Annotated in this window: 55 protein-coding genes, 2 tRNA genes and 3 pseudogenes (2 of these 60 running past the window's edge); 9 read left to right on the top strand and 51 right to left on the bottom strand. The window is 65.6% G+C overall.

All coding sequences use genetic code 11. The annotated features are described in order from the left end of the window. The 3 genes and pseudogenes from SJH88_RS00555 to secA all read right to left on the bottom strand — a co-directional run. Positions 1-792: pseudogene (locus SJH88_RS00555) on the bottom strand (ATP-binding protein) (it extends 139 nt beyond the left edge of the window). A 279-nt stretch (positions 793-1,071) separates the two neighbouring features. Then, a complete protein-coding gene (argJ, locus tag SJH88_RS00550; protein WP_045267489.1) occupies positions 1,072-2,301 on the bottom strand; it encodes a bifunctional glutamate N-acetyltransferase/amino-acid acetyltransferase ArgJ in 1,230 nt (409 codons plus the stop codon). A gap of 102 nt (positions 2,302-2,403) precedes the next feature. Then, positions 2,404-5,124 carry a preprotein translocase subunit SecA gene (secA, locus tag SJH88_RS00545; protein ID WP_234687615.1) on the bottom strand — a complete coding sequence of 907 codons (2,721 nt, stop codon included), beginning with the start codon at positions 5,122-5,124 and terminating at the stop codon, positions 2,404-2,406. 228 nt (positions 5,125-5,352) lie between these two features. Between secA and SJH88_RS00540 the strand changes: the two genes are divergently transcribed. Then, positions 5,353-5,679: a DciA family protein gene (locus SJH88_RS00540; protein WP_042419902.1), complete on the top strand. Its 327-nt coding sequence runs from the start codon at positions 5,353-5,355 to the stop codon at positions 5,677-5,679. Positions 5,680-5,737: 58 nt separating this feature from the next. Here the strand turns inward: SJH88_RS00540 and SJH88_RS00535 are convergent. The 7 genes from SJH88_RS00535 to petA all read right to left on the bottom strand — a co-directional run bounded on the left by SJH88_RS00535 (position 5,738) and on the right by petA (position 10,110). Then, positions 5,738-5,813 (bottom strand) — tRNA-Thr (locus tag SJH88_RS00535). Between the two features lie 64 nt (positions 5,814-5,877). Then, positions 5,878-5,953 (bottom strand) — tRNA-Thr (locus SJH88_RS00530). 47 nt (positions 5,954-6,000) lie between these two features. Continuing rightward, entirely contained in the window at positions 6,001-6,531 is a 531-nt protein-coding gene (locus SJH88_RS00525) for a ClpXP protease specificity-enhancing factor (protein ID WP_274753307.1), read from the bottom strand. A gap of 55 nt (positions 6,532-6,586) precedes the next feature. Then, a complete protein-coding gene (locus tag SJH88_RS00520; protein ID WP_042419909.1) occupies positions 6,587-7,198 on the bottom strand; it encodes a glutathione S-transferase N-terminal domain-containing protein in 612 nt (203 codons plus the stop codon). Positions 7,199-7,306: 108 nt separating this feature from the next. After that, positions 7,307-8,065, bottom strand: a complete 759-nt coding sequence (locus SJH88_RS00515) for a cytochrome c1 (protein WP_042419913.1) — start codon at positions 8,063-8,065, stop codon at positions 7,307-7,309. 17 nt (positions 8,066-8,082) lie between these two features. Beyond that, positions 8,083-9,498: a cytochrome b gene (locus SJH88_RS00510; protein ID WP_042419916.1), complete on the bottom strand. Its 1,416-nt coding sequence runs from the start codon at positions 9,496-9,498 to the stop codon at positions 8,083-8,085. Between the two features lie 15 nt (positions 9,499-9,513). Then, positions 9,514-10,110: a ubiquinol-cytochrome c reductase iron-sulfur subunit gene (gene petA, locus SJH88_RS00505; protein WP_042419919.1), complete on the bottom strand. Its 597-nt coding sequence runs from the start codon at positions 10,108-10,110 to the stop codon at positions 9,514-9,516. A 148-nt stretch (positions 10,111-10,258) separates the two neighbouring features. Between petA and mscL the strand changes: the two genes are divergently transcribed. Continuing rightward, positions 10,259-10,687, top strand: a complete 429-nt coding sequence (mscL, locus tag SJH88_RS00500) for a large conductance mechanosensitive channel protein MscL (RefSeq protein ID WP_274753306.1) — start codon at positions 10,259-10,261, stop codon at positions 10,685-10,687. Positions 10,688-10,761: 74 nt separating this feature from the next. On the opposite strand, the pseudogene pdxA reads toward mscL, so the two are convergent. From pdxA to SJH88_RS00485, 3 genes and pseudogenes are all read right to left on the bottom strand, one after another. Next, positions 10,762-11,810, bottom strand: a pseudogene (gene pdxA, locus SJH88_RS00495) (4-hydroxythreonine-4-phosphate dehydrogenase PdxA). 175 nt (positions 11,811-11,985) lie between these two features. Continuing rightward, positions 11,986-12,735 (bottom strand): Nif3-like dinuclear metal center hexameric protein, encoded by a 750-nt coding sequence (locus SJH88_RS00490; protein WP_274753305.1) that lies wholly within the window; start codon positions 12,733-12,735, stop codon positions 11,986-11,988. Positions 12,736-12,820: 85 nt separating this feature from the next. Beyond that, entirely contained in the window at positions 12,821-14,152 is a 1,332-nt protein-coding gene (locus tag SJH88_RS00485) for an MFS transporter (RefSeq protein ID WP_270151270.1), read from the bottom strand. A gap of 364 nt (positions 14,153-14,516) precedes the next feature. Between SJH88_RS00485 and SJH88_RS00480 the strand changes: the two genes are divergently transcribed. Next, positions 14,517-15,659 carry a S1C family serine protease gene (locus tag SJH88_RS00480; RefSeq protein ID WP_274753304.1) on the top strand — a complete coding sequence of 381 codons (1,143 nt, stop codon included), beginning with the start codon at positions 14,517-14,519 and terminating at the stop codon, positions 15,657-15,659. Between the two features lie 185 nt (positions 15,660-15,844). Here the strand turns inward: SJH88_RS00480 and tatC are convergent, their stop codons facing one another. The 17 genes from tatC to SJH88_RS00395 form a co-directional block, all read right to left on the bottom strand. Next, positions 15,845-16,639 carry a twin-arginine translocase subunit TatC gene (gene tatC / locus SJH88_RS00475; protein ID WP_043380490.1) on the bottom strand — a complete coding sequence of 265 codons (795 nt, stop codon included), beginning with the start codon at positions 16,637-16,639 and terminating at the stop codon, positions 15,845-15,847. Between the two features lie 96 nt (positions 16,640-16,735). Further along, on the bottom strand, positions 16,736-17,224 hold the full coding sequence (gene tatB / locus SJH88_RS00470) for a Sec-independent protein translocase protein TatB (protein ID WP_042414243.1): 489 nt from the start codon (positions 17,222-17,224) through the stop codon (positions 16,736-16,738). Positions 17,225-17,264: 40 nt separating this feature from the next. Further along, positions 17,265-17,498, bottom strand: coding sequence for a Sec-independent protein translocase subunit TatA (gene tatA, locus SJH88_RS00465; protein WP_042414246.1), 234 nt, complete (start codon positions 17,496-17,498; stop codon positions 17,265-17,267). A gap of 115 nt (positions 17,499-17,613) precedes the next feature. Then, positions 17,614-17,991, bottom strand: a complete 378-nt coding sequence (locus SJH88_RS00460) for a histidine triad nucleotide-binding protein (protein WP_042414249.1) — start codon at positions 17,989-17,991, stop codon at positions 17,614-17,616. A 54-nt stretch (positions 17,992-18,045) separates the two neighbouring features. Next, on the bottom strand, positions 18,046-19,077 hold the full coding sequence (locus SJH88_RS00455; protein WP_274753303.1) for a patatin-like phospholipase family protein: 1,032 nt from the start codon (positions 19,075-19,077) through the stop codon (positions 18,046-18,048). Positions 19,078-19,106: 29 nt separating this feature from the next. Then, a complete protein-coding gene (locus SJH88_RS00450) occupies positions 19,107-19,499 on the bottom strand; it encodes a DUF4870 family protein (protein WP_042414254.1) in 393 nt (130 codons plus the stop codon). Then, complete coding sequence (locus SJH88_RS00445; RefSeq protein ID WP_042414257.1) at positions 19,496-19,891, bottom strand: phosphoribosyl-ATP diphosphatase; 396 nt, start codon at positions 19,889-19,891, stop codon at positions 19,496-19,498. The genes SJH88_RS00450 and SJH88_RS00445 overlap by 4 nt, the downstream gene beginning before the upstream one ends. A 5-nt stretch (positions 19,892-19,896) precedes the next feature. Further along, complete coding sequence (hisI, locus tag SJH88_RS00440) at positions 19,897-20,286, bottom strand: phosphoribosyl-AMP cyclohydrolase (RefSeq protein ID WP_274753302.1); 390 nt, start codon at positions 20,284-20,286, stop codon at positions 19,897-19,899. A gap of 212 nt (positions 20,287-20,498) precedes the next feature. Beyond that, positions 20,499-21,299, bottom strand: a complete 801-nt coding sequence (gene hisF, locus SJH88_RS00435; RefSeq protein WP_274753301.1) for an imidazole glycerol phosphate synthase subunit HisF — start codon at positions 21,297-21,299, stop codon at positions 20,499-20,501. A 48-nt stretch (positions 21,300-21,347) separates the two neighbouring features. Next, complete coding sequence (locus SJH88_RS00430) at positions 21,348-22,199, bottom strand: D-hexose-6-phosphate mutarotase (protein ID WP_274753300.1); 852 nt, start codon at positions 22,197-22,199, stop codon at positions 21,348-21,350. Beyond that, a complete protein-coding gene (gene hisA, locus SJH88_RS00425; protein WP_042414270.1) occupies positions 22,196-22,954 on the bottom strand; it encodes a 1-(5-phosphoribosyl)-5-[(5-phosphoribosylamino)methylideneamino]imidazole-4-carboxamide isomerase in 759 nt (252 codons plus the stop codon). The genes SJH88_RS00430 and hisA overlap by 4 nt, the downstream gene beginning before the upstream one ends. 68 nt (positions 22,955-23,022) lie before the next feature. Then, positions 23,023-23,691 (bottom strand): imidazole glycerol phosphate synthase subunit HisH, encoded by a 669-nt coding sequence (gene hisH / locus SJH88_RS00420; protein ID WP_274753299.1) that lies wholly within the window; start codon positions 23,689-23,691, stop codon positions 23,023-23,025. An 84-nt stretch (positions 23,692-23,775) separates the two neighbouring features. Further along, entirely contained in the window at positions 23,776-24,417 is a 642-nt protein-coding gene (gene hisB, locus SJH88_RS00415) for an imidazoleglycerol-phosphate dehydratase HisB (RefSeq protein WP_042414277.1), read from the bottom strand. Continuing rightward, positions 24,414-25,532, bottom strand: coding sequence for a histidinol-phosphate transaminase (gene hisC / locus SJH88_RS00410; protein WP_274753298.1), 1,119 nt, complete (start codon positions 25,530-25,532; stop codon positions 24,414-24,416). Before hisC ends, hisB begins: the two co-directional genes overlap by 4 nt. A 66-nt stretch (positions 25,533-25,598) precedes the next feature. Next, positions 25,599-26,039: a PIN domain-containing protein gene (locus tag SJH88_RS00405; RefSeq protein WP_274753297.1), complete on the bottom strand. Its 441-nt coding sequence runs from the start codon at positions 26,037-26,039 to the stop codon at positions 25,599-25,601. Continuing rightward, positions 26,036-26,320: a hypothetical protein gene (locus SJH88_RS00400; RefSeq protein ID WP_042414345.1), complete on the bottom strand. Its 285-nt coding sequence runs from the start codon at positions 26,318-26,320 to the stop codon at positions 26,036-26,038. The genes SJH88_RS00405 and SJH88_RS00400 overlap by 4 nt, the downstream gene beginning before the upstream one ends. A 58-nt stretch (positions 26,321-26,378) precedes the next feature. Then, positions 26,379-27,824, bottom strand: a complete 1,446-nt coding sequence (locus tag SJH88_RS00395) for an aminotransferase-like domain-containing protein (protein WP_234687603.1) — start codon at positions 27,822-27,824, stop codon at positions 26,379-26,381. A gap of 272 nt (positions 27,825-28,096) precedes the next feature. Here SJH88_RS00395 and SJH88_RS00390 point away from each other — a divergent pair, with 272 nt between their 5' ends. Next, positions 28,097-28,342 (top strand): DUF2917 domain-containing protein, encoded by a 246-nt coding sequence (locus tag SJH88_RS00390; protein WP_274753296.1) that lies wholly within the window; start codon positions 28,097-28,099, stop codon positions 28,340-28,342. A 190-nt stretch (positions 28,343-28,532) separates the two neighbouring features. Here SJH88_RS00390 and hisD read toward each other — a convergent pair whose 3' ends face one another. The 15 genes and pseudogenes from hisD to SJH88_RS00315 form a co-directional block, all read right to left on the bottom strand. Further along, on the bottom strand, positions 28,533-29,849 hold the full coding sequence (gene hisD / locus SJH88_RS00385; RefSeq protein WP_154164779.1) for a histidinol dehydrogenase: 1,317 nt from the start codon (positions 29,847-29,849) through the stop codon (positions 28,533-28,535). A 32-nt stretch (positions 29,850-29,881) separates the two neighbouring features. Continuing rightward, positions 29,882-30,532, bottom strand: coding sequence for an ATP phosphoribosyltransferase (hisG, locus tag SJH88_RS00380; RefSeq protein ID WP_042414296.1), 651 nt, complete (start codon positions 30,530-30,532; stop codon positions 29,882-29,884). Next, positions 30,529-31,796: pseudogene (gene murA / locus SJH88_RS00375) on the bottom strand (UDP-N-acetylglucosamine 1-carboxyvinyltransferase). Before murA ends, hisG begins: the two are co-directional and overlap by 4 nt. Before the next feature lie 84 nt (positions 31,797-31,880). Next, positions 31,881-32,126, bottom strand: coding sequence for a BolA family protein (locus SJH88_RS00370; RefSeq protein WP_270151257.1), 246 nt, complete (start codon positions 32,124-32,126; stop codon positions 31,881-31,883). A gap of 78 nt (positions 32,127-32,204) precedes the next feature. Next, complete coding sequence (locus SJH88_RS00365; RefSeq protein WP_042414306.1) at positions 32,205-32,960, bottom strand: ABC transporter permease; 756 nt, start codon at positions 32,958-32,960, stop codon at positions 32,205-32,207. Further along, positions 32,960-33,865, bottom strand: coding sequence for an ABC transporter ATP-binding protein (locus SJH88_RS00360; RefSeq protein ID WP_042414308.1), 906 nt, complete (start codon positions 33,863-33,865; stop codon positions 32,960-32,962). The genes SJH88_RS00365 and SJH88_RS00360 overlap by 1 nt, the downstream gene beginning before the upstream one ends. Before the next feature lie 58 nt (positions 33,866-33,923). Next, positions 33,924-34,226 carry an STAS domain-containing protein gene (locus SJH88_RS00355; protein WP_154164782.1) on the bottom strand — a complete coding sequence of 101 codons (303 nt, stop codon included), beginning with the start codon at positions 34,224-34,226 and terminating at the stop codon, positions 33,924-33,926. A 7-nt stretch (positions 34,227-34,233) separates the two neighbouring features. Further along, positions 34,234-34,872, bottom strand: a complete 639-nt coding sequence (locus tag SJH88_RS00350) for an MlaC/ttg2D family ABC transporter substrate-binding protein (RefSeq protein ID WP_274753295.1) — start codon at positions 34,870-34,872, stop codon at positions 34,234-34,236. A gap of 46 nt (positions 34,873-34,918) precedes the next feature. Beyond that, positions 34,919-35,668 carry an MlaA family lipoprotein gene (locus SJH88_RS00345; protein WP_274753294.1) on the bottom strand — a complete coding sequence of 250 codons (750 nt, stop codon included), beginning with the start codon at positions 35,666-35,668 and terminating at the stop codon, positions 34,919-34,921. Positions 35,669-35,697: 29 nt separating this feature from the next. Further along, the gene (mlaD, locus tag SJH88_RS00340) at positions 35,698-36,180 is read right to left on the bottom strand and encodes an outer membrane lipid asymmetry maintenance protein MlaD (protein ID WP_043380474.1); all 483 of its coding nucleotides are present in this window, start codon (positions 36,178-36,180) and stop codon (positions 35,698-35,700) included. A gap of 44 nt (positions 36,181-36,224) precedes the next feature. Then, a complete protein-coding gene (mlaE, locus tag SJH88_RS00335) occupies positions 36,225-37,001 on the bottom strand; it encodes a lipid asymmetry maintenance ABC transporter permease subunit MlaE (protein ID WP_043379805.1) in 777 nt (258 codons plus the stop codon). Beyond that, complete coding sequence (locus SJH88_RS00330; protein ID WP_260674787.1) at positions 36,998-37,804, bottom strand: ABC transporter ATP-binding protein; 807 nt, start codon at positions 37,802-37,804, stop codon at positions 36,998-37,000. The genes mlaE and SJH88_RS00330 overlap by 4 nt, the downstream gene beginning before the upstream one ends. Positions 37,805-38,016: 212 nt before the next feature. After that, positions 38,017-38,769, bottom strand: a complete 753-nt coding sequence (locus SJH88_RS00325; RefSeq protein ID WP_274753318.1) for an amino acid ABC transporter ATP-binding protein — start codon at positions 38,767-38,769, stop codon at positions 38,017-38,019. Positions 38,770-38,773: 4 nt separating this feature from the next. Next, positions 38,774-39,427 (bottom strand): amino acid ABC transporter permease, encoded by a 654-nt coding sequence (locus SJH88_RS00320; protein ID WP_042414361.1) that lies wholly within the window; start codon positions 39,425-39,427, stop codon positions 38,774-38,776. Between the two features lie 142 nt (positions 39,428-39,569). Continuing rightward, the gene (locus SJH88_RS00315; protein ID WP_274753293.1) at positions 39,570-40,373 is read right to left on the bottom strand and encodes an amino acid ABC transporter substrate-binding protein; all 804 of its coding nucleotides are present in this window, start codon (positions 40,371-40,373) and stop codon (positions 39,570-39,572) included. 185 nt (positions 40,374-40,558) lie between these two features. Between SJH88_RS00315 and SJH88_RS00310 the strand changes: the two genes are divergently transcribed. Continuing rightward, positions 40,559-40,981 carry a DUF3293 domain-containing protein gene (locus SJH88_RS00310; protein WP_274753292.1) on the top strand — a complete coding sequence of 141 codons (423 nt, stop codon included), beginning with the start codon at positions 40,559-40,561 and terminating at the stop codon, positions 40,979-40,981. A gap of 228 nt (positions 40,982-41,209) precedes the next feature. Here the strand turns inward: SJH88_RS00310 and SJH88_RS00305 are convergent, their stop codons facing one another. From SJH88_RS00305 to SJH88_RS00290, 4 genes are all read right to left on the bottom strand, one after another. Then, positions 41,210-42,685, bottom strand: a complete 1,476-nt coding sequence (locus tag SJH88_RS00305) for a glutamate synthase subunit beta (protein ID WP_270151240.1) — start codon at positions 42,683-42,685, stop codon at positions 41,210-41,212. Between the two features lie 77 nt (positions 42,686-42,762). After that, complete coding sequence (locus SJH88_RS00300) at positions 42,763-47,499, bottom strand: glutamate synthase-related protein (protein ID WP_274753291.1); 4,737 nt, start codon at positions 47,497-47,499, stop codon at positions 42,763-42,765. Between the two features lie 218 nt (positions 47,500-47,717). Beyond that, positions 47,718-48,419, bottom strand: a complete 702-nt coding sequence (locus SJH88_RS00295) for a transposase (protein WP_274753290.1) — start codon at positions 48,417-48,419, stop codon at positions 47,718-47,720. A 44-nt stretch (positions 48,420-48,463) separates the two neighbouring features. Then, positions 48,464-49,312, bottom strand: a complete 849-nt coding sequence (locus tag SJH88_RS00290) for an IclR family transcriptional regulator domain-containing protein (protein ID WP_081770622.1) — start codon at positions 49,310-49,312, stop codon at positions 48,464-48,466. A gap of 89 nt (positions 49,313-49,401) precedes the next feature. Here SJH88_RS00290 and SJH88_RS00285 point away from each other — a divergent pair, with 89 nt between their 5' ends. From SJH88_RS00285 to SJH88_RS00270, 4 genes are all read left to right on the top strand, one after another. Continuing rightward, positions 49,402-50,103, top strand: a complete 702-nt coding sequence (locus SJH88_RS00285) for a 3-oxoacid CoA-transferase subunit A (protein WP_274753289.1) — start codon at positions 49,402-49,404, stop codon at positions 50,101-50,103. Between the two features lie 28 nt (positions 50,104-50,131). Continuing rightward, positions 50,132-50,779, top strand: a complete 648-nt coding sequence (locus tag SJH88_RS00280) for a 3-oxoacid CoA-transferase subunit B (RefSeq protein WP_274753288.1) — start codon at positions 50,132-50,134, stop codon at positions 50,777-50,779. 105 nt (positions 50,780-50,884) lie between these two features. After that, on the top strand, positions 50,885-52,096 hold the full coding sequence (gene pcaF, locus SJH88_RS00275; protein ID WP_274753287.1) for a 3-oxoadipyl-CoA thiolase: 1,212 nt from the start codon (positions 50,885-50,887) through the stop codon (positions 52,094-52,096). A gap of 264 nt (positions 52,097-52,360) precedes the next feature. After that, positions 52,361-53,356 (top strand): Bug family tripartite tricarboxylate transporter substrate binding protein, encoded by a 996-nt coding sequence (locus SJH88_RS00270; RefSeq protein ID WP_042414332.1) that lies wholly within the window; start codon positions 52,361-52,363, stop codon positions 53,354-53,356. A gap of 252 nt (positions 53,357-53,608) precedes the next feature. Here the strand turns inward: SJH88_RS00270 and SJH88_RS00265 are convergent, their stop codons facing one another. Together SJH88_RS00265 and SJH88_RS00260 are read right to left on the bottom strand one after the other, a co-directional pair. Continuing rightward, on the bottom strand, positions 53,609-54,553 hold the full coding sequence (locus tag SJH88_RS00265; RefSeq protein ID WP_274753286.1) for an EAL domain-containing protein: 945 nt from the start codon (positions 54,551-54,553) through the stop codon (positions 53,609-53,611). After that, on the bottom strand, positions 54,469-54,621 hold the final stretch of the coding sequence (locus tag SJH88_RS00260) for a LapD/MoxY N-terminal periplasmic domain-containing protein (protein WP_274753285.1). It continues 948 nt past the right edge of the window; the window shows 153 of its 1,101 coding nt (coding positions 949-1,101); its start codon lies beyond the right edge, outside the window; its stop codon occupies positions 54,469-54,471. Before SJH88_RS00260 ends, SJH88_RS00265 begins: the two co-directional genes overlap by 85 nt.

Genomic DNA, 54,621 nt, shown 5'->3' with positions numbered 1-54,621 from the left:
CAGACCAGGGCCTCGGGCTGCGCGGCCGCAATCGCCGCATCGTCCAGGCCCATGGCGCGCAGCCACTGGGCCACCACGCGCAGGTACTCGTCCTGGCTGAAGGGGTAGAAGCTGACCCACAGGCCAAAGCGCTCGGACAGGGAGATTTTCTCCTCCACCACCTCACCGGGGTGGATCTCGCCGTGCTCGCCCTTGGAGTGCGTCAGGTTGTCGGTCATGTACTCGGGCAGCAGGTGGCGGCGGTTGCTGGTGGCATAGACCAGCACGTTCGGCGTGGCGGCAGAGACCGAGCCATCCAGGATGGACTTCATGGCCTTGTAGCCGGGCTCACCCTCCTCAAAGCTCAGGTCGTCGCAGTAGATGACGAACTTCTCGGGCCGGCGCCACCACGTCGACGATGTCGGGCAGGTCGGTCAGGTCCACCTTGTCCACCTCGATCAGGCGCAGGCCCTGCGGTGCATAGGCGTGCAGGCAGGCGCGGATCAGCGACGACTTGCCCGTGCCGCGCGCGCCCGTCAGCAGCACGTTGTTGGCCGTGCGGCCCTGCACGAACTGCTCGGTGTTGCGCGCAATCTTGTCCTTTTGCACGTCCACGTTCTGCAGGTCCGACAGCTGCATGGCGCCCACATGGCGCACCGGCTCCAGCACGCCGCAGCCATTGGCGCGCTTGCGGTAGCGCCAGGCGATGGCCGCACTCCAGTCGGCCGGGGCCTGCAGGGGCTGGGGCAGCACCGACTCGATGCGCTGCATCAGCTGCTCAGCACGCTCCACCAAACGCTCCAAAGGATTCATCACATCTTGCACGGCAGGTCTCCACCCATGGTTTTGATAGCTGCCAGCGCTGGTGAACAGGGGATTTCAATATAAAAACACATTGAAACCCTATGTACACCAGCGCAGACAGCTCCTGAAATCAAAAGGGCCTGATCGACAGGCGCTGGCAGCGTCACCAGGCTGGGCAGACGGTCCAGTCCGCAGGGCGGTCAAAACGCAGCGATTCGCCGAAGCCAGCAGCAGCGCTACGGCAAGAGGCAGAACGACGTGTAGGTGACCGCATGCGCAGCCCGCCCATCAGGAGCGGTAGTCGGCGTTGATGGTCACGTAGTCGTGGCTGAAGTCGCAGGTCCACACGGTCTGGCTGGCCGTGCCGCGGCCCAGGTTCACGCGCACGGTGATCTCGGGTTGCTTCATCACGCGCTGGCCGTCGGCCTCCTGGTAGGCGGGGTTGCGGCCACCGTTCACGACGACGTGCACATCGTCCAGGAACAGGTCGATCTTCGTCTGGTCCAGGTCGGTGATGCCGGCATAGCCCACGGCCGCCAGGATGCGGCCCAGGTTCGGGTCGGAGGCGAAGAAGGCCGTCTTGACCAGGGGCGAATGCGCGATGGCATAGGCCGCCAGGCGGCATTCTTCCTCGGTCTTGCCGCCGTCGATCTGCACGGTGATGAACTTGGTCGCGCCTTCGCCGTCGCGCACGATGGCCTGGGCCAGCAGGCGCGAGACCTCCAGCAGCGCGGCCTTCAAGGCCTGGGCCTCCGGGCTGCTCCAGCCCGTCACCTCGGCGTTGCCGGCCTGATGCGTGGCCACCAGCACGAAGGAGTCGTTGGTGGAGGTGTCCCCATCGATGGTCACGCGGTTGAAGGAGCCATCGGCCAGTTCCTTGACCAGGTCCTGCAGCAGCGCGGGCGCAATCGCCGCGTCGGTGGCCACATAGCCCAGCATGGTGGCCATGTTGGGGCGGATCATGCCCGCACCCTTGCTGATGCCGGTGACGGTGACGGTCTTGCCACCCAGCACCACCTGCCGGCTGTAGGCCTTGGGCTGGGTGTCGGTGGTCATGATGCCTGCAGCGGCAGTGGCCCAGTTGTCGGGCTGGGCCGCGGCGATGGCCGCTGGCAGGCCGGCGACGATGCGGTCCACGGGCAGCTCTTCCATGATCACGCCGGTGGAAAACGGCAGCACCTGCTCAGGCGTCACGCCCAGCGCCTGGGCCAGGGCCGCGCAGGTGGCGCGGGCATTGGTCAGGCCGGCGGCACCGGTGCCGGCATTCGCATTGCCCGTGTTGATGACCATGGCACGGATGCCCTGCCCGGCCGCCAGATGCTCGCGACTGACCTGCACGGGCGCCGCGCAGAAACGGTTCTGCGTGAACACGCCGGCCACGCTGGCGCCTTCGTCCAGCAGGAACACGGTCAGGTCTTTGCGGTTGGCTTTGCGCACACCGGCTTCGGTGACGCCAATGCGCACACCGGCAACCGGATGCAGGTCAGCGGCGACGGGGACGGGCAAATTCACGGGCATTGCAGGACTTCCTACCGAGATAAAACAGTGAGGCAGCCATTATCGGGACAAAAAAGAACACGGGCCGCAGCCCGTGTGTGTTCTTTGGTGAAGCGTGCCGTATCAGCTCAGCTTGCCGTGGCAGTTCTTGAACTTCTGGCCGCTGCCGCAGGGGCAGGGGTCGTTGCGCCCCACGCGCGCGCCGGGCGGCAGCTCGAAGCTGTCGCTCTTGTCGCCATCGGCGGACGAGTAGTTCATGCCGGGCACATGTTCGGCGCGGTCTTCGATGCTTTGCGCCGCCTGGTCCAGCTGCTCGGGCTGCTGGATGCGCACGGTCAGCAGCACGCGCGTGACTTCGTTCTTGACCTGGTCGATCAGTTGGCGGAACAGCTCGAAGGCCTCGCGCTTGTATTCCTGCTTGGGCTGCTTTTGCGCAAAGCCGCGCAGGTGGATGCCCTGGCGCAGGTAGTCCAGCGCCGCCAGGTGGTCGCGCCAGTTGGTGTCGAAGCTTTGCAGCAGCACGGCACGCTGGAAGTTCATGAACTGCTCGGAGCCCACCAGATCCAGCTTGCCCTGGTAGAGGTCGTTGGCGGCCTTGACGCAGGTTTCCAGGATCTCTTCGTCGGTGATGCTGTCCGAGTCCTTGATCATGCCCTGCAGGTCCACGGACACGTGCCACTCGGCCAGCGCCTTCTCCAGCGCGGGCAGGTTCCACTGCTCTTCCATGGATTCGGCCGGCACGTACTGGCGCACCAGATCGGCCACGCAGTCCTCGCGCATGACGTTGATCATCTCGGTCAGATCCTCGGCATCCAGGATCTCGTTGCGCTGCTGGTAGATGACCTTGCGCTGGTCGTTGGACACGTCGTCGTATTCCAGCAGCTGCTTGCGCATGTCGAAGTTACGCGCCTCGACCTTGCGCTGCGCCGACTCGATGGAGCGGGTCACGATGCCGGCCTCGATGGCTTCGCCTTCGGGCATCTTCAGGCGGTCCATGATGGCGCGCACGCGGTCGCCCGCGAAGATGCGCATCAGTTGGTCGTCCAGGCTCAGGTAGAAGCGCGAGGAGCCGGGGTCGCCCTGGCGGCCGGAGCGGCCACGCAGCTGGTTGTCGATGCGGCGCGACTCATGGCGTTCGGTGGCGATGATGCGCAAGCCGCCCAGGGCCTTGACCTCTTCGTGGTCCTGGCGCCACTGCGCGTGCAGCGCAGCGATCTGCTCGGCCTTGGCGGCGTCATCCAGCTCGGGATTGTGGGCGATCTCCGCTTCCTGCTTGCTGATGTTGCCGCCCAGCACGATGTCGGTACCACGGCCCGCCATGTTGGTGGCGATGGTGATCATGCCCTTGCGACCCGCCTGGGCGATGATGTCCGCCTCCTTGGCGTGCTGCTTGGCGTTCAGCACCTGGTGGGGCAGACCCGCCTGGTTCAGCAGCTGTGCAATGATTTCCGAGTTTTCGATCGAGGTCGTGCCCACCAGCACGGGCTGGCCGCGCTCATGGCACGCACGGATGTCGTCGATCGCGGCGTTGTACTTTTCCTGCGTGGTCTTGTAGACGCGGTCCAGCTGGTCCTCGCGGCGGCTGGGCTTGTTCGGCGGGATGACCACGGTTTCCAGGCCATAGATGCTCTGGAATTCAAAGGCTTCCGTATCCGCAGTGCCCGTCATACCGGCCAGCTTGCTATACAGGCGGAAGTAGTTCTGGAAGGTGATGGAGGCCATGGTCTGGTTCTCGGCCTGGATGGCCACACCTTCCTTGGCTTCCACGGCCTGGTGCAGGCCTTCGCTCCAGCGGCGGCCGCTCATCAGACGGCCGGTGAACTCGTCCACGATGACCACTTCACCGTTTTGCACCACATAGTGCTGGTCACGGTGGTAGATGTGGTGGGCACGCAGGGCGGCGTACAGGTGGTGCACGAGCGCGATGTTGGAGGGGTCGTACAGCGACGCGCCTTCGGCCAGCAGGCCGGCGGCGGTCAGGATCTGCTCCGCCTTTTCGTGACCGTCTTCGGTCAGGAACACCTGGTGGCTCTTTTCGTCGACCGTGAAGTCGCCGGGCTTGGTCACACCTTCGCCCGTGCGGGGGTCGGCCTCGCCCTCCTGGCGCACCAGCTGGGGCGCCAGCTGGTTGATGGCCTGGTACATGGCCGTGTTGTCATCGGCCTGGCCGGAGATGATCAGCGGCGTGCGCGCCTCATCGATCAGGATGGAATCCACCTCGTCAACGATGGCGTAGTTCAGGCCACGCTGCACGCGATCGGCCTTGTCGTAGACCATGTTGTCGCGCAAGTAGTCGAAACCGTACTCGTTGTTGGTGCCGTAGGTGATGTCGGCCAGGTAGGCCAGCTGCTTTTCCTCGCGCGGCGCCTGGGGCAGGTTCACCCCCACGGACAGGCCCAGGAAGTGGTAGAGCGGGCGCATGGTCTCCGCATCGCGGCTGGCCAGGTAGTCGTTCACGGTCACCACGTGCACACCCTTGCCGGTCAGCGCATTCAGGTAGACCGGCAGGGTCGAGGTCAGCGTCTTGCCTTCGCCCGTGCGCATTTCCGAAATCTTGCCCTGGTGCAGGCCGATGCCCCCCATCAGCTGCACATCGAAGTGGCGCATCTTCAGCACGCGCTTGGAGGCCTCGCGCACCACGGCGAAGGCTTCGGGCAGCAAATCGTCCAGGGACTCGCCCTGGCCCAAGCGTGACTGGAACTCCTGGGTCTTGGCCTTCAGCGCCTGGTCATCGAGCTTTTCCAGCTCAGGCTCCATCGCATTGATGCGCGCCACCGTCTTGCGGTACTGCTTGAGAAGCCGGTCGTTGCGGCTGCCGAAAAGTTTGGTGAGAAAGTTGACCATGCGAACGGAAGCCGCGCACCAGTCGCCATGGGCACCGGAAGCGGCCAAATCCCTAATGTAGAGTTGCCATGCAGATGGGCTCATTCAGCGATAAAGCAAGAGCCCATCGGCTGAAAGCCAAAAATTGATTCTAACTGCCGCTTTCACTTCGGCACCCACAGGGATGCCTCATGCACCCACATACAACGCAAGACACGGATAATGTGGGCCCCATCCGGACACTCCACCATGCATTCGCGCCGCCATTTCGCCATTTCGCTGGAGCAAGCCTCCCAGGCTTCCCCCGCCCTGTCCCAGTTGATCGGCCAGGCCCGGGAGGCGAATGCACGCCTGAAGGCCATCACCCCCCTGCTCCCACCCGGCTTGCGCCACAGCGTGCAGGCTGGACCGATTGAAGGTGACACCTGGTGGTTGCTGGTCAAGACATCGGCCGCTGCCACCAAGGTCCGTTATCTGCTGCCGGGGCTGGAGGCCCACCTGCGCACCAAAGGCTGGAACGTGGCACGCATCCAGCTCAAGGTGCTGCACGCTGCACCATGGCAAAGCCCGCTGTGAAGCTGGAACAGCGAACGCAGGCATCCCAGCATGTGGGAAGTGTGGTCGAAACAATGGATGGTGCCGGTTGTCGGATTCGAACTGACGACCTACCGCTTACAAGGCGGGTGCTCTACCAACTGAGCTAAACCGGCGGTCCGCAACACAGGCCAGAGGCTGCCGAAGGGACAAGGTACTTCAAAGAAAAAGCACCAGAAATGGTGCCGGTTGTCGGATTCGAACTGACGACCTACCGCTTACAAGGCGGGTGCTCTACCAACTGAGCTAAACCGGCGAAGACCGCGATTCTAATACAAGTTTCACGGCCGAAAAAATATCCACTTACTTCACCCGCTTGAGGGCGGGACGGCCTGTGGCAGGCGTGGGAGGACGTGGTTCGTCACCCTCCTCCACCTGTGGCTTGGTGCCGGAAGTGACCAACTGCACCACCTGTGCGGGCGTGGGTTCGTCAGGCGCAGCAGCTTCTGGCAACGCCACGTCCACAGCGCCTGCCACATCCAGCACCTCGTCCGGCACATCTGCCAACACATCGTCCACCACCGGGAACGACATGCCTTGCCCCGACTCGCGGGCATAGATCGCCTGCACACGCTCCACCGGCACCATGATGTCGCGCGGCTTGCCGCCGAAACGGGCCTTGAATTCAATGAACTCGTTGCCCAGTTGCAGGCTGCCCGTGGCGTCATAGCTGACGTTGAGCACGATCTCGCCCTCGTTCACAAACTCGCGGGGCACCTGCACGGAACGGTCCACGCGCACGGACAGGTAGGGCGTCAAGCCATTGTCCGTGCACCACTCATGAATGGCACGAATCAGGTACGGCCGTGTCGAAGTGGTGGTGGGCTCGTTCATGTACAAATTCCAGCAAACAGCAAAAGCAGTAGATCGGTGCTCGGGACAGGCGCAATTACTTGCGCATCACCTTCTCGGAAGGTGTCAGCGCTTCAATATAGGCTGGGCGCGAGAAGATGCGCTCGGCGTACTTCAGCAGCGGCGCCGCGTTCTTGCTCAGCTCAATGCCGTAGTAGTCCAGGCGCCACAGCAGGGGCGCAATCGCCACATCCAGCATGGAGAAGCCCTCGCCCAGCATGTATTTGTTCTTCAGGAACACGGGGGCCAGCTGCGTCAGGCGGTCACGAATGTGCTGACGGGCCTTTTCCACGTCCTTTTCGTTACCCTTGACGTTGCGCTGCTCCAGCGTGTTCACATGCACGAACAACTCCTTTTCGAAGTTCAGCAGGAACAGGCGCACGCGCGCACGGTCCACCGGATCGCCAGGCATCAGTTGGGGGTGGGGGAAGCGCTCGTCGATGTACTCATTGATGATGTTCGACTCGTACAGGATCAGATCGCGCTCGACCAAGATCGGCACCTGGCCATAAGGGTTCATCGCCGCGATCTCTTCGGGCTTGTTGTACAAGTCCACATCACGGATCTCGAAGTCCATTCCCTTTTCAAACAGCACAAAGCGGCAGCGGTGGGAATATGGGCAAGTCGTTCCCGAGTAAAGCACCATCATGGCGGAAGCTCCTAAAAATCAAAAAGAGTGGGACGCTTCAAAAGCGCCCACTCCGCTGTGACCAAACCGTTTCTGCACCGAAATGCAAAGCGGCTGCAGTCTATCTATTTATTTGACGTCTTTCCAGAATGCGGCGTTCAATCTCCAGGCAATCAGAATGAAGATGCCCAGGAAGATCAAGACGCCCACACCGACGCGAATGCGTGTATTTTGGGCTGGTTCCCCCATCCATTGCAGGAAGTTCACCAAATCACCGACGGCCTGATCGTACTCTTGTGCGCTCATTGTGCCCGGAGAAATGGTTTCCCAGCCCTTGAACACCTGGGTGTTTTGACCATGCACCTCGACATTTTCCAGGATCGCATGACGTTCACCCTGCAGCTGCCACAGCGCATGCGGCATGCCGACCGAGGGGAACACCAGATTGTTCCAGCCAGTGGCCTTGGCCTCATCACGGTAGAACGTGCGCAGGAAGGTGTACAGGTAGTCCGCCCCCGAGCCTTGGGCGCTGGCGCGCGAGCGCGCGATCACCGACAGATCCGGTGGGTTGGCACCAAACCACTCCTTGGCCTGCTTGGGGTCCACCGCCGCCACCATGGTTTCACCCACCTTATCGGTGGTGAACAGCAGGTTGTCCTTGATCTGTTGATCGGTCAGACCAATGTCCTTGAGACGGTTGAAGCGCATGGACGCCGCCGAGTGGCAACCCAGGCAGTAGTTCACAAACAGCTTGGCGCCGTTTTGCAAGGAGGCCTGGTTGGACACATCCACCGGTGCCTTGTCCAGGGCAATCAGACCACCACCGGCAGCGTGCACACCGCCTGCCAGACCCAGAGCGGTCAACAGCGTGAGAATCAGTTTTTTCATTGTTGTTCGCTCCTAGCTCAGTGGGGCTTGAAATTCACGCGGTCAGGCACGGGCTTGGGCGTTCCCAACTGGCTCCACCAGGGCATCAGCAGGAAGAAGCCGAAGTAAAACAGCGTACCGACCTGCGACACACGCTCGCCAATCGGCGAAGGCGCCTGCACCCCCAGGTAGCCCAGGATCAGGAAATTCACCACAAACACCGCATACAGGTACTTGTGCCAGCTTGGGCGATAGCGAATGGACTTGACCGGGCTCAGATCCAGCCAGGGCAGGGCAAACAAGATGATCACGGCACCGCCCATCACCACCACGCCCCAGAACTTGGCATCGATCGCCAGCATCAGCGCCACAGCCACCACGGCGGCCCCCACCAGCACCAGCTTGAACAAGCCGGCCATCTTGGCCTTGAAAGCGGTGAACGCCGCCGCCAGCACCACGCAGGCCACCAGCACGTACATCATCTCGGAGGTGATCGCACGCAGCATGGAGTAGAACGGTGTGAAGTACCACACGGGGGCAATGTGCGCCGGCGTCTTCAGCGGGTCCGCAGGAATGAAGTTGTTGTATTCCAGGAAGTAGCCACCGAACTCGGGGGCGAAGAACACCACAGCCGAGAACAGGAACAGGAACACAGCCACGCCAAAGATGTCGTGCACGGTGTAGTAGGGGTGGAAGGGAATGCCATCCAGGGGGTTGCCCTTGGCATCCTTGGGCGCACCGGGCGCCTTGATTTCCACGCCATCGGGGTTGTTCGAACCCACATCGTGCAGCGCCAGCAAGTGCGCCACAACCAGACCCAGCAGCACCAGGGGCACGGCGATCACGTGGAAGCTGAAGAAGCGGTTCAGCGTGGCATCGCCCACCACGTAGTCACCACGGATCAGGATTGCCAGATCAGGACCGACAAAGGGAATCGCGGCAAACAGGTTCACGATCACCTGGGCGCCCCAGTACGACATCTGGCCCCAGGGCAGCAGGTAGCCCATGAAGGCTTCGGCCATCAGCGCCAGGAAAATGGCGCAACCGAAGATCCAGACCAGTTCGCGCGGCTTGCGGTACGAACCGTACAGCAGACCGCGGAACATGTGCAGGTACACCACCACGAAGAAGGCCGATGCCCCTGTGGAGTGCATGTAGCGGATCAGCCAGCCCCAGGGCACATCCCGCATGATGTATTCCACCGAAGCGAACGCCTTCTCAGCGTCGGGCTTGTAGTGCATGACCAGGAAGATGCCGGTCACGATCTGGATCACCAGCACCAGCAGCGCCAGCGAGCCGAAGATGTACCAGAAGTTGAAGTTCTTCGGAGCGTAGTACTCCGACATGTGAACCTTGTAGGCCGAGAATGCCGTGGGGAAACGGTTCTCGAACCAGTTCGTCACCTTGGCGCCCGTGGACGCGTTGGGATCGATGTCTTTGAATTCGTGGGCCATGTCGTTTTAACTCCCTCAAGCCTTGTCTTCACCGATCAGGAGCTTGGTCTCCGACAGGTAGATGTGGGGCGGCACTTCCAGGTTGTCGGGCGCGGGCTTGTTCTTGAACACACGGCCGGCCATGTCAAAGGTCGAGCCGTGGCAAGGACACAGGAAGCCGCCCTTCCAGTCGCTGGGCAGGGATGGTTGGGCACCGGCCACAAACTTGTCCGTGGGCGAGCAACCCAGGTGCGAACAGATGCCGACGGCCACGAGGATCTCGGGCTTGATGGAGCGCCAGGTGTTGCGGGCGTAGGCAGGGGTCAGCTCGGCAGGCTTGCGCTGCGAGTCGGGATCCGCCAGCTGGGCGTCCAGGCTGGCCAGCTCGTCCAGCTGCTCCTTGGTGCGCTTGACGATCCAGACTGGCTTGCCGCGCCACTCCACCGTGATCTTCTGGCCGGGCTGCAAGGCCGAGATATCGACCTCCACCGCGGCACCTGCGGCCTTGGCCTTCTCCGAAGGCTGGAAGGTACTCACAAAGGGGACAGCGGCTGCCACGCCGCCTACCGCGCCAGCGCAGGCAGACGTGATGATCCACGTCCGTTTGCTGGAGTCGACAGGTGTTTCGCTCATGGGGATCCTCGATAAAACATCGCTAGGTATAGGGACAATCGGGAAATTGTAGCGGAGCGAAATTCAGGAATCCAAGCACGCGTCTGACACTACTTTTGCGTTAGATCACGCAATATTGCGCATCTCAACCGATTTGTGGAGTAGGCGTATGGGGATGATGCAAGAGTTTCGCGAGTTCGCCATCAAGGGCAATGTGATCGATCTGGCCGTGGGTGTCATCATCGGCGGGGCCTTCGGCAAGATCGTGGACTCAGTGGTCAACGACCTCATCATGCCGGTCGTGGGCCTGGTGTTCGGCAAGCTCGACTTCTCCAACCTGTTCGTGGTGCTGGGCACCATTCCGGACGGCACGCCGCGCACCCTGGCAGCCCTCAAGACGGCCGGCATCCCGGTGTTTGCCTATGGCAACTTCATCACCGTGGCGGTGAATTTCGCGATCCTGGCCTTCATCATTTTCCTAATGATCAAGCAAATCAACCGCTTGAAGCGCGAGGCGCCCGCTGCCCCGCCTACCTCCGAAGTCACCCCGGAAGAAGTGCTGCTGCTGCGCGAAATCCGCGACCAGCTGCGCCGCTGATCCAGCCACCGCTGGTCCGGCGGTTGCACCCATCGTCCCCCACAGGCCGCACCGCAAGCTGCGGCCTGTGTCGTTCAGCCCTGCGAGGGCGCCGACAGGCGCTGTGCCATGCGCACCGCTTCGAGCAGGCTGGAGGCATCGGCCACGCCCTGGCCCGCAATATCGAAGGCTGTGCCGTGGTCCGGGCTGTGCGCACCAGCGGCAAACCCAGGGTCACGTTCACCCCTTGCTCAACACCCAAATATTTGACCGGGATCAACCCTTGGTCGTGGTACATCGCCAACACCACGTCGAATTCCCCTGCTCGCGCATCAACATCCCTTGCGCGCATGAAGATGGTGTCGGGTGCAAACGGGCCTTGTGCGTCGATCTGCTCGGCCCGCGCGGCCGCCACGGCCGGCGCGATGATGGTCAATTCTTCCTGACCGAACAGCCCCCCTTCCCCCGCATGCGGGTTCAGCCCGGCCACGCCGATGCGCGGCGCTCGGCCCAGCATGCGCGTCAGCGCATCATGGGTGATGCGCAGCGTCTGCAGCACGTTGTCGAAGGTGACGGCCTCGATGGCCTGGCGCAGCGAGACATGGATGCTGACCAGCACGGTGCGCAGCTCGTGGTTGGCCAGCATCATGCGCACCGGCATCTGCGCAAGCCCAACGCCGGCGTGCGCGGCGGCCTCGGCCTGCAGCAGTTCGGTGTGGCCGGGGTAATCCACGCCGGCCGCATGCAGCGCCTCCTTGTGCAGGGGCGCAGTCACCAGGGCGGCGATCTCCCCCCGCAGCGCCGCCCGCGCGGCCCACTGCACGCTGTGCGCGGCTGCGGCACCAGCCTGGGCGCTGACCTGCCCCCAGGGCGCGGGGGGCGGCATGTCCGGCAACTGCAGCACCGGGATGCAGCGCGGCGGCACCGCCCACGCATCTTGCGGCGCAGCGATCACTGCCACCGGCAGGTGCGCCTGGCCCGGCCCGGTGATGGCCTGTGCCGCGCGGCGCAGCGTGGCCACGTCCCCGGCCACAAAACACCCCTGCAGCTCGGACGCATGGTCGCGAAAGGCCTTGGCAATGATCTCCGGGCCGATGCCGGCCGAATCTCCCTGGGTGATGGCGATGGCGTGGGTGTTGGACATCAAATCAACCTCTGGCGCTTATCCAGCATGCGCGGACAGCTATGAAAATAGTGAAAGTGCTGCGTAGCCACCCGCGCGCGGGGCACAGCAGCTATGGCGCCACGTTCCGCCGCGGGGTGTGCGCCCCGCTGGGGATGGCCGCACCGCCAGCCCCCCAGATACGGGCGCGCCACGCTCAGGCCGGATTATCGATCTCGATGAAGCGGTGGCTCAGGCCCAGTGCGGCGGCCACATGGGCCGCCACCGCGGGTGCGCCGTAGCGCTCGGTCGCATGGTGTCCGGCGGCGATGAAGGTGGTACCGGTCTCGCGCGCCAGGTGGGCCTGGGGCTCGGAGATTTCCCCGGTGAGGTAGGCATCCGCGCCAGCCGCCAGGGCACTTTCATAAAAGCCCTGGGCCCCGCCCGTGCACCACGCCAGCCGGCGGATGACCTGTTGCGGCGCACCGCTGACGCAGGTCACGGGCCGACCCAGCACGGCCTGCACATGGGCGGCCAGGGCGTCGGCGTTGGCAAACTGCACGTCGCCCACCAGGCCCAGTGCCTGCTCGCCAAAGCTGCCGCTGGCCTGCACGCCCAACCGGGCGCCCAGCTGCGCGTTGTTGCCCAGCTCGGGGTGGGCATCCAGCGGCAGGTGGTAGGCAAACAGGCTGATGTCGTGTGCCAGCAGCAGGCGGATGCGTTCCTTCATCCAGCCGGTGATGCGCCCGTCCATGCCGCGCCAGAACAGACCGTGGTGCACGAAGATGGCATCGGCGCCATCGGCGATCGCGGCCTCGATGAGCGCCCGGCTGGCCGTGACGCCGCTGACGAAGTGGCGGATCTCGGCCTTGCCTTCGACCTGCAGACCATTCGGTCCGTAGTCCTTGAAGCGCTCGGGCTGCAGCAGGGCATCGAAATGGGCGAGAAGGTCTTGTCGCTGGATCATGGGGCCGATTGTGCCAAGCCGTGGCCGGCCCCTGCATGCAAAAGGGCAGCCGAAGCTGCCCTCCATGCCACAGGTCAACGACCGATCAGCCGTGCTGCACCTTGGGCTGCCAGCCGCGCGCGGCCATGGGCCAGAACAGGCCGATGGCCGCGCCCAGCACGCCCATGGCCGCCACGTAGTGGGCGGGCGCCATCACGTCCACCTGCTGCCACACGGACACCAGCATGGGGGTCAGGCCGCCGAACACGGCATAGGCCATGTTGTAGGCAAAGGACAGGCCGGTGAAACGCACCGCCACGGGGAAGGCGCGCACGCCGACGATGGGCAGCAGCGAGATGGAGCCGACGAAGAAGCCCACCAGCGCATAGCGCGCCACCAGGGTGTCCTGACCGGGCAGGCCCAGGTAGAACAGGTAGGCCGTCACGGCCATGCCGCCCCAGCCCAGCACCATGGTCCAGCGGGTGCCGATCTTGTCGTTCAGCCAGCCCCAGAACACGCAGCCCAGGGTCAGGGTGACGGTGGCCACAGCGTTGGCGGTCATGGCGTCGGCGGGGGCGATGTGGAACACCTTCTGCAGGTAGGACGGCGTCATCAGCACCACCACCACCACGGCGGTCGACAGCACCCAGGTCATCAGGGCCACCAGCCAGCAGGCCTGCTTGTGCTCGCGCAGGATGGTCTTGATGGGCAGTTCCACGTCTGCGGCCTTGCGCTTTTGCAGGTCCTTGAACAGCGGGGTTTCGTGCAGGAAGCGGCGCAGGTACACCGACACCAGGCCCAGCACGCCGCCCACAATGAAGGGCATGCGCCAGGCCCAGTCGTGGATTTCGGCCTGGGTGTAAGTGCTGTTGAGCCAGACGCCGAAGATGGAGCCAAGGAAGATGCCGCCGGTGATGCCCGAGGTCAGCGTGCCGATGGCCAGGCCGTAGTTGCGGGCGGGCGAGTGCTCGGCCACGAACACCCAGGCGCCCGGCATTTCACCGCCGATGGCCGCGCCTTGCAGCACGCGCATCAGCAGCAGCAGCAGGGGCGCCACGATGCCCAGGGTCTCGTAGGTGGGCAGCAGGCCGATGACCAGGGTGGGCACGGCCATCAGGAAGATGGACAGCGTGAACATCTTCTTGCGACCGATCTTGTCGCCGTAGTGGGCGATGATGATGCCGCCCAGGGGGCGCGCCAGGTAGCCGGCGGCGAAGATGCCCAGGGTCTGCAGCTGGCGCATCCAGTCCGGCAGGTCGGCGGGGAAGAACAGTGCGCCAATCACGTTGGCGAAGAACACGAACACGACGAAGTCATAGAACTCCAGCGTGCCGCCCAGGGCCGACAGGCTCAGGGTCTTGTAGTCCTCACGGTTCAAAGGACGATGGTGTGCACCGCCCGCCACCTGGTGGGCTTGTGCATTCGGGTGCTTACTCATTGGGTTGTCTTTCCAGAAACTTCAGTTGGTCAGACAGCGCTAGAGCCACGGCAACGGATAGGTGCTAAAGGCAGACCGGACGGTTCTGGCAACTTCACGGTGAGAAGCCGCGGCTTCCTCGGGCGGGCGGGTGTGCCCGTCCAAGAACGAACGCAGTGTGGCGCAGTCGATCGAACATTCTAGGGTTTGCACCAAAAGGGTTTACCCACACATCGCGTTTCGCGAAGCGAATTCGCAAAATAGAGGGGGTTCATCTTGTTTCACGATGACAACCCCAAAGCGGCACCTCCCACACCCGAGCGCCCGCCAAGGCTTCGCATTTGCGCGTACGCTTTCAGACCATTGCCCCTCCCCACCTGTTGCTATGAAGCGTTACTGGCTCTTGTTCTCCCAGACTGTCACCGTCCTGCTGGCCGCCTATTTCATCGTGGCGACCCTGCAGCCCAGCTGGCTGCAGCGCGGCGCCACCTACAGCCGCGCCGGCATCTCCCTGCTGGAGGCGCCCTCCGAACCGCGCACCGAATTCGCCCCCGGTAGCCTGGCCGCCGCGGCCCAGAAGGCCATGCCGGCCGTGGTCAGCATCAACACCAGCAAGGAAGTGCGCCACCCGCGCAGCAACGACCCCTGGTTCCAGTTCTTCTTCGGAGATGTCGGCCCACAGCAGCAGACCGGCCTGGGCAGCGGCGTCATCGTCAGCCCGGCGGGCTACATCCTGACCAACAACCACGTGGTCGAAGGCGCCGACCAGATCGCCGTGACCCTGGCCGATGGTCGCATGGCCAACGCCAGCATCATCGGCACCGACCCCGAGACCGACCTGGCCGTGCTGAAGGTGGAGCTGGACAAGCTGCCCGTCATCGTCCTGGGCAACTCGGACCACGCCGTGGTCGGCGACACGGTGCTGGCCATCGGCAACCCGTTTGGCGTGGGCCAGACCGTGACCAGCGGCATCGTCAGCGCCCTGGGCCGCAAGGAGCTGGGCATAAACACCTTCGAGAACTTCATCCAGACCGATGCGGCCATCAACCCCGGCAACTCCGGCGGCGCGCTGGTGGATGTGAACGGCAACCTGCTGGGCATCAACACCGCCATCTACTCGCGCTCGGGCGGCAGCATGGGCATCGGCTTTGCCATCCCCGTCTCCATCGCCAAGCTGGTGCTGGACGGGCTCGTCAAGGACGGCAAGGTCACGCGCGGCTGGATTGGCGTGGAGCCCAACGAGCTGTCGCCGGAGCTGGCCGAAACCTTTGGCGCCAAGGCCTCCCAGGGCGTGATCATCACCGGCGTGCTGCAGGACGCACCGGCCGCGCGCGCCGGGATGCTGCCCGGGGACGTGATCACCGCCGTCCAGGGCCAGGTCGTGCGCAATGTGGCTGAGATGATGACCGCCGTGGCCGCCCTGCCCCCCGGCCAGGTGGCGGAGTTTGCCGTGCTGCGCAATGGCAGCGAGACCACGCTGAGCATCACCCCCGGCGTGCGCCCGGCACCGCAACGCGCCCGCCGCTGAGACTGCATTCAAAAAGCAGAGCGCCTGCCGCTTGCCGGCAGGCCATTTCCACCACAAAACACTTGGAAGACCTCTGAATACCAGCGCCCAGCGCTCCTTTTTCAGACAGCATCCGCCCACAAAAAAGCCCGCCCACCATCCAGGTGGGCGGGCTTTTTGCATCCCCACCAAGGGTGGGTAAGGAATCAGTCCGTGGCCGCTTCGGCCTCGTCGTCCTCGGGCTTCTTGGACGACTTGGCGAACCAGCCGGCGGCGACAATACCGACCTCGTACAGCACGCACATCGGGATGGCCAGCGCCAGCTGCGAGATCACGTCGGGCGGCGTCACCACGGCGGCCACGACGAAGGCCAGCACGATGAAGTAGCCACGGAAGCTCTTGAGCTTGGCGATGTCCACGATGCCGAAACGCACCAGCAGCATCACCACGATGGGCACCTGGAAGGCCATGCCGAAGGCCAGGTACAGCGACAGGATGGCCTCGACGTACGAGGCGATGTCGGGCGTGGCTGCCACGCTCTCGGGCGTGAAGCCCTGGATGAAACCGAACATCTTGTCCAGCACGAAGAACTGCACGAAGGCGATGCCCAGGTAGGCCAGCAGGCTGCCGAACACGATCAGCGGCAGGGCAAACTTCTTTTCATGGGTGTACAGGCCGGGCGCCACGAAGGCCCACAGCTGGTACATGATCCAGGGCAGCACCGACAGGATGCCCACCATCATCAACACCTTCAGCGGCACGAAGAACGGCGAGAACACGCCCACGGCAATCAGCTTGGCATCGGGCGGCATGTGCGCCTTGATGGGGTGGGCAATGAAATCGATCAGCCCGTTCGGTCCGGGCCAGACCGCCAGTACCGCGACCGCCAGGGCAATCCCGTAAATGCAGTACAACAGGCGGTCCCGCAGCTCCATCAGGTGCTGCACAAAGGGCTGCTCGGTGCCTGCCAGCTCGTCGTCTTTGGTGGATTTGTCAGACATGGTCGGAAAAAGCGCCGGGCTGCGCAGCCCGGCCATTCAGGAAAGAAAGCCGCAGCGCACGGCGGCAGGCCCTGCGCTGCGTCACCACACCCGCGCTCAGCGCTTGGGCTTGAAGCGTGCCACCCGGGCAGCGCCCGACTGCACGTGCGTGCGCACGCCGGCGCGCGCCTTGTACCAGCGCGGCACGGCGCCGCGCTTGAGGCGGAAATTCTTGCCCGGATTCTTGTACACCGGCGCCACGGCACTGCGGCTGTCGTAGCTGCCGTAGTCGCTGGTCGACGTGCCGCTGTCGTAGTCCGAGGCGAAATCGGTGGCCTCGCGCCAGTCTTTCTCAAAATCGCTGGAGGCCGTGTGCACCGTCTGCTCGACATCGCGCGCCGCCGTCTCCACCGACTCCTTCATCTTCTTGAGCTCGTCGAGCTCCATGGAGCGGTTGACTTCGGCCTTGACATCGGACACATAGCGCTGCGCCTTGCCCAGCAAGGTACCCACCGTGCGGGCCACGCGCGGCAGCTTCTCAGGCCCGATGACCACCAGGGCCACCGCGCCGATCAACGCCAACTTCGAGATCCCGATGTCAATCATGCCAACGCCCCTGGTCGGTGCTTGCAGCCATGTTCAAGCATCAGCTCTTTTGCTTGGCGTCGACGTCGATGGTGTTCTTATCGGCCTTGGTCTGGTCTGCCACGGCGGCCTTGTCGGCGGTGGCGTCACCAGCGGTGCCGTCCTTCATGCCGTCCTTGAAGCCCTTGACAGCGCTCCCCAGGTCACCGCCCAGGTTCTTGAGCTTCTTGGTGCCGAACACCAAAACCACGATCAGCAGCACGATCAGCCAGTGCCAGACGGAAAACGTTCCCATGAGATTTCTCCTAACGAATACAAGTCATTTTAGACGGGCGGCTGCAACTTGGCGCCGCAGATGGCCTTAGAACACCCGGGTGCAGGCCGCGCCGTCATCCAGTGTCAGCAATCGATCAGCCGTGCTTCCAGGGGCGGGGGCCACCCATCACGTGCAGGTGCAGGTGGTGCACTTCCTGGCCGCCTTCGGTCCCGGTGTTGACCACGATGCGGAAGCCGCCCTCGGGATAGGGGTTGCAGCCCTGCTCCAGCGCCAGCTGGGGCGCCAGGGCCATCATCTTGCCCAGCAGGGCTTCCTCGCTCGGACGGACCTGGGCCATCGAGGGGATGTGCTGCTTGGGCACGATCAGGAAATGCACCGGGGCCGCAGGGCGGATGTCGTGGAAGGCGAACAGCGTGTCGTCTTCGTACACTTTGCGGCTGGGGATCTGGCCAGCGGTGATCTTGCAGAAAAGGCAGTTCGGGTCGTGCGCAGTCAGTGCGGGCTCGGTCATCAAAGGCTCAACTCTCGGTTCTCGGTGAAGGTGCAGGGCGTGCGGGGTGCACGGTCAGGGATTGTCCACAATCTGCAGGGTCTCGCGCACGCCCACGTCCTGGCGGTGATCATGCACCCATTGCTGGCCCTGGGCGCGCCCCAGCGCAAACAATTTCAGCAGGAAGCCCATGTCCACGCGCGATTTGCTGGCCGCGCCAAAGTGGCTCAGGGCCGCGCCGCCGTCGATGCGGTGCATCAGCACGCTCTTGTAGCGCGTGGCATCCAGGCGGCCCTCGGCCAGCAGGCGGCGCACGAAGTCGATGGCGCGCAGCTCGCTGAGCAGGCCGGCGTTGAACATCACCTCGTTCATGCGCTCCATGATGTCGCCCGCCGTCTCGGGCAGCTCATGGTGCTCGATCGGGTTGATCTGCACCAGCAGCATGTCGCGGCAGTCGGTGCGGTAGATCAGCGGGTACAGGGCCGGGTTGCCCGAAAAGCCGCCGTCCCAGTAGTACTGCCCGTCGATCTCGACCGCCTGGTACAGCTGCGGCAGGCAAGCCGAGGCCATGATAGCGTCGGCGCTGAGGCGCTCGCCGCTGAAGATCTCGCCCTTGCCCGTGCGCACATTGGTGGCGCAGACAAACAGCCGCGGCATGCCCGGGTGCGACAGGGCCGCGCGCAGCTGGGCGAAGTCAACCGTCAGCTCCAGCAGCCGGCGCAAGGGATTGATGTCCAGCGGGTTGGTCTGGTAGGGCGACAGGAACTGCGACATCATGCCCATCAGCGGGTTGCTGGCCACCGGCACCCCCAGCGTGAAGCTGCCCATGGCCCCCACGCCCTCCCACAGCTTGCGCAAGGCGTTGCGCGCAGCGCTGCAGCCGGCCGCATGGCGGGCCGCGTCGTCCTCCGGGTGTTGCAGGGCGGCCGTGGCAAAACCCTGGGCCACGGCCACGGCGTTCATGGCGCCGGCACTGGTGCCGCTGATGCCGGGAAAGCAAAAGCCCCCGTCCTCCAGCAGCGCGTCCAGCACGCCCCAGGTGAAGGCCCCATGCGAGCCCCCGCCCTGCAGCGCCAGATTCAGTCCTTGTGGGGGGGAGGTGCTCATGGGTGGCGGGGGTCTTGGGCCATGGCCGCTCAGCGCGGCAGGGCCTCTTGCTGGTTCATGGCGACCATGCCGCGCACGATGCGGTAGAGGAACCACAGCGAGATCACGCACCAGGCGATCCAGCCGGGCACGAAGAACAACAACCACAGCGGGGCGGTGAGCACGTACAGCACGCCAGCCCACAGCACGCTGCGGATGCGCCAGGCGAAATGCGAGGCGTGCCAGGTGCCGCTGGCGTCCGGGCGCTTGACCAGGTCGATGACCAGCGCGATCAGCAGCACCGCCACGCTGACCTGCGCCCCGGGCACCACCGCCGCAATCGCAACGATCAGGTGCAGCAGGTAGCTGACCCAGCCCCAGGCGTTGAGGCCATCGAGCGTGGCCTTGTCGACCGCGCGGACTTCGACGATGTCATCGTTCACTCGCTGTGTCCTTCCTGCGCGGCCCGTGCCTGGGCCTTGCGCAAAGCCTTTTCCTCCAGCCCGCTGGTGCCTTCACGGCGCTCCAGCTCGGCCACGACGTCGGCGGGCGTCAGCCCGTAGTGCGACAGGGCAATCATGGAGTGGAACCACAGATCCGCCACCTCGTACAGCAGCTTGCCCTTGTCGGCGCCATGGTCCACGTCCTTGGCGGCCATGACCACCTCGGTGGCCTCTTCGCCGATCTTCTTCAGAAAGGCGTCGGGGCCCTTGTGCAGCAGGCGCGCGACATAGCTTTTGTCGGGGTCGCCGCCGTTCACAGTTTTACGGCTTTCGATGACGGCCGCAAGACGCGCCAGCGCGCCTTCGACCGATGCAGGGTTGTGTGCAGACATGGTGCTTATTTGTAGATGGAGGCAGGATCTTTCAAGACCGGATCGATGGCCACCCACTGGCCGTCCCGCAGCACGCTGTAGAAGCACGAGTGGCGGCCGGTGTGGCAGGCGATGCCGGGCGTGTGGCCCTGCTGGGTGATCTTGAGCAGGATGACGTCGTTGTCGCAGTCGATGCGCAGCTCGTGCAAGGTCTGCACATGGCCGGACTCCTCGCCCTTGGCCCACAGCTTGTTGCGCGAGCGGCTGAAGTACACGGCGCGGCCCAGCTCGGCCGTCTGCTGCAGCGCCTCGCGGTTCATCCAGGCGAACATCACCACGTCGCCCGTGGCCTGTTCCTGTGCAATCACGGGCACCAGGCCCTGGGCGTCCCATTTGACTTGGTCGAGCCAGCTCATAGTCATTCCTGTTTGTATAGCTGCCTGCGCAGGCAGGCAGCCACTTTCAACGATTAATCCATGGCCAACACTGATAGAACCAGCGCCAGCCGCTCATTTATTTCAACAGTGATGCCGCCGCGCGCCACCGTGGAGCGTTGCGGACCCGGCACCTGCGGCATCCATCGCCGCCGCCGCACGCTGCCGCCCAGCCTCCGGCAGGGCCGCCCCACTCACAGGCGCACGGGAATGCCACGCTCGCGCATGCGCTGCTTGGCCTGCTGCACCGTGTATTCGCCATAGTGGAAGATGCTGGCGGCCAGCACCGCATCGGCGCCGCCCTGCTGCACGCCGTCGGCCAGGTGGTCCAGGGTGCCCACGCCGCCCGAGGCGATCACGGGCACGCCCACGGCATCGCTCACCGCGCGAGTCAGCGCCAGGTCGAACCCGCTCTTGGTGCCGTCCTTGTCCATGCTGGTCAGCAAGATCTCACCGGCGCCGCGCTGCGCCATCTCGGTGGCCCAGCGCACCACGTCCAGGCCCACGTTCTTGCGCCCGCCGTGGCTGTACACGTCCCAGCCCGGGCCCATGGGCGTGCCGCCGGGGCCGATGCGCTGCTCGTCCTCGGGCGTGCGGCGCTTGGCGTCGATGGCCACGACGATGCACTGCGCGCCGTACTTGTCGCTGCAGGCGTTGATGGTGTCGGGGTTGGCGATGGCGGCGGAGTTGAAGCTGGTCTTGTCCGCCCCCGCGTTCAGCAGGCGGCGTACGTCTTCCACGCTGCGCACACCGCCGCCCACGGTCAGCGGGATGAAGACCTGGCTGGCCACGGCTTCGATGATGGGCAGGATCAGGTCGCGCCCGTCGCTGGTGGCGGTGATGTCCAGGAAGGTCAGCTCGTCCGCACCCTGGGCGTTGTAGCGCGCGGCGATCTCCACCGGGTCGCCCGCGTCGCGCAGTTCCAGAAAGTTGACCCCCTTGACCACGCGGCCCCCGGTGACGTCCAAGCAAGGAATGATGCGTTTGGCGAGCATGAAAAGACTTTTTCTATCGGTTGAACAGCGAACACCGGCGACCGCCCCTCAGGCGACCACCTGCAAAGTTTGGGCCGCCTGCCAGCGCTGCCCCGGGTGCAGGGCCACGGGCTGGTTGATGGCGGCGGCTTCCACGCACAGCATGCGCATCCAGTCGGCGCCCTGCAGGTCCGCCAGGGTCTCGCACAGGGCGGGGCCGGGGTTCCAGACCACGGTCTCGGGCCAGGCCGCATCCTGGTGGATGCGCAGCGTGCCGGCCGCATCGCGCAGCTCCAGCGGCTGGGCGGGGCGGGCGTAGACGCGGTCCACCTCGGCGCCCAGCGCCACGGCGCCGGCCTGCACCTGCGGTGCAAAGTGGTGGGCCGCATCCCAGCAGGCCGCGCCGTCCAGGCCGTGCAGGGCGGCGATGTCGGCCCCCTGCACGGCCAGGTAGGTGTGCAGCGCGCCGGTGAAGGCCAAGGCGGTGCTGCCGGTGTTGGTGGCCGACAGCGTGATCTGCAGAGTGTCGGGTAACAGCGTCACCGCCAACTCGGCCTGCAGGGCATGGGGAAAGTCCGGGTGCAGCGGCGCGGCGGCCGCCCACTGCCAGCGCGCGGTGACGGCATGGCCCTGCACCTCGGCCCCCAGCCAGTCCCAGGTGGTCCGCCGCGCCAGGCCATGCTTGGGCAGCGGGCCGCGCTGGTTGAACTGGGGAAAGCACACAGGCACACCGCCCCGGATGGCGGCCGTGCCATCCAGCACAGCGCGCTCGGACAGGAACATGCGCTCCTGCCCCCGGGCGTTCCAGGACAGCACCTGGGCGCCGAAATCAGACACCCGCACGCTGTCGCCATGGGGCAGGGTGATGCGCGTGCAGCGCAGGCCGCGCCAGACTTCGCGCGCGGCGGGGGACGGGTTCATCCGGCGTCTTCTTCGTCGCCACCGTTGAGCTGGTCGGCCAGCTTCTGGCCCGCGGCAAAGTCCAGGTCACCGGTGTAGATGGCACGGCCGCAGATCACGCCCTCGATGCCCTCGTCCTCGACGGCGCACAGGGCTTCGATGTCCTGGATGCTGGCCAGGCCGCCCGAGGCGATCACAGGAATGCGCACCGACTGCGCCAGCTTGACCGTGGCGTCGATGTTGATGCCCGACAGCATGCCGTCGCGGCCGATGTCGGTGTAGATGATGGATTCCACGCCCCAGTCCTCGAAGCGCTTGGCCGTGGGGATCACGTCCTGGCCGGTCAGCTTGCTCCAGCCGTCAACGGCGACCTTGCCGTCCTTGGCATCCAGGCCGACGATGATGTGGCCGCCAAAGGCGCTGCAGGCGTCCTGCAGGAAGCCGGGGTTCTTCACCGCGGCGGTGCCGATGATGACGTACTCCAGGCCCGCGTCGAGGTACTTCTCGATGGTGTCCAGGTCGCGGATGCCGCCACCCAGCTGCACGGGGATTTCACCGTCCACGGCCTTCAGGATCGCCTTGATGGCCGCCAGATTCTTGGGCTGTCCGGCAAAGGCACCGTTCAGGTCCACCAGGTGCAGACGGCGGGCGCCGGCTTCCAGCCACTTGCGGGCCATGTCAGCAGGGTCACCGAACGTGGTGGATTGGTCCATGTCACCTTGTTTGAGTCGGACGCATTGGCCGTCTTTGAGGTCGATGGCGGGAATCAGCAGCATGATGGGCTAAGGGCTTTGCCTAAGAGTTGGCCTCAGGGTGAAGTGGCCAGGGTTGAAGAAATCGGTGCTTACGGGTTCCAGTGCAGGAAGTTGCGGTACAGCTGGATGCCGTGGTCTGCGCTCTTCTCGGGGTGGAACTGCGTGGCAAAAATCTTATCGCGTGCGATGGCGGATGCAAACCGCCCCCCGTAATCTGTCTCAGCGGCGCAATGCGCGGCGTCAGCGGGTTGCGCATAAAAGCTGTGCACAAAGTAGAAGTAGGCCCCATCGGGGATGCCGTCCCACATGGCATGGCGCACGCCGCCGGGGGCTGTGGGCACGACCTGGTTCCAGCCCATCTGCGGCACCTTGTAGCGGCTGCCGTCGGGCTGGGTGCGGCCGACCAGGTCAAAGCGGCGCACCACCCCGGGGATCAGGCCCAGCGCCGGGGTGTCGCCCTCTTCGCTGTGGTCCAGCAGCATCTGCATACCCACGCACACGCCGAACAGCGGCTTGGTGGCGGCGGCTTCCAGCACCGCCGCCTGCAGGCCCGAGGCCTTCAGCGCGGCCATGCAGTCGCGCATGGCGCCCTGGCCAGGCAGCACGATGCGGCCGGCGGCGCGCACCTCGGCCGGGTCCTGGGTGACGATGACGCGCACGTCGGTCCCGGCGGCCGCATGCAGCACGGCCTGCGAGACCGAGCGCAGGTTGCCCATTTCGTAATCGACCACGGCCACGGTGTTGTTCATGGAACTCATAGCACTTTGCGCTGGTTGTTGCTGGTTTTCAGCAGGCTTTGGCTTGGAAACCCAGGTTTCACCAGCGCAAGCCGCTCACATTGTTCAGAGACTGCCCTTGGTCGAGGGGATCACGCCGGCCATGCGCTCGTCGCGCTCCAGCGCAAAGCGCAGGGCCCGGGCGAAGGCCTTGAAGATGGTCTCGCACTGGTGGTGGGCGTTGAAGCCCTTGAGGTTGTCGATGTGCAGCGTCACCCCAGCGTGGTTCACGAAGCCCTGGAAGAACTCGTAGACCAGCTGCGTGTCCAGCTCGCCGATGCGGCCGGCGGTGAACTTGCAGTCCAGGTGCAGGCCAGGGCGGCCCGAGAAGTCGATCACCACGCGGCTCAGGGCCTCGTCCAACGGCACGTAGGCATGGCCGTAGCGGCGGATGCCCTTCTTGTCGCCCACGGCTTTGGCAAAGGCCTGGCCCAGGGTGATGCCGATGTCTTCCACGGTGTGGTGGCCATCGATGTGCAGGTCGCCCGCACACTCGATGTCCAGGTCGATCAGGCCGTGGCGCGCGATCTGGTCCAGCATGTGGTCCAGAAAGCCGATGCCGGAGTTCAGCCGCGCCTTGCCGCTGCCGTCGAGGTCCACGCGCACCTGCACGCGGGTTTCGGCGGTATTGCGCTGCACTTCGGCGACGCGGGGGTGGTGGCCCTCGGCGGTGGCGGGGGCGGTGGAGGGCACGAGGGCGTTGCTCATAACGATTCCTTCAGGGCTGCCAGCATCTGGGCATTTTCTTCACGGGTGCCCACGGTCAGACGCAGGCAGTTGGCCAGCAGCGGGTGCATGGCCGAGACATTCTTCACCAGCACGCCCCGGGCCTTCATGGCGGCCTGCGCGGCGGCGGCATTGCGCACGCGCAGCAGCACCATGTTGGCTTCGGACGGCCAGACCTTGTCCACGCCGTCCAGCGCGGTCAGGGCGTCAATCAGCGGCTGGCGCTCGGCACGGATGGTGGCGGCCTGCTCAGCGTACAGCGCGGCGTGTTCCAGTGCAAAGATGGCGGTTTCGCAGTTCAGCACGCTGATGTTGTAGGGCGGGCGCACCTTGTCCAGCTCGTTGACCAGGGCGGCGGGGCCGATCAGGTAGCCCAGGCGCGCGCCGGCCAGGCCGAACTTGGACAGCGTGCGCATCAGCAGCACGTGGGCGTTGCGCGCCGGGTCGGCCTGCATGTTGCGGATCCAGCTGCGGCTGGCAAACGGCTGGTAGGCCTCGTCCATGACCACCAGGCCGCCGATGGCGCCGACGGCGTCGATCACCGCCTGCACCTGGTCTTCGGGCCACAGCGTGGCCGTGGGGTTGTTGGGGTAGGCGATGTAGGTGATGGCGGGCCGGTGCTGCGCAATCGCCGCCTGCAGGGCGGGCAGGTCCAGCTCGAAATCCGGCGTCAGGTTCACGCCCACGAAGTCCAGGCCCTGCAACTGGGCGCTCAGCGGGTACATCACGAAGCCGGGCATGGGCGCCAGCATGGTGGCGCGGCCGCCCGCGGTGGGCTGGGCCGTGGCCAGCGCCAGCAGGGTGATGATTTCGTCCGAGCCATTGCCCAGCAGCACGGCGCTGCCGACGGGCGCGCCAGCGTAGTCGGCCAGCATCTGCTTGAGGACGTCCAGGCGCTCGCCAGGGTAGCGGTTGATCTCGAGTGCGCCCAGGCGCGCGCCCAGCGCCTGCTGCAGCGCAGCCGGCAGGCGGAAGGGGTTCTCCATGGTGTCCATCTTCAGCAGGCCCTGGGCGGGCTGCACGTGGTAGGCCGACATGGCGCGCACATCGGCGCGAATGCGTTGCATGGCTCGTTGCTGGGTCTCTGGCACTGTCATCGTCTTACTTTCTTGCGGGAACCTGCGTTGGCCGGCATGGCACGGGCTGCCATGGTCTGGGGGCGCTCAGGCTCCTTCCACGGCCGGTGCGGCCTGCTGCAGCGGGTGCACCACGGTCACGCCGCCAAATTCCGCGCCATGCGGCAGGTGCAGGCTCAGCATCTGCGCGCAGCCACTGTGCTGGGCGCAGGCCACGGCCAGGCAATCGCCGAAGTCGAGCTGGTGGCGGGCCTGCACGGCCCACGCGGTCTCCAGCGTGGCGCTGTCGGTTTTCCAGGGGGTCCAGGTCTGGTAGCGGCGTATGGCCGCGCGCGCATCGCCCTGCGACATGGGTTGGGGGGCGGTGGTCACCTGGTCGTAGAACTCCACCAGGGCCTGGTAGCTGGTGCGGCCGCTGCGGCGGCGCCACAGCAGGTCCAGCCAGTCCAGCGTGGCGGCATACAGCGCGCCGCCGCCCACGTTCTCCACCGCGATCAGGACCGAGGTATCGACGAACACCGGGTTCATGCGGCATCCCCCAGGGCGGTGGATTTGGCATCTTTTTGGCCTGCAGCACGCTGACTGCTTGCGCTGCGCGCTACGGATTTTGCAGGCGCCTGGGCGCCCTGCTGCCAGCTGCGCTCGTCCGTGCGCCAGGCCAGGTAGGCGCGCTCGTAGGCGTCCTCGCGCTGCATCATCTCGGCCATGAAGTCACCCAGCATGCGCGAGACACTGGTGCCGCGCCGTGCTGCCTCGATGCGCGCCCAGTCGAGCACGCTGTCTTCCACGGTGATGGTGACGTTCTTCATGCCGCCCATCGTACACGAAATTCGTGTTGCACGAAATTCGTGTGACAGCAGATCACCGTCAAACCGTGCCCGCGCTACGCAGCAAATGCCGGGCAATCTCGCCCACGCGGCGCAAGGCGTCGAGATGTTGCGCCGTCCAGTCGCCTCCCAGGCCAATCCGCACGCCCTGCGGAAAACGCCCGGCCGCACCGAACAGCCGCCCGGGCGGGATCAGGATCTGCTCGGCCAAACAGGCTTCGTGCAGTTGCACGGCGCCCACGCCCTGCGGCAGCTCCAGCCACAGCAGCAGCCCGCCCGGCGGATCGCTGACCCGTGTGCCCGCCGGAAAACACTGGGCAATCACCTGCCGCGCCTGGTCCACGCGCACCGCAATCGCGGCGCGCAACTGGCGCATGGCGGCATGGTGGCCGGCCTGGGTGATCAGGTCGGCCAGCGCCAGCTCCAGCACGGCCGACTGGCCTCCGGCCTGCATTTCCTTGATGTGGCGCACCTGCGCCGTCCAGCGTCCGGCCTCCAGCCAGCCCAGGCGCAGGCCCGGCGCCAGCGTCTTGGAAAAGGAATGGCACAGCATCACCTGGCCGCTGCTGTCATAGGATTTGAGCGTGCGGCGCATGGCATCGCCCTCGGCCAGATCGGCATAGATGGCATCTTCGATCACCGGCAGCCCATGCTGCGCCGCCAGCTGCACCAGGCGTTTGCGCTCGGCCTGCGGCATGCAGCTGCCCAGCGGATTGCTGAGGGTGGGCACCAGCACCAGGGCCTTGACCGGCTGGGTGTCGAGCGCCAGCTGCAGCGCGTCCACCGACAGGCCATGGCGGGGGTGCGTGGGAATCTCCAGGGCCTTGAGCTGCAGCGACTGCAGCACCTCCAGAAACGAAAAATGCGTGGGCGACTCCAGCGCCACCACGTCGCCCGGCTGGGTCACCGCCCGCAGGCACAGGGCCACGCTGTCCATGCAGCCCCCGGTGATGACGATGCGCTCCGGGTCCAGGCTGCACCCCAGGCCCACCGCATAGCGGGCCAGGGCGCGGCGTGCGTCTTCGTGGCCGCTGGCATCCGGGTAGGTGGACAGCAGATGGCGGTGCTGCTGCACGGCGCGCGTGACGGCCCGGCGCACGCGGTCGGTCTGCAGCAAGTCCGGCCCCGGGGTGCCGCTGCTGAACGACAGCATGCCCTCGGGCTGCTTGCGCCCCAGCACACGCTGCCCCAGCCAGTCCTTGGACAGCGCGCGCGGCCGGCGCAGGGGCTGGACCGTGCTGGGCTCCGGCAGCTGGGCCGGGCGCGCTGCCACATAGAAGCCCGAGCGCGGGCGGGCCGTGATCAGTTGCGCATCTTCCAGCCAGTGGAAGGCCTGCACCACCGTGGTCTGTGCCACGCCATGCTGGCGCGCCAGCGCCCGCACCGAAGGCAGCTTGTCACCGCGCGCCAGGGTGCCCTGGCGTATGCACTGGGCCAGGGGTTCGGCAATCTGCAGATACAACGGAAGGGAGGCAGCGGAATTCATGCCGGCATTCTGTACCCCCCCCGGCCACCGCCGACAGTACAGATACCCCGCCTGCCATGCAGCACAGAAGGCCCAGGCCCTGCGCCTGTACCGGCCCGCTTCACGCCGGACTGCGGCTGTTGCCGCCCGTGGCCTTGCCCGACAGTGGCGGCATGTATGCGATCCACCTCCCCTCCCGCGCAACCCGACACACGTCACCCATGGCACCGGCAGGCGGTGGGGATGGCGGGTTGGGCCCCGAACCCTGCACCCCAGCACCGCCCTGGAAGCCTATGCCTTTGCAGGCAGCCGGTACGGTGCAGGCCTTGCGAATTCCCAAAGGCCGGATGGCGGTGCTGGAATGCCAGCAGGGCCGGCTGTGGCTCACGCAGCAAGACCTGCTGAACGACCGGTTTGCCGAAGCCGGCCAGCGCCTGTACTGCCCGGGCCCCGCCCGGCTGTACCTGGGTGCGCAGAGGCAAGCGCCGGCCCTGGTGCGCTGGGTGCTGCTGCCACCCGGCAGTGGTACGCCGACATAAGCGGACAGAGGCTGGCGAGTCCCCTGGCGGTCGCTGGAGGCGGCGCGCAGCCGCCAGGCGGATGGCAGATGCCGCGCGACGGTAGGCAGCTGTGGGACACGCGGGCGCAGCGTGCGTGCCAGCCACCACCGAACGGGCGAAAAAAAGCCGTGGACCTGCCACGGCTGGGACACACCTTGCGGCGCGCGTTTTATTTCAAACGCATCTCGGCGGCACGGGCGTGGCCCTGCAGGCCCTCGCCATGCGCCAGCACCGAGGCGATCTGGCCCAGCACCTGGGCGCCCTGCTCACTGACTTCGATCAGGCTGCTGCGCTTCTGGAAGTCGTAGACCCCCAGGGGCGAGGAGAAACGCGCCGTGCCGCTGGTGGGCAGCACGTGGTTGGGGCCGGCGCAGTAGTCGCCCAGCGATTCGCTGGTGTAGGCCCCCAGGAAGATGGCGCCGGCGTGCTTGAGCGCCGGCTCCCAGCGGTGCGGATCGTTGCTGGAGACTTCCAGGTGTTCGGGCGCGATGCGGTTGGAGATGGCGCAGGCCTCGTCCATGTCGCGCGTCAGGATCAGTGCGCCACGGTCGTTGAGGCTCTTGGCGATGATGGCCTGGCGGGGCATCTCGGGCAGCAGGCGGTCGATGGCGGCCTGCACCGCGTCGATGTAGGCGGCATCGGGGCACAGCAGGATGGACTGGGCCAGCTCGTCGTGCTCGGCCTGGCTGAATAGGTCCATGGCCACCCATTCGGGCGGCGTGCTGCCATCGGCCAGCACCAGAATTTCCGAGGGGCCGGCAATCATGTCGATGCCGACCAGGCCAAACACGCGCTTCTTGGCGCTGGCCACGTAGGCGTTGCCGGGGCCGGTGATCTTGTCCACCTTGGGCACGGTGGCCGTGCCGTAGGCCAGGGCCGCCACGGCCTGGGCCCCCCCGATGGTGAAGGCGCGGGTGACGCCGGCCACATAGGCGGCGGCCAGCACCAGCGCGTTCTTCTCGCCCTTGGGGGTGGGCACGACCATGATGATCTCGGGCACACCGGCCACATGGGCCGGGATGGCGTTCATCAGCACGCTGGAGGGGTAGGCCGCCTTGCCGCCGGGCACGTAGATGCCCACGCGGTCCAGCGGCGTGACCTTCTGGCCCAGCAAGGTGCCGTCCTCGTCGCGGTAGCTCCAGCTTTCGCCGTTGGCCTTCTTCTGCGCCTCGTGGTAGCTGCGCACGCGGCGCGCGGCGGACTCCAAGGCCTCGCGCTGCACGGCGGGCAGGCTGTCGAAGGCGGCCTTCAGTTCCGCCTGGTTCAACTCCAGCGCGGCCATGCCGTCGGCAGGCAGGCCGTCGAAGCGCGCGGTGTATTCCAGCACAGCGGCATCGCCGCGTTGCTGCACGTCGGCCAGGATGTCGGCCACGCGCTGCTCGATCGCAGCATCCGTGTCGGCCGACCAATGCAGGCGCTGCGCAAAATCATGCTCGAAATTGGCATCCGCGGTGGACAGACGGAGGGGAGTAGCTGCGATTTCCATAGTGCTTGGACGGTGACAGTGGGGAAAGGGAATCAGGGGTTCTTGGCGGCAACCGCCTGCGCGAAGGCATCGAGGATGGGGCGCAGGGTCCGCTGCTTGAGCTTGAGCGAGGCCTGGTTGACCACCAGGCGCGAGCTGATGTCCATGATGGGTTCGACCTCGACCAGGTCGTTGGCCTTGAGCGTGTTGCCGGTGGACACCAGGTCGACGATGGCATCGGCCATGCCGGTCAGCGGCGCCAGCTCCATGGAGCCGTAGAGCTTGATCATGTCCACGTGCACGCCTTTTTCGGCAAAGAAGTCGCGCGCGATCGTGGAGTACTTGGTGGCCACCTTCAGGCGTGCGCCCTGCTTGACGGCGTGCTGGTAGTCAAAGCCCTTGCGCACGGCCACGCTGACGCGGCACTTGGCGATCTGCAGGTCCAGCGGCTGGTACAGGCCCTGGCCGCCGTGCTCGATCAGCGAGTCCAGGCCCGACACGCCCAGGTCCGCACCGCCGTACTGCACGTACACCGGCACGTCGGAGGCGCGCACCAGCACCACCCGCACCTCGGGGTTGGTGGTGTCGAAAATCAGCTTGCGCGACTTGTCCACGTCTTCCGTGACCACGATGCCGGCCGCGGCCAGCAGGGGCACGGTTTCTTCGAAGATGCGGCCCTTGGACAGGGCGATGGTGATGCTCATTGCGACACTCTTTCAATATCGGCGCCCAGGCCGCGCAGCTTGGCTTCCATGCAGTCGTAGCCACGGTCCAGGTGGTAGATGCGGTCCACCAGGGTCTCGCCCTTGGCCACCAGGCCGGCGATCACCAGGCTGGCCGAGGCGCGCAGGTCCGTGGCCATCACAGTGGCACCGCTCAGGGGCACGCCGCCGACCACGGTCGCCAGGCGGCCGTCGGTGGTGATGTGCGCACCCAGGCGCAGCATCTCGTTGACGTGCATGAAGCGGTTTTCAAAAATCGTCTCGGTGACCGTGCTGGTGCCCTCGGCCACCAGGTTCAGCGCCATGAACTGCGCCTGCATGTCGGTCGGGAAACCCGGGTATTCGTGGTGCGGAAGCTCTGCGCCTTCAGGCGGCCCTGGCTGCGGATGCGGATGCCACCGTCCTCGGCCTGCACCTGCGCACCGGCGTCCACCAGCTTGTCGATGACGGCGCCCAGGTGGTCGGCACGGCCGTGGCGCAGGAACGCCTCGCCGCCCGTGGCCGCCACGGCGCACAGGAAGGTGCCGGCCTCGATGCGGTCAGCCACCACGGCGTGTTCACAGCCGTGCAGCGCGTCCACACCGCGGATCACGATGCGGCTGGTGCCGTGGCCGCTGATCTGCGCGCCCATCTTGATCAGCATTTCGGCCAGATCGGTGATTTCGGGCTCCATGGCGGCGTTTTCCAGCACCGTCTCGCCCTCGGCCAGCGCCGCGGCCATCAGGAAGTTTTCCGTGCCGGTCACGGTCACCATGTCGGTGGTGATGTGCGCGCCCTTCAGCCGCGTCCAGCCCGCGGGCAGGCTGGCGTGCATGTAGCCGTTTTCCACGCTAATCAGCGCACCCATGGCCTGCAGGCCCTTGATGTGCTGGTCCACAGGGCGCGAGCCGATGGCGCAACCACCGGGCAGCGACACCTTGGCGCGGCCAAAGCGCGCCAGCAGCGGGCCCAGGGCCAGCACCGAGGCGCGCATGGTCTTGACCAGCTCGTACGGGGCTTCGGGGTTGTTCAGCGCACCGGCATTCAGCTGCACGGTGCCATGCTCGTCGCGCTCGGCCGTCACGCCCATGTTGCGAATCAGCTTGAGCATGGTGTTCACGTCCTGCAGACGTGGCACGTTGTGCAGGGTGACGGGCTGGGCGGTCAGCAGGGCGGCGCACAGTTCTGGCAGGGCGGCGTTCTTGGCGCCGGAGATGTGCACTTCACCGTGCAAGGCACGGCCACCGCGGATGAGGAGTTTGTCCATGGCGTGGGAGCCTTGAATCAGAGTATTTGAAGAAATCAGGCTCCAGCCCTTGTGGGGCAAGCGCCAACAGCTATGAAATGATGATCACTCAGACGGGGCATTCGCCCATTCTGCCGGGGAGTAGGTCTTCATGGACAGCGCATGCACCTCGTCGGTCTTGATGCGGTCGCCCAGCGTGGCATACACCAGGCGCTGGCGCGCCAGCAGGCGCTTGCCCTCGAACTCGGCGGACACGATGGTGGCATACCAGTGGCGGCCATCCCCTTCCACGGTCAGGTGCTCGCAGGCCAGGCCGGCGCGGATGATGGATTGAAGTTGGTCAGCGGTCATACATTTCTCTGGGCCGCAGCGCCTGCGCTGCCGCCAAATACGGTGGCGTGCAGCACCAGGCTGCACGCCGAAGTGGGCTCAATGGCGGATTTTGTAGCCAATGCGCAGCAGGTGCACGGCCAGGGCGCTGACCACCAGCCAGGCCACGCCGACGATGGACAGGCTCACCCAGGGCGACACGTCGCTCTGGCCGAAGAAGCCGTAGCGGAATCCGTCAATCATGTAGAAGAACGGGTTCAGGTGGCTGACCTGCTGCCAGAACGGTGGCAGCGACTGGATGGAATAGAACACCCCGGACAGGAAGGTCATGGGCATGATCAGGAAGTTCTGGAACGCCGCCATCTGGTCGAACTTGTCGGCCCACAGCCCGGCGATCAGGCCCAGCGTGCCCAGCAGCGCCGCACCCAGAAAGGCGAACACAAAGATCCACAGCGGCGCCGCTGCCACCGGCGGGGTGAACCACAGGGTGACCACGTACACGCCCAGGCCCACGACCAGGCCGCGCACGATGGAGGCGCCCACAAAGGCCATGAACCAGGCCCAGTGCGACAGCGGTGTCAGCAGGATGAACACCACGCTGCCCATGATCTTGCTCTGCACCAGGCTGGAGGAGCTGTTGGCGAAAGCGTTTTGCAGCACGCTCATCATCACCAGACCGGGCACCAGGAAGGCGGTGTAGCCCACGCCGTCGAAGACCTGCACATGGTCTTCCAACACATGGCCGAAGATCAGCAGGTACAGCACGGCCGTGAGCACGGGGGCGGCCACGGTCTGGAAGCTCACCTTCCAGAAACGCAGGATTTCCTTGTAGAACAGCGAGGTCCAGCCCTGCATCACGCGGCTCCCTTCATGACCTGCAGGAACACGTCCTCCAGGTCGGCACGGCGGATTTCCATGTCTTCCATGACCACCTGCGCCTGGCGCAGCGTCGCCAAGAAGCGCTCGATGTCGTGCGGCCCCTGGGCCGGCAGTTGCACCACGCGCCCGGTGACGCGGGCCACGGGGGCCAGCTCGGCCGGCAGGGCATCGTCGGTCTTGAACTGCAGCACGTTCGCCGAGGCGGTCTTGAGCAGGTTGGACGTGGCATCCAGCGCCACCACCTGGCCTTGCTTGAGCATGGCGATGCGGTTGCACAGGGCCTCGGCCTCTTCCAGGTAGTGCGTGGTCAGCAGCACCGTGTGGCCCTGCTTGTTGAGCTGGGCGATGAAGTGCCACAGCGTCTGGCGCAGCTCCACGTCCACGCCGGCCGTGGGTTCGTCCAGCACGATGATCGGCGGCTTGTGCACCAGGGCCTGGGCCACCAGCACGCGGCGCTTCATGCCGCCGGACAGCTGGCGCATGTTGGCCGTGGCCTTGTCGGCCAGACCCAGGTTCTCCAGCAACTCGTCGATCCAGGCGTCGTTGTGCTTGACGCCGAAGTAGCCCGACTGCAGGCGCAGCGTCTCGCGCACGTTGAAGAAGGGGTCGAACACCAGTTCCTGCGGCACCACGCCCAGCTGCTTGCGTGCGGCGGCGAAGTCGCCCTGCACGTCGTGCCCCATGACGGTGATGCGCCCGGCGCTGGGCTTGGTCAGCCCCGCCAGGATGCTGATGAGCGTGGTCTTGCCTGCGCCATTCGGGCCCAGCAAGCCAAAGAACTCGCCCTCGGCAATGTCTAGGCTGACATCACGCAGCGCGTGGAAATCACCCCGGGAGGTGGCGTAGGTCTTGGAGATGGATTGGATGGAGATGGCTGGCATGAGAGCCTGACATTCTAAGGCCGCATGGCGATCCGACCACTGCGGCCGGCAGAGGCCTTCAGGCGGCCGCGGCCTCTGCGCTGTCGGGGTCCAGCAGGGGCATGACGCCATAGACCTGCGCCAGCGCCCGCAGGCTGGCCGGCCAGCCCTGGACCTGCAGGCGGCTGCCACGGGCCAGCGCCACACGGCGGCAGGCCAGCAGCAGGGCCAGACCCGCCGAGTCGAACGACTGCACCGCCGCCGCGTCCAGCACCACCGGCGTGCCCTGAGGCAGCGCCTGGATTTGCTGGCGCAGCTGCGCCTGGGCCTGCACGGCCACATCGGCATTCAGCACGGAAGGAAGGGCAATCGTAGAGGACATGGCGGATTTACTTGCTGGCCTGCGCGTCGGCGGCCATGGTGCGGCTGGACAGGGCCGTGATCAGGCCGTCAATGCCGCCCTTGTTGAGCTCCTGCGCGAAGTGGGTGCGGTAGGTTTCCACCATCCACACGCCCAGCACGTTCAGGTTGTAGATCTTCCAGGCCTTGCCGTCGGTGTTCTCCAGGCGGAAGTCCAGTTGCACGGGCTCACCCTTGCCATGCACCTCGGTGCGCACCAGCACGTCCTTGTCGCCGGGCGCGGCGCGCAGGGGCTTGACCTCGACGCGCTGGTCGCTGACCTGCTTGAGGGCGCCAGCATAGGTGCGGATCAGCATCAGCTTGAACTCCTGCTGCAGGCGGTCACGCTGCGCGGGCGTGGCCTGGCGCCACTGCGGGCCCACGGCGGCCGAGGTCATGCGGCGGAAATTCACATGCGGCATCACGGTGGTGTCCACCACCTGGGAAATGCGCGCGATGTTGCCCTTGCGCAGCTCTGGATCGGCCTTGATGGTCTCCAGAAGGTCGGCCGACAGGCGCTTGACCAGCGCGTCCGGCGCTTCCGCTGGGGCTTGTGCCCAGCTGGGAGTGGCCATCCAGAGGGCGGTGGTGGCCGCCAGCAGGGCAGCCAAGGTACGGCGTTGCATCATCCAATCATCCTTTCGCACCAGGGCCCACGGCCCTGGTTTCTTGCACTCAGTCGTCGTAGCTCTCTACGCGACCAGCGTTGTCGTCATTGTGCTGGCGGCTGGCGGGATCCCGCTGTTTCAAATAGAAATCCCGCATCAGGGTGTAGCGATCCAGGGCCGCGGCATCCAGCGTGTCGGTGGCACCCAGCAGGTTGGCGCGGGCGTCAACCAGGCGCAGACCCAGCAGGCTGTTGCGGTGCGACACCGGGTGCATGCGGTCCACCGGGTGTCCCCACGAGTCGGCAGGCATGGCCACGGTGTCGCGCACGGTCGAGGGGCCCAGGAAGGGCAGCACCAGGTAGGGGCCGGGCTTGACGCCCCAGCTGGCCAGGGTCAGGCCGAAGTCCTGCTTGTCACGTTCGACCCGCATCTCGGTGGCGATGTCCAGCAGGCCGCCGATCCCCAGCACGGTGTTGGTGGTGAAACGCACCATGTGGTTGTAGGCCTTCTCGCCATTGCCTTGCAGCGCATGGTTGACCATGGACCACAGGTCACCCAGGTTGCCGAAGAAGTTGGTCACGCCGGTGCGCACCGGCTGGGGCGTGACCGTCTGGTAGGCGGTGGCGGCGGGCTTGAGCACGGCCTTGTCGACCGAGTCGTTGAACGAGGTCATGGCCCGGTTGTAGCCCTCATACGGGTCCTGGGGGTGCGTGGCCTGGGTGCTGGCACAGCCGGCCAGCAGCAGGCCTGCGGCCAGGGCCGCGCTCAGGCCGGTGCGGCGCCACAGCGCGGTGGATGGGTTGGAATTGCTTTTCATCGTGTCACCTTGTGCGGAAAACGTGGACATCAAGGAGCGGGCGCCGCGGCAGAGCCGCCCTCTTCCGCCTTACTGTACAGGAACTGGCCAATCAGGTTCTCCAGCACCACCGCCGACTGGGTCGCGGTGATGCGGTCACCCTCGGCCAGGTTGGCCTCGTCGGCGCCGGCCTCGATCCCGATGTACTGGTCCCCCAGCAGACCGCTGGTCAGGATCTTCAAGGAACTGTCCTTGGGGAAGGCATAGCGCTTTTCCAGGGCCATGTGCACCGTGGCCTGGAAGGTCTTGTCATCGAAGGAGATCGCCTCGACACGGCCCACGACCACCCCGGCACTTTTGACCGCCGCTTTGGGCTTGAGCCCGCCGATGTTGTCGAAACGCGCCGTCACCTTGTAGGTGGGCTCGAAGCTGAGGCTCAGCAGGTTGGCCGACTGCAGAGCCAGGAAGACCAGGGCTGCCGCGCCCAGCAAGACAAAAAGGCCGACCCATACGTCGTTTTTAGAAGCCTGCATAAAAAATGTTTCCTTGTTGAAACCCATCGTTCGAGGCTGCTGCCTCAAATGCTAAACATGGATGCGGTGAGCAGGAAGTCCAATGCCAACACTGCCAGTGATGCGACCACCACCGTGCGGGTGGTAGCACGCGAGACCCCCTCAGGTGTGGGCTTGGCGGTGTAGCCCTGGTACAGCGCCACGAAGGTGACGGCCACACCGAACACGACGCTCTTGATCACGCCATTGCCCAGGTCGTACCACCAGTCCACGCCGGACTGCATCTGCCCCCAGAAGGCGCCACCGTCCAGGCCGATCAGCACCACGCCGACCACCCAGCCGCCGATGATGCCCACGGCGCTGAACACAGCCGCCAGCAAAGGCATGGCGAGGAAACCGGCCCAGAAGCGCGGCGCCAGGATGCGGCGCACGGGGTCGACCGCCATCATTTCCATGGCCGATAGCTGCTCGCCGGCCTTCATCAGGCCGATTTCCGCCGTCAGGGCAGTGCCCGCACGGCCGGCGAACAGCAGCGCCGTGACCACCGGCCCCAGTTCGCGCAGCAGGGACAGGGCCACCAGCAGGCCCAGCGCCTCGGCCGAGCCATAGCGCTGCAGCGTGTAATAGCCCTGCAGGCCCAGCACAAAGCCGACGAACAGGCCCGAGACGGCGATGATGGCCAGCGAATAATTGCCCAGGAAATGGATCTGGTCGCCCAGCAGGCGAAAGCGTGCCAGCGTGGCCGGCAGCATGCCCAGCAGGCGCAGGAACAGCCCGGCGGCCTGCCCCAGCGCCGCCAGCTGGCGGCGGGTCCACAGGCCCAGTGCGTGGATGGTGTTCATGCGCGGCCTCCAAAATCCTGCTCCAGGCTGGGCGCCGGATAGTGGAACGGCACCGGCCCCTGCGGCCGGGCATGGATGAATTGCTGCACCAGCGGATCCGTGCTCTGGCGCACTTCGTCGGGCGTGCCCTGGGCGGCCACGCCGCCCGCGCCGAGGATCACCACATGGTCGGCGACGTGGAAGGTTTCCTCCAGGTCGTGCGACACCAGGATGCTGGTCAGCCCCAGGGTGTCATTGAGCGTGCGGATCAGGCGCGCGGCCGTGCCCAGCGAGATCGGGTCCAGGCCCGCGAACGGTTCGTCGTACATGACCAGGTCCGGGTCCAGGGCAATCGCGCGCGCCAGGGCCACGCGCCGCGCCATGCCGCCCGACACCTGGCTGGGCATCAGGTCGCGCGCACCGCGCAAGCCGACAGCGTGCAGCTTCATCAGCACGATGTCGCGCACCATGTCCTCGGGCAGGTCGGTGTGCTCGCGCAGCGGGAAGGCGACGTTGTCGAGCACGCTCATGTCGGTGAACAGGGCGCCGAACTGGAACAGCATGCCCATGCGACGGCGCATGGCGTACAGCTGCTGGGCATTCATCTGCCCCACATCCTGGCCGGCCACCAGCACCTGGCCCTGCTGGGCGCGCTGCTGCCCGCCGATCAGGCGCAGCACTGTGGTCTTGCCACCGCCGGAGGCCCCCATCAAGGCCGTGATCTTGCCGCGCGGCACCTGCAACGACAGGTCGCGCAGGATGGTGCGATCACCATAGCCAAAGGTGACATTGCGCAACTCCACAAGGGGGGCGGGACTACTCATGCGATGGAAAACACGGAGGAATTGGAAGAAACGCTATTGTGCAGACAAGCGGCAAGCGCCGCCCGCTGCCACCCCGAACAAACATACACGAATGTATGTCAAGACCATGATGGCGCCTCACTATCCGCAAAATTCATAGCTAAATGCACATGCTAGAAAAGCGTTGCAGGCCTTTTTGAGCCAAAGCCGCGGTCGCCCGAACCGCAGCTTTTTTACAACATGTTCTGCAGAAATGCCTGGGTGCGCTCGTGCTGAGGGTTGGCGAAGAAGGCCTCGGCGGGGGCCTGCTCCACGATGGCGCCGCCATCCATGAAGATCACGCGGTTGGCCACCTCGCGGGCAAAGCCCATTTCATGGGTCACCACCAGCATGGTCATGTGCTCGTTGGCCAGTTCGCGCATGGTGCGCAGCACCTCGCCGGTCAGCTCGGGGTCCAGGGCCGAGGTCGGCTCGTCGAACAGCATGATGTCCGGGTCCATCGCCAGGGCACGGGCAATCGCCACGCGCTGCTTCTGGCCGCCCGACAGGCGATTGGGATAGGCATCGCGCTTTTCCAGCAGGCCGACCTTCTTGAGCAAAGCCTCGGCCTTGGGCACGATCTGCTCGCGCTTGAGCTTCTTGACCAGCATCGGCGCTTCGATGATGTTCTCCAGCACCGAGAGGTGGGGGAACAGGTTGAAGGACTGGAACACCATGCCCATCTTGCGACCGATCTGGCGGATCTGCGCCTCGGACGCGTAGTGGGCCTTGCCGGCGTCGTCGTTGCGCGCCAGGGTCTCGCCCTCGACCACGATGGTGCCGCGGTCGATGGTCTCCAGGTGGTTCAGGCAGCGCAGGAAGGTGCTCTTGCCCGAGCCCGAGGGGCCGATCACGGCCACCACCTCGCCGCGCAGCAGGTCCAGCGACACCCCGCGCAGCACCTCGACGCCGCCGAAGGCCTTGTGGATGCCCTGGGCGGAGATCATCACATCAGGCGTCGTACTTGGCATAGCGTTTCTCGAGGTACTGGAAGCCCCAGGTCAGGACCAGGGTCATCACAAGGTAGAAGGCAGCGGCCACGATGAACGGCGTGGTCGTGAAGTCGCGCTGGACAATGCCGCGCGCGGCGCGCAGCAGGTCGTTCAGGGCCAGCACGTAGATCAGCGAGGTGTCCTTGACCAGGGTGATGGTCTCGTTGGACAGCGGCGGCAAGATGCGCGGCCACACCTGGGGAATGACGATGCGGCGCATGGTCTGGGCATAGCTCAGGCCCAGCACCTTGGCGCCTTCGTACTGGCCACGGTCGATGGACTGGATGCCGGCGCGGAAGATCTCGGCGAAGTAGGCCGCGTAATTCAGGGTGAAGGCGACGATGGCGGCCGGGTAGTCGTCGAACCGGATGCCGATCACCGGCACAAAGGGCAGCGCGAAGTAGATGAACAGCATCTGCAGCATCAGCGGCGTGCCGCGCATCAGCCAGATGTAGCCGCCCACCAGCGCCCGCAGGCCGGCAAAGCGGGACAGGCGCAGCAGCGCCAGCACCAGCCCCAGGGGGATGGAGAGCACCAGCGTGATCGCAAAAAGCTTGAGGGTCACCAGCGCGCCTTGCGACAGTGGCCCCAGAAGGGAAATGACGTAATCCATGGAAAAGGCCTTCAGTGCGACCGCTTGACGGGAGCCGCCGGCACCCTCAGGCACCCCGCTGCACAGCTGCACAAGCCATGCCTACAAAAAACACCGGCGTGGCCAAGGCGGGCCACGCCGGTGTGTGCGTCAAGCGTGAAGCTTACTTGACAATGTTTTCACCGAACCACTTCTTGGAAATTTCGGCGGCGGCACCATCGGCCTTCATGTCCTTCAGGGCCTGGTTGACCTTGCCCAGCAGCTCGGTGTCGTCCTTGCGGAAACCCACGCCGTAGTCTTCGGTGCCGAAGTTGTCTTCCAGCACGGTGTAGGTGTCGGCCTTCTTGGCGACATGGAAGCGCCCCACCACCTCGTCCACCACCACGGCGTCCAGGCGACCGGCTTCCAGGTCCATCAGCGCAGTGATGTTGTCACCGAACTGCTTGAATTCCTTGAAGCTCTTGAAGACTTCTTCTTCCTTCTTCATCGCATCCACGGCGGACGACGATTCCTGCACGCCGATCACCTTGCCAGCCAGACCGGCCTTGTCCTTGATGTCGGAACCGGCCTTCACGATGATGATCTGGCGGTTGGCCATGTAGGGGTCGGTGAAGGCGATGTGCTGCTTGCGCGATTCCAGGATGGTCAGGCCATTCCACAGCACGTCGATGCGCTTGCCGTTCAGCTCGGCTTCCTTGGCGCTCCAGTCGATGGGCTTGAATTCCACTTCCATGCCCAGACGCTTGGAGGCTTCCTTGGCCATGTCGATGTCAAAACCCACCAGCTCGTTCTTCTCGTCACGGAAACCCATGGGCGGGAAGTTGTCGTCCAGACCCACAACGATCTTGGTCACAGCCGCAGGTGCGGGCGCAGCAGGCGCCTGGGCGGTGGCGGCGGGTTCGGACTTGCCGCAGGCCGCCAGAACAGCTGTCAGGGCCAACGATGCGAGAAGGGTGCGTTTTTTCATGGCTTCAAAGTTGAGTTGGAACAACCGGTGGAAGGCCGCCGCCCACAGACCCGGGGAAACCCCATGTCCTGTATGCCTCGGTGGCCGAATCCGCTATTGTCGCGCAGATAAGCCTGGGTTGCCACCTGCCTGGGCATTAACTCGCATGCAAACCACATGCCTGCGTGCATTTCGACGGACTTGCCATGGCTGACACCGCCCTCCCCGAGCCTCTGCTGCAGGCCTACCACGCCACCCGCTACGGGCTCAACGACTGCGACTGGCAGTTGCAACTGGACCAGCCCCAGCCTGCCCTGGCACCGCACTACCAGCGCCATGCCGTGCACTGTGCCGCCTACCTGACCGCCTGCAACCCGTTGGGCGAATTGCTGCCCGACCACCTGAACGCACGCCGCATGGCCCAGCTGCGCCAGGCGCTGCAGCGCGCCGGCTGGTCCTGGCTGGACGGCCATGGCCACGACCCGCAGGGCCACTGGCCCGGCGAGGACAGCGTGCTGGTCTGGGGCATGGGCGAGAGCACGGCCCGCGCCTGGGGCACGCAGTGGAACCAGAACGCCGTGGTCTGCTGCGGCACCGACATGGTGCCGCGCCTGGTGCTGCTGCGCTGACACCCGCTCACCGATCCATAGCTGCCCGCGCTCGCCTACAGGGTGTTTCAAAGCAAAAAGCCTTTCAATCTCTTGCCAGGCCTGCGTGTTCAACTCTCTTTTTGCAGCATGCAAAAAGGCGCCCGCAGGCGCCTGAATGTGCATCTCCGCAGAGCGCCCAGGGCGGGCGGTGCGGGGGCCCACCAGGCACCCCAGCACCGCGCCCATGCGGCGCCCCCGGCCCGACGGTCAGCGGGGCAGCGTGCTGGCCCCCATCAGGAACTCGTCCACCGCGCGGGCGGCCTGGCGGCCTTCGCGGATGGCCCAGACCACCAGGGACTGGCCGCGGCGGATGTCACCGGCCGCAAACAGCTTGGGCACGCTCGTGGCGTAGCCGCCGAGCAGATCGGTCGAAGCCTTGACGTTGCCACGCGCATCCTTGTCCACGCCAAAGGCATCCAGCACGGTCTGCACGGGCGAGACAAAGCCCATCGCCAGGAACACCAGGTCGGCCTTGAGGATCTGCTCGGAGCCGGGCACTTCCGTCATCTTGCCGTCCTTCCATTCCAGGCGCACGGTCTTCACGGCGGTCAGTTGGCCCTTTTCGCCGATGAATTCCTTGGTGCCGATGGCGAACTCGCGCTCGCAACCTTCCTGGTGGCTGGAGCTGGTGCGCAGCTTCAGCGGCCAGTAGGGCCAGACCAGGGGCTTGTTCTCCTGCTCGGGCGGCATGGGCATCAGCTCCAGCTGGGTCACGCTGAGTGCGCCATGGCGGTTGGAGGTGCCCACGCAGTCGGAGCCTGTGTCACCACCGCCGATGACCACCACGTGCTTGCCGTCGGCGCGGATCTGGTTCTTCAGCTTGCCGTCGCGCGTCACCTTGTTTTGCTGGGGCAGGAACTCCATGGCGAAGTGCACGCCCTTGAGGTCCCGGCCGGGCACGGGCAGGTCGCGCGACTGCTCGGCACCGCCGGTCAGCAGCACGGCGTCGAACTCGGCCATCAGCGCCTCGGGGGCGATGGTTTCCTTGGACCAGTTGGTGACCTTGCTGCCTTCGCCCAGTCCGTCCTTGCCCGCCACCAGCACGCCGGTGCGGATCTTCAGGCCCTCGGCCACCAGCTGCTCGACGCGGCGGTCGATGTTGGCCTTGTCCAGCTTGAAGTCGGGGATGCCGTAGCGCAGCAGGCCGCCGACCTGGTCGTTCTTCTCGAACAGGGTCACGTCGTGGCCGGCGCGCACCAGTTGCTGCGCCGCCGCCAGACCCGCAGGGCCGGCGCCGACCACGGCCACCTTCTTGCCGCTCTGGGCCTTGGGCAGCTGGGGCTTGACCCAGCCTTCTTCCCAGGCGCGGTCGATGATGGCGTGCTCAATGGACTTGATGCCGATGGGCGCGTTGTTGATGTTCACCACGCAGGCGGCCTCGCAGGGCGCGGGGCAGATGCGGCCGGTGAACTCGGGGAAGTTGTTGGTGCTGTGCAGCACCTTGATCGCGTTTTCCCAGTCACCGCGGTACACCAGGTCGTTGAAGTCCGGGATGATGTTGTTGATCGGGCAGCCGTTGTTGCAGAACGGCGTGCCGCAGTCCATGCAGCGCGCGCCCTGGATCTTGGCCTGTTCAGGGGTCAAGGCGATGACGAACTCTTTGTAGTTCTTCACGCGCTCGGCCACGGGCAGGTAGCCTTCTTCGATGCGTTCGTATTCCAGAAAACCGGTGGTCTTTCCCATGATGTCTATTCCTTCAATCTGTGTTCGCTGAGCAGTGCCGGTGGCGGGCGGGGCCGCGCCACCGTTTCAGGCTGTGATTACTTCGCGGCTACTGCTTCTTTTTGAGGAGCTGCTGGCGCTTGCGCTGCTTGCTTTTCCTTTTGTTTGCGTTCATAGATCTCGCCGAGTGCACGCTGGTACTCGGTCGGGAACACCTTCACGAACTTGGCACGCGCGGCGCCCCAGTTGTCCAGCAGGTCACGGGCACGCTGCGAACCGGTCCAGCGGCTGTGCGCTTCCACCAGCGCACGCAGCTGCTGGTCGTCGCTCTGGTCGTGGTGCCAGATGCCGCGCGGCACGGTGGCCAGGAACTCTTCGTGGGGCAGCACCTTCTCCAGCTTCACGCTGGCGGTGTTGCAACGCTCGGCAAACTTGCCGTCTTCGTCGTACACATAGGCCACGCCGCCGCTCATACCGGCCGCAAAGTTGCGGCCAGTCTTGCCCAGCACCACCACGGTGCCGCCGGTCATGTATTCGCAGCCGTGGTCGCCCACGCCTTCGACCACCGCCGTGGCGCCCGACAGGCGCACGGCAAAGCGCTCGCCAGCCACGCCGCTGAAGAAGGCCTCGCCCCGGGTGGCACCAAACATCACGGTGTTGCCGACGATGGTGTTGGCCGTGGACACGCCGCGGAACTCATGGCTGGGGCGCACGATCACGCGGCCGCCCGACAGGCCCTTGCCGGTGTAGTCGTTGGCCTCGCCGGTGATGTTCAGCGTGATGCCCTTGCACAGGAAGGCGCCGAACGACTGGCCGCCCGTGCCTTCGAAGTGGATGCGAATGGTGTCATCCGGCAGGCCTTCGGGGTGCACCTTGGTGACCGCGCCCGAGAGCATGGCGCCGACGGAGCGGTTCACGTTCTTGGCCACTTCCATAATGCGCACCTTCTCGCCATGCTGGATGGCGGGCTGGCAGCGCTCGATCAGCTTCACGTCCAGCGCCTTGTCCAGCAGGTGGTCCTGCTTGTCGACATGGTAGCGGGCCACATCGGCCGGCACGACCGGCTGGGCGAACAGGCGGCTGAAGTCCAGGCCCTGGGCCTTCCAGTGCTCCACGCCCTTGCGGGTGTCCAGCAGGTCGGTGCGGCCGATCAGCTCGTCGAACTTGCGGATGCCCAGCTGGGCCATGATCTGGCGCACTTCCTCGGCGATGAAGAAGAAGTAGTTCACGACATGCTCGGGCTTGCCGGTGAACTTCTTGCGCAGCACGGGGTCCTGCGTGGCCACGCCCACGGGGCAGGTGTTCAGGTGGCACTTGCGCATCATGATGCAGCCCTCGACCACCAGCGGTGCGGTGGCGAAGCCGAATTCGTCCGCGCCCAGCAGCGCGCCGATCACTACGTCGCGGCCGGTCTTCATCTGGCCGTCGGCCTGCACGCGGATACGGCCGCGCAGGCGGTTCAGCACCAGGGTCTGCTGGGTTTCGGCCAGGCCGATTTCCCAGGGACCGCCGGCATGCTTGATGGACGACAGGGGCGAAGCGCCGGTGCCGCCGTCATGGCCGGCGATCACCACGTGGTCGCTCTTGCACTTGGCCACGCCGGCCGCAATCGTGCCCACGCCGACTTCGGACACCAGCTTCACCGAGATGTCGGCGTGCGGGGCCACGTTCTTCAGGTCGTGGATCAGCTGGGCCAGGTCCTCGATCGAGTAGATGTCGTGGTGGGGCGGGGGCGAAATCAGGCCCACGCCGGGCACCGAGTAGCGCTGCATGCCGATGTAGTCGGTCACCTTGCCGCCGGGCAGCTGGCCGCCTTCACCGGGCTTGGCGCCCTGGGCCATCTTGATCTGGATCTGGTCGGAGGACACCAGGTACTCGGCGGTCACCCCGAAGCGGCCGGACGCCACCTGCTTGATGCGCGAGCGCAGGCTGTCACCGTCGCGCAGCACGATGTCGGACTCGACCTGCTCCTTGCCGATGATGGAGGCCAGGGACTCGCCCTGCTGGATCGGGATGCCCTTGAGCTCGTTGCGGTAGCGCTTGGGGTCTTCGCCGCCTTCACCGGTGTTGCTCTTGCCGCCGATGCGGTTCATGGCCACGGCCAGCGTGGCGTGGGCTTCGGTGGAGATCGAACCCAGCGACATGGCGCCGGTGGCAAAACGCTTGACGATCTCAGCCGCGGGCTCCACCTCATCCACCGAGATGGCGGTGGCCGGATCGCTCTTGAACTCGAACAGGCCACGCAGCGTCATGTGCTGCTTGCTCTGGTCGTTGATCAGCTGCGCGTATTCCTTGTAGGTGCTGAAGTTGTTCGAACGGGTCGAGTGCTGCAGCTTGGCGATCGCGTCGGGCGTCCACATGTGGGCTTCGCCACGGGCACGCCAGGCGTATTCGCCGCCGGCGTCCAGCATGGTTTCCAGCACCGGGTCGTCGCTGAAGGCGTTGACGTGGTTGCGGATGGTTTCCTCGGCGATCTCGAACACACCGATGCCTTCCACGCGGCTGGCGGTGCCGGTGAAGTACTTGTCCACGGTGGCGCTGTTCAGGCCCACGGCCTCGAACAGCTGCGCGCCGCAGTAGGACATGTAGGTGGACACGCCCATCTTGGACATGATCTTGGACAGGCCCTTGCCGATCGCCTTGACGTAGTGGTAGATGGCCTTCTTGGCATCCACGCCGCCCACGGGCTGCTGGTACATGTCGGCCAGGGTTTCCATGGCCAGGTAGGGGTGCACGGCTTCAGCACCGTAGCCCGCCAGCACGGCGAAGTGGTGGATTTCACGGGCCGTGCCGGTCTCCACCACCAGGCCGGTGGTGGTGCGCAGGCCTTCGCGCACCAGGTGCTGGTGGATGGCCGACAGGGCCAGCAGCGCGGGGATGGCCACTTGCGTGGCGCTGACGTTGCGGTCGCTGACGATCAGGATGTTGGCACCACCCTTGATCTCGTCCACGGCCTGGGCGCACAGCGAGGCCAGCTTGGCTTCCACGCCCTCACGACCCCAGCTCAGCGGGTAGGTGATGTCGATGGTCGCGCTCTTGAATTTGCCGTGGGTGTGCTGCTCGATCTCGCGCAGCTTGGCCATGCCCTCGAAGTCGAGGATGGGTTGCTGCAGCTCGAGGCGCATGGGCGGGTTGACCTGGTTGATGTCCAGCAGGTTGGGCTTGGGGCCCACGAAGGACACCAGCGACATCACGATGGCTTCGCGGATGGGGTCGATCGGCGGGTTGGTCACCTGCGCGAACATCTGGCGGAAGTAGTTGTACAGCGGCTTGTTCTTGTCCGACAACACGGCCAGCGGGCTGTCGTTACCCATGGAGCCCACGCCTTCCTCGCCGTTCTTGGCCATGGGTTCCAGGATGAACTTGATGTCTTCCTGGGTGAAGCCAAAGGCCTGCTGGCGCTCCAGCAGGGGCAGCTCGGCAGCCTTCGCGGGGGCCACGAAGTCAGCGGGCACCTCCACCTGGTCCAGCTTGATGCGCAGGTTCTCGATCCACTGCTTGTAGGGCTTGGTGTTGACGATGTTGGCCTTGAGCTCATCGTCCTCGATCATGCGCCCCTGCTCCAGGTCGATCAGCAGCATCTTGCCGGGCTGCAGGCGCCACTTGCGCACGATCTTGCTGTCCGGCACGGGCAGCACACCGGCTTCGGAGGCCAGGATCACCAGATCGTCTTCGGTCACGACGTAGCGCGAGGGACGCAGACCGTTGCGGTCCAGCGTGGCGCCGATCTGGCGGCCATCGGTGAACACGATGGAGGCGGGACCGTCCCAGGGTTCCATCATCGCGGCGTGGTATTCATAGAAGGCGCGGCGGCGCTCGTCCATGGCCTCGTGCTGCTCCCAGGGCTCGGGGATCATCATCATCACGGCCTGGCTGATGGGGTAGCCCGCCATCGTCAGCAGTTCCAGGCAGTTGTCGAAGGTGGCGGTGTCGGACTGGCCGGCAAAGCTGATGGGGTAGAGCTTTTTCAGGTCATCGGCCAGCACCGGCGAGGCCATCACGCCTTCGCGCGCCACCATCCAGTTGTAGTTGCCGCGCACGGTGTTGATTTCACCGTTGTGGGCCACATAGCGGTAGGGGTGGGCCAGCGGCCACTCGGGGAAGGTGTTGGTGGAGAAGCGCTGGTGCACCAGGCCGATGGCCGAGACGCAGCGCTGGTCGGCCAGATCCTTGTAGTACACGCCCACCTGGTCGGCCAGCAGCAAGCCCTTGTACACGACGGTACGGCTGCTCATGCTGGGCACGTAGTATTCCTTGCTGTGCTTCAGGCCCAGGTTCTGGATGGCCGCGCTGGCGGTCTTGCGGATCACATACAGCTTGCGTTCCAGCGCGTCCTGCACGATCACGTCGTTGCCACGGCCGATGAACACTTGGCGCAGGATGGGTTCCTTTTCGCGCACAGTGGGCGACATGGGCATGTCGCGGTTCACGGGCACATCGCGCCAGCCCAGCAGCACTTGGCCTTCGGCCTTGATGGCGCGCTCCATCTCCTGCTGGCAGGCCAGGCGGGAGGCATGTTCCTTGGGCAGGAACACCATGCCCACGCCGTATTCTCCGGCGGGGGGCAGTTCCACGCCCTGCTTGGCCATCTCTTCGCGGTAGAGCTGGTCGGGAATCTGGATCAGGATGCCTGCGCCATCGCCCATCAGCGGGTCGGCGCCCACAGCGCCGCGGTGGTCGATGTTCTCGAGGATCTTCAGCGCGCCCAACACGATGTCGTGGCGCTTCTCGCCCTTGATGTGGGCGACAAAGCCCAGACCGCAGGCATCGTGTTCATTGCTCTTGGCGTACAAGCCGTGTTCTTGGAGATGTGCAATTTCTGCAGCCGTAGTCATGGCGCTCATCCTCTAATTTCTATCGCAGGGACCGCGAGATTACGCCACCGCATTAACCCATGCAAGAAAATTTAATTAGGGTCAGATACTAATTAATACGCACCAAAAACAAACAAAACATAAATTAGGGACATATTAAAAATACCAACAAAAACAACAACATTCAAAAACACACTAAAAAGATGCACGAAAATGGTGCAAGAAACCCAGAACCGCCCTCAGCCTATCGGTGCATCGCCACGCACCGGACGGCCGGCTTTCTGGCGGGTCAGGCGGCGTTTGGTCTGCTGCTGCAGGCCCTGGACGAAGCTGTCCCCGCCCAGCACCCAGCCCTTGAGCGCGGCTTGCAGCACCACCTCCTGCACCTCTTCGCTGGCCCCGCGGTCCAGCAACTGGGCATAGGCGGCCTCACGCGCAAATGGGGTATCGCCCAGGCTCCAGTACGCCCGGTGCAAGCGCAGCATGCCGTCAACCTGCGCCCCGGCGTTGTGGCGCGCACTGCTGAAGGCATAGTCCACCGCGCGCGCGGCCAGCCCCTGGGTGACGGCCTGGCTCTCCAGCACCACCATGGCCGGCAGCAGCCAGGCCTGCGGCTCCAGCACCGTGCCGCGGTAGCGCCCCTCCCACAGCGTGCCACTGCGGCCATGGCGGTTGTTGAAGCCGCGCACATAGCTGCGCCCCACGGCCTGCATGAACTGCGGCAGACTGTCGGCGGTCTCCGGCGTGGCCAGCAGGTGCAACTGGTTGGGCAGCAGGATGTAGGCATGCAGCTCCACAGCAAAGCGCCGCCCCATCTCGCGCAGCAGGTCCTTCATGCAGGCGTAGTCCTGGGCGTCGGCAAAGATGGGCTGCAGGTTGTTGCCACGCTGCAGCACGTAGTGCGGCAGGCCGGGCAAGGTCAGGCGGGGGAGTCGTGCCATGGGTGCCAGTCAGAAGTTGCGCCGCATTATCCCGCGCGGCGCACTCAGCGCCGGGCCGTGCGCATCAGCAGCGAGATGGTCTGGGCCGCACGCAGCAGGTGCGGCACGATGCGCGCCTGCATCTCCTGGGCATTGGTGCGGTTGGCCTGGCCCGAGACATTGATCGCCCCAACGCACTGGCCCTGGGCGTTGTGCAGTGGCGCGGCAACGGAGATCAGGCCCTCCTCCAGTTCCTGGTTGATCAACGCCCAGCCCTGCTGGCGCACCACCTCGATGGCCGCCAGCAGGTCGGCGTCCTCGGTCAGGGTGTATCGCGTGAACGGCTCGCGCGGGCAGCTGGCCAGCAGGGCCAGCAGTTGCGGCTGCGGCAGGCCGGCGAGCAGCACGCGCCCCATGGACGTCCAGAACGCGGGCAGGCGCGAACCCACGCCCAGGTTGGTGCTCATGATCTTGTGGGCGTGCACGCGCACCACATAGACCACCTCCAACCCGTCCAGCACCCCGGCCGAGCAGGACTCCTGCACCGCTTCCGACAGGGTTTCCATGGCCGGCATGGCCAGGTTCCACAACGGCTGCGAACTCAGGTAGGCAAAGCCCAGGTCCAGGATGCGCGGCGTCAGCTCAAAGTGCTTGCCGTCGGCGCACGCCACATAACCCAGCGTCTGCAAGGTCAGCAGGATGCGGCGCGCCCCGGCGCGGGTCAGGCCGGTCTGGGCGGCCACCTCGCTCAAGGTCTGCACCGGGCGGTCGGCGCTGAACGAGCGGATCACCTCCAGCCCGCGGGCGAACGACTGCACATAGGTGTCGCCCGGCTTTTTCTCCGACCCATCTTGCACATCCAGGGTTTTCCCTGATGTGGTTTCTACAGCTGACTTGGTGACAATCCCATTCATATAATTCTTTCAGCGAACAAATGTTCTTATTGCGAACATTTTAGCAAAGCCCTCACTTTGCAACCGGTCCCGCAGGGAGACAGAGACACATGATCAACAAAATCACCGACACGATCGCCGAGGCACTGTCGGGCATCCAAGACGGCGCCACCATACTCATCGGTGGCTTTGGCACTTCCGGCAACCCCGTGGAGCTGATCGACGGCCTGATTGCCCACGGCGCCCGCGACCTGACGATTGTGAACAACAACGCGGGCAATGGCGACACCGGTCTGGCCGCTTTGCTCAAGAGTGGCCAGGTGCGCAAGATCATCTGCAGTTTCCCCCGCCAGGTCGACAGCTGGGTGTTCGACGAGCTGTACCGCAGCGGCAAGATCGAGCTGGAACTGGTCCCCCAGGGCAACTTGGCCGAGCGCATGCGTGCTGCCGGTGCCGGCATCGGCGCGTTCTTCTGCCCCACGGCCTATGGCACCGAGCTGGCCGCCGGCAAGGAAACCCGCGAGATCAACGGCAAGCACTATGTGCTGGAGTACCCGATCTACGGCGATGTGGCCCTGATCAAGGCCGAGCAAGGCGACCGCTGGGGCAACCTGACCTACCGCAAATCGGCCCGCAACTTCGGCCCCGTGATGGCCACCGCGGCCAAGTTCACCGTGGCCACCGTGCACGAGGTGGTGGAACTGGGCCAGTTGGACCCCGAAGCCATCGTCACCCCCGGCATCTACGTGAGCAAGGTGGTGCCGATCGAACGTGTTGCCACGCAAGCTGGCGGCTTTAAGAAATCTGCCTAAAAACAGTTAAAGCGCAGGAGTATCAAGCGTGAGCAGCTATCAAAAGCGTACCAAAGACGAACTGGCCCAACGCATCGCCCAGGACATTCCCGACGGCGCCTATGTGAACCTGGGCATCGGCATGCCCACCAAGGTGGCCAACCACATCCCCGCCGACCGCGAAATCGTGCTGCAGTCGGAAAACGGCATCCTTGGCATGGGACCCGCCCCAGAAGCAGGCCAGGAAGACTATGACCTGACCAACGCCGGCAAGCAGCCCGTGACCTTGCTGCCCGGTGGCAGCTATTTCCACCATGCCGACAGCTTCGCCATGATGCGCGGCGGCCACCTGGACATCTGTGTGCTGGGCGCCTTCCAGGTGTCGGCCACGGGCGATCTGGCCAACTGGAGCACCGGTGAAGCCAGCGCCATCCCCGCCGTGGGCGGCGCGATGGACCTGGCCGTGGGCGCCAAGAGCACCTGGGTGATGATGGACCTGATGAGCAAGACCGGCGAATGCAAGGTCGTCCAGGCCTGCAGCTACCCGCTGACCGGCCTGGCCTGCGTCAAGCGCATCTACACCGAGCTGTGCACGCTGGAATGCACGCCCCAGGGCCTGCGCCTGATCGACCTGGTGGACGGCCTGAGCCACGCCGAACTCGAAGCCATGGTCGGCCTGCCGATTGCCACGGCCTGATTGCAATTCATACCCAAACAGCCTCCAGCGCCCATCTAGCTTGCGCTGGCAGCTCTTTTTTTAAAACTTGGCGCTGGCCGCCAAGCGTGACTCGGAGACACCACCATGAGCACTGCACCCGAAGCCTTCATCTGCGACGCCATCCGCACCCCCTTCGGCCGTTACGGCGGCGCGCTGTCCAGCGTGCGCGCCGACGACCTGGGCGCACTGCCCATCAAGGCGCTGATGGAGCGCAACCCCGGCGTGGACTGGTCCGCCGTGGACGATGTGCTGTACGGCAACGCCAACCAGGCCGGTGAAGACAACCGCAACGTGGCCCGCATGTCCAGCCTGCTGGCCGGCCTGCCCATCGACGTGCCCGGTGCCACCATCAACCGCCTGTGCGGCTCCGGGCTGGACGCCGTCGGCTCCGCCGCGCGCGCCATCAAGTCCGGCGAAGCCCGCCTGATGATTGCCGGCGGTGTGGAATCCATGAGCCGCGCGCCCTTCGTCATGCCCAAGGCCGAAAGCGCCTTCAGCCGCAACAACGCCGTGTACGACACCACCATCGGCTGGCGCTTCGTCAACAAGCTGATGAAGCAGCAGTACGGTGTGGACTCCATGCCCGAGACCGCCGAGAACGTGGCCGACGACTTCCAGATCGAGCGTGAAGCGCAAGACCGCATGGCCCTGGCTTCCCAGCAAAAGGCGGCCGCAGCCATCGCTGCCGGCTACCTGGCCCAGGAAATCGTTCACGTCACCATCCCCCAGAAGAAGGGCGATGCCATCGTGGTGAGCCAGGACGAGCACCCCCGCGCCACCACGCTGGAAGCGCTGGCCAAGCTCAAGGGCGTGGTACGCCCTGACGGCACCGTGACCGCCGGTAACGCCAGCGGCGTGAACGACGGCGCCTGCGCCCTGCTGCTGGCGAATGCCGAAGCCGCCCAGCAATACCACCTGGTGCCCCGCGCCCGCGTGGTCGGCATGGCCACCGCCGGTGTGGCGCCCCGCATCATGGGCTTTGGCCCCGCCCCCGCCGTGCGCAAGGTGCTGGCCCAGACCGGTCTGAGCCTGGCCGACATGGATGTGATCGAGCTGAACGAAGCCTTTGCCGCGCAAGGCCTGGCCGTGCTGCGCGACCTGGGCATTGCCGACAACGACCCGCGCGTCAACCAGTGGGGCGGCGCCATCGCCCTGGGCCACCCCCTGGGTGCCTCGGGTGCCCGCCTGGCCACCACCGCCGTCAACCAGCTGCACACGCTGGGTGGCCGCTACGCGCTGTGCACCATGTGCATCGGCGTGGGCCAGGGCATTGCCGTGATCCTCGAAAAGGTCTGACCCCCGCTTGCACACCGCCAGGGCCGGGCACCGCAGTGCCTGGCCTGGGCACCGGGTGACCCCACCCATCCGGCCTGCTCCGAAGGAGCCGGGCCGCCACTGGGACTGCCGCTGGCCTGCCAGCGCGCGGCCCCGCCCCTTCCCGGATGGCCGTGCCACGCATGCACGGCCACCAATCCCCCCTGGACCGACTGCACCGCACCCGCTGCGCGGGCGCACGGGGGGACTTGTTCTGACCAGCATCTGTTCACACAGGAGACGTTGATGTTTGCATCCCGCACTTTCACCCGCCGCACCGGCCTGAAAACCCTGGCCGCCGCCACCCTGGCCGTGGCCGGCATGGGCTCGGCCCTGGCCGCTGACGCCTACCCCGACAAGCCCCTGACCATGATCGTGCCCTTCTCTGCAGGCGGCACCACCGACATCCTGGCGCGCATCGTGGGCCAGGCACTGGGACAGGAACTGGGCCAGACCATCATCATCGAGAACAAGCCCGGCGCCGGCGGCAACATTGGTGCGCAGCAGGCGTCGCGCGCCAAGGCCGACGGCTACACCCTGTTCATGGGCACCGTGGGCACGCACGCCATCAACCAGGCGCTGTACAAGAAGCTGCCCTACGACCCGGTCAAGGACTTCGCGCCGCTGAGCCGCGTGGCCAACGTGCCCAACCTGCTGGTGGCCCACCCCAGCCGTCCCTACAAGACGGTGCAGGAAATGATTGCCTACGCCAAGAAGCACCCCGGTGAAGTGACCTACGGCTCGCCCGGCTCCGGCGCTTCGCCCCACGTGTCCGGCGCGCTGTTCCAGAGCATGACCGGTGCCGAAATGACCCACGTGCCTTACAAGGGCAGCGCCCCCGCCATCTCCGACCTGCTGGGCAACCAGATTGCCGTCATGTTCGACAACATGCCCTCGGCCATCCAGCACGTGCGCTCGGGCAAGCTGCGCCCCATCGCCGTGACCACGGCCAAGCGCTCGCCCGAACTGCCGGACGTGCCCACCATCGCCGAAGCCGGCGTGCCGGGCTACGAAGCCACGTCCTGGTTCGGCCTGTGGGCCGTGGCCGGCACGCCCGCGCCCATCCTGACCAAGCTGCAGACCGCGCTGACCAAGGTGCTGAAGGACCCGGCCGTGGCCAAGAAGATCGCAGACCAGGGTGGTGAAGTGGTCATCGAGACCCCCGCCCAGTTCGACGCCTTCATCAAGTCCGAAGCCGCCAAGTGGGGCAAGGTCGTGAAAGAGTCTGGCGCCGAGGTGTAAGCGCCCGACCGGCTGTCCCGACCGGCTGGGCCGGGCAGCTGTGTTCTCCTCCTTTGGCAACGCCGAACGTGTCGCACGTTCGGCGTTTTTTTGTGCGGCACTGCCATGGGCACATGACCCGTTTTGGATAAAAAGTGGCTGTAGCCCTTGATTCGCGGGCGCAAGGCGCTCTGCTTTTTGCCAGGCCGTGCACCGGACCGCACGCGCAAACGCCGCCCGCCACGGCAGGCGGGCCGCGCCACGGGGCACGCCTCAACCCTGGCCTTGCACGGGCAAGCTGGCGCCCTTGATGCGCAGCCACGCCGCGGCCTCGGGTGCCACGGCATCGGTGATGTAGACCCGCACGCCCTGGTCCTGGGCGGTGCTGATCATGGCCTCCAGCAGGTGACGCACCCCGGGGTTGCTGAGCGACTGCTCCGCAAAATAGCCCCCCAACTTCACATAGCGCAGCGGCAGGCTGGGCAGGTGCCACAGGGCCTTGGGCGACTGGTCCAGGCGGCGCAGCCCCACCCCCACATGGGCCAGCGCGGTTTCGTCGCACAGCTCGGCCACGCGCGCGGGGTTGACCTCCAGCGCGTGCGCATCCAGTTCCAGCACCAGTTGCTCCAGCCCTGCCCCCAGAGCCTGGGCCGGCGGGGATTGCAGCAGCTTGCGCACCTGCGGCACCAGGTCGTCCTGCTCCAGCGACGGCACGGACACGCGCACCACCAGGGTCTCACCCGGGTGCTGGCCCAGCCACTGCAAGCCCAGCGACAGCGCCTGCAGGTCGTAGTCGGCCGACATGCCCAGGCGCACGGCCGCCGGCAGGAAGAAGGCACCGCCCAGCACGCGCCCATCGGGCTCGTGCAGTTCCAGGGACGCCTCATGGCGCACATCGGTGCCGACCAGGGAGGTGCTGGTCTGGGGCTGCACCGCGATCTGCAGGGCCTGGGGCGTCTGCAGGGCCATGCTCAGCAGTTGCTGCCAATTGCGCTCGCCGGCCACCATGTGACCAGGCTGGCGCGTGGCCTCGGCGTACTCGACATCGCCATGGCCTGCGCTTTCGGCCTGCATCAGCCCACGGTCCAGGCGCGACAGCACATCGCCCACCGTGTCCGTGCCGATGAAGGCCGTCAGCGCAAACGCCCAGCGCGTCCACTGACCGGCCCCCAGCGCCAGGTTCTGCGACTGCAGCAGCTTGCGCAGTTGCTGCACCATGTGCATGCCCTCGGGGCCCAGCCCCCGGGCAGCAGCACCACGAAGTCACTGCCATTCAGGCGTGCCAG

The organism is Comamonas sp. GCA5 (genome assembly GCF_036541385.1).
Taxonomy (GTDB): Bacteria; Pseudomonadota; Gammaproteobacteria; order Burkholderiales; family Burkholderiaceae_C; genus Comamonas; species Comamonas aquatica.
This window is presented reverse-complemented; position numbering and strand designations above follow the sequence as displayed.

Coding starts and splice junctions, on each gene's coding strand:
- SJH88_RS00325 (WP_274753318.1), bottom strand. CDS start 38,769: ATGATCTCCGCCCAGGGCATCCACAAGGCCTTCGGCGGCGTCGAGGTG.
- SJH88_RS00270 (WP_042414332.1), top strand. CDS start 52,361: ATGTTTGCATCCCGCACTTTCACCCGCCGCACCGGCCTGAAAACCCTG.
- SJH88_RS00315 (WP_274753293.1), bottom strand. CDS start 40,373: ATGAAAAAACGCACCCTTCTCGCATCGTTGGCCCTGACAGCTGTTCTG.
- SJH88_RS00320 (WP_042414361.1), bottom strand. CDS start 39,427: ATGGATTACGTCATTTCCCTTCTGGGGCCACTGTCGCAAGGCGCGCTG.
- hisB (WP_042414277.1), bottom strand. CDS start 24,417: ATGAGCAACGCCCTCGTGCCCTCCACCGCCCCCGCCACCGCCGAGGGC.
- SJH88_RS00510 (WP_042419916.1), bottom strand. CDS start 9,498: ATGGCCCACGAATTCAAAGACATCGATCCCAACGCGTCCACGGGCGCC.
- SJH88_RS00405 (WP_274753297.1), bottom strand. CDS start 26,039: ATGAACCCGGTGTTCGTCGATACCTCGGTCCTGATCGCGGTGGAGAAC.
- tatA (WP_042414246.1), bottom strand. CDS start 17,498: ATGGGAACGTTTTCCGTCTGGCACTGGCTGATCGTGCTGCTGATCGTG.
- SJH88_RS00345 (WP_274753294.1), bottom strand. CDS start 35,668: ATGAAAAGCAATTCCAACCCATCCACCGCGCTGTGGCGCCGCACCGGC.
- SJH88_RS00520 (WP_042419909.1), bottom strand. CDS start 7,198: ATGATGGTGCTTTACTCGGGAACGACTTGCCCATATTCCCACCGCTGC.
- SJH88_RS00310 (WP_274753292.1), top strand. CDS start 40,559: ATGGCTGACACCGCCCTCCCCGAGCCTCTGCTGCAGGCCTACCACGCC.
- SJH88_RS00445 (WP_042414257.1), bottom strand. CDS start 19,891: ATGTCTGCACACAACCCTGCATCGGTCGAAGGCGCGCTGGCGCGTCTT.
- hisH (WP_274753299.1), bottom strand. CDS start 23,691: ATGAGTTCCATGAACAACACCGTGGCCGTGGTCGATTACGAAATGGGC.
- argJ (WP_045267489.1), bottom strand. CDS start 2,301: ATGCCCGTGAATTTGCCCGTCCCCGTCGCCGCTGACCTGCATCCGGTT.
- SJH88_RS00455 (WP_274753303.1), bottom strand. CDS start 19,077: ATGAGCACCTCCCCCCCACAAGGACTGAATCTGGCGCTGCAGGGCGGG.
- SJH88_RS00305 (WP_270151240.1), bottom strand. CDS start 42,685: ATGGGAAAGACCACCGGTTTTCTGGAATACGAACGCATCGAAGAAGGC.
- SJH88_RS00360 (WP_042414308.1), bottom strand. CDS start 33,865: ATGCCAGCCATCTCCATCCAATCCATCTCCAAGACCTACGCCACCTCC.
- hisF (WP_274753301.1), bottom strand. CDS start 21,299: ATGCTCGCCAAACGCATCATTCCTTGCTTGGACGTCACCGGGGGCCGC.
- SJH88_RS00365 (WP_042414306.1), bottom strand. CDS start 32,960: ATGCAGGGCTGGACCTCGCTGTTCTACAAGGAAATCCTGCGTTTCTGG.
- hisC (WP_274753298.1), bottom strand. CDS start 25,532: ATGACAGTGCCAGAGACCCAGCAACGAGCCATGCAACGCATTCGCGCC.
- SJH88_RS00295 (WP_274753290.1), bottom strand. CDS start 48,419: ATGGCACGACTCCCCCGCCTGACCTTGCCCGGCCTGCCGCACTACGTG.
- pcaF (WP_274753287.1), top strand. CDS start 50,885: ATGAGCACTGCACCCGAAGCCTTCATCTGCGACGCCATCCGCACCCCC.
- SJH88_RS00330 (WP_260674787.1), bottom strand. CDS start 37,804: ATGAGTAGTCCCGCCCCCCTTGTGGAGTTGCGCAATGTCACCTTTGGC.
- SJH88_RS00430 (WP_274753300.1), bottom strand. CDS start 22,199: ATGAACCCGTCCCCCGCCGCGCGCGAAGTCTGGCGCGGCCTGCGCTGC.
- SJH88_RS00395 (WP_234687603.1), bottom strand. CDS start 27,824: ATGAATTCCGCTGCCTCCCTTCCGTTGTATCTGCAGATTGCCGAACCC.
- secA (WP_234687615.1), bottom strand. CDS start 5,124: ATGGTCAACTTTCTCACCAAACTTTTCGGCAGCCGCAACGACCGGCTT.
- petA (WP_042419919.1), bottom strand. CDS start 10,110: ATGAGCGAAACACCTGTCGACTCCAGCAAACGGACGTGGATCATCACG.
- tatB (WP_042414243.1), bottom strand. CDS start 17,224: ATGATTGACATCGGGATCTCGAAGTTGGCGTTGATCGGCGCGGTGGCC.
- mlaE (WP_043379805.1), bottom strand. CDS start 37,001: ATGAACACCATCCACGCACTGGGCCTGTGGACCCGCCGCCAGCTGGCG.
- SJH88_RS00370 (WP_270151257.1), bottom strand. CDS start 32,126: ATGACCGCTGACCAACTTCAATCCATCATCCGCGCCGGCCTGGCCTGC.
- hisA (WP_042414270.1), bottom strand. CDS start 22,954: ATGCTGCTGATTCCCGCCATCGACCTCAAAGACGGCCAATGCGTCCGA.
- SJH88_RS00300 (WP_274753291.1), bottom strand. CDS start 47,499: ATGACTACGGCTGCAGAAATTGCACATCTCCAAGAACACGGCTTGTAC.
- SJH88_RS00515 (WP_042419913.1), bottom strand. CDS start 8,065: ATGAAAAAACTGATTCTCACGCTGTTGACCGCTCTGGGTCTGGCAGGC.
- mscL (WP_274753306.1), top strand. CDS start 10,259: ATGGGGATGATGCAAGAGTTTCGCGAGTTCGCCATCAAGGGCAATGTG.
- hisG (WP_042414296.1), bottom strand. CDS start 30,532: ATGAGCATCACCATCGCCCTGTCCAAGGGCCGCATCTTCGAAGAAACC.
- SJH88_RS00460 (WP_042414249.1), bottom strand. CDS start 17,991: ATGACCGAGCCCGCACTGACTGCGCACGACCCGAACTGCCTTTTCTGC.
- SJH88_RS00285 (WP_274753289.1), top strand. CDS start 49,402: ATGATCAACAAAATCACCGACACGATCGCCGAGGCACTGTCGGGCATC.
- SJH88_RS00350 (WP_274753295.1), bottom strand. CDS start 34,872: ATGATGCAACGCCGTACCTTGGCTGCCCTGCTGGCGGCCACCACCGCC.
- SJH88_RS00400 (WP_042414345.1), bottom strand. CDS start 26,320: ATGAAGAACGTCACCATCACCGTGGAAGACAGCGTGCTCGACTGGGCG.
- hisD (WP_154164779.1), bottom strand. CDS start 29,849: ATGGAAATCGCAGCTACTCCCCTCCGTCTGTCCACCGCGGATGCCAAT.
- SJH88_RS00525 (WP_274753307.1), bottom strand. CDS start 6,531: ATGAACGAGCCCACCACCACTTCGACACGGCCGTACCTGATTCGTGCC.
- SJH88_RS00265 (WP_274753286.1), bottom strand. CDS start 54,553: ATGGTGCAGCAACTGCGCAAGCTGCTGCAGTCGCAGAACCTGGCGCTG.
- tatC (WP_043380490.1), bottom strand. CDS start 16,639: ATGTCTGACAAATCCACCAAAGACGACGAGCTGGCAGGCACCGAGCAG.
- SJH88_RS00540 (WP_042419902.1), top strand. CDS start 5,353: ATGCATTCGCGCCGCCATTTCGCCATTTCGCTGGAGCAAGCCTCCCAG.
- SJH88_RS00490 (WP_274753305.1), bottom strand. CDS start 12,735: ATGATCCAGCGACAAGACCTTCTCGCCCATTTCGATGCCCTGCTGCAG.
- SJH88_RS00485 (WP_270151270.1), bottom strand. CDS start 14,152: ATGAGTAAGCACCCGAATGCACAAGCCCACCAGGTGGCGGGCGGTGCA.
- mlaD (WP_043380474.1), bottom strand. CDS start 36,180: ATGCAGGCTTCTAAAAACGACGTATGGGTCGGCCTTTTTGTCTTGCTG.
- hisI (WP_274753302.1), bottom strand. CDS start 20,286: ATGAGCTGGCTCGACCAAGTCAAATGGGACGCCCAGGGCCTGGTGCCC.
- SJH88_RS00390 (WP_274753296.1), top strand. CDS start 28,097: ATGCCTTTGCAGGCAGCCGGTACGGTGCAGGCCTTGCGAATTCCCAAA.
- SJH88_RS00290 (WP_081770622.1), bottom strand. CDS start 49,312: ATGAATGGGATTGTCACCAAGTCAGCTGTAGAAACCACATCAGGGAAA.
- SJH88_RS00355 (WP_154164782.1), bottom strand. CDS start 34,226: ATGTCCTCTACGATTGCCCTTCCTTCCGTGCTGAATGCCGATGTGGCC.
- SJH88_RS00480 (WP_274753304.1), top strand. CDS start 14,517: ATGAAGCGTTACTGGCTCTTGTTCTCCCAGACTGTCACCGTCCTGCTG.